This is a genomic window from Bartonella sp. EBT8, assembly GCF_055796165.1.
In genome coordinates, this window is the sequence record NZ_JBTTDJ010000008.1 from 1 (window position 1) to 57,671 (window position 57,671).

Here is a 57,671-nt window from a genome sequence, read left to right on the forward strand (position 1 = left end):
ATGTCCCTTTGCATACATCGCCTGTATTATCTCTTCTTTTGAGGCATTCCCCTTCCCCGTCGTTGCCTTCTTTATAGTACTAACAGGAACGCCTTCATAAGCTATCTGATGATGCTCGCACCATGTGGTTAACGTTGCTAACAAACCACCGTAAACATGCGCCGCATCAGTACCAACATGCCGGCGCACCTCTTCAAAATACACGGTATCAATACTACCGGCTGTTGCTTTCATTTCTGTAAGCCATTGCTTAAAGCGCAAATAACGCATCCCCCCGCCTTCAAAGCGGCGTGATTGAAAATTAACCGTGCCACTGAATATGTGACCATCCACACCACGTATCGCCCAGCCCGTTTTGGTACCTAGATCAAGACAGAGAATCGTGTTAGTCATTTGCTATTCCATTAAAAATTATTTTAAATAGTATCCAATCATCATTTTTTTTCGAAACCGCAGGGGAAAATATGCAAGAAAAGCTAGAAAATTTGGAAAGCCAATTGGCTAATATCAAAAAGAAAATTACGATATTAGAAAAAAATGCATCACAAAATTTAGAGCCAGGGATAGAGATTAATATTGAAGAACCTAAAATTGAAGTTACACCGCCATACGATATTATTACTGTAGAATTTGAAATCAAAAATCCTACAAAACAACCAATAAAAATGAATCATATACGAATGGACGAAAATAGCCCATTTCAATTTGTTGAAGCATTCCATAAAACTCACAATTCGCGTTATCGAAAGACACTAACAACTAGTCCAAAGATGTCTCTAAAACACATCGATTTAATAACATTTCCCACAGATTCCATAACTCAATACGAATTAGAAAAAGGTATTGATTTATTTAGTTTACATAGCGGATCTGCTTGCTCTTGGAGCGTAAAAATACGACCTACAGATAGAGAAGCCCCCAATAAGATAGCCGTTCCAATTTTTATTCTTGAATACACCTCGTCAAATGATCCATATGAAATACTTCAAATCCGTTTTTGGCCTGGTTTTTTCCGTCAGAAGCGCTCACAACAATTTTTATCCTCCTTTGAAGATTAATAACTGGACTGTTCTATGCTTCTTCGTTTTTAAAGGCGAAGAAGCAAACGCATCTAATAATTTATTCTGTTTTACTGATTATAGCCCTTAAAGGTCCCTACAATTTTTTTTTCGAGGCTGTTTCTTCTAACTCGTTAATTGATATACTTAATTGTGCTATTAATTTTTCTTTTTCCTTCATTTCTGCTCTGAATTTTTGTGCTCTACTGCGATATAACAAAACAAAGAATGACATAGCAATAAAACAAAAAAACGTAGTTACATTGGTCGTAAAAAGCACAATAATCGCTGCTAAACTGTAATCCATTTTTATTTCCTTTCTTTATATAATCTTTTGCTCTTTTAAGAGTGTGAATTGTGCTGTTGCGACGCGCTACGTTGTTTGGGTGATTTTACACGAACAGACAAATCATCAACAAATGCGGGTGTTGAAGATAATTTAGAACCAGATGATTGTATTCCATAGAAAAACGATAAAAAGTCTTCCACTTTAACAGGCGCCCCAATTCTTTTAGCTTCATTTAAAAGGATAGGGATATGCTTTATTGGAATTCGTCCACCAGTTCCGCCCTTTGATACAGGACGAAGCCAAACATATACACGTGTTCTATGTACCCCAAGCAACTGAGATACCTTACGAACCCCACCTAATAGATTTATTATTTCCGAAAATTGTTTCATAGCGCATTATGTAGCGATTATAAAAACAATGTCAATAAGAAAAAATTAATAATGAAATTATATGTTGTTGAATTAGAAAATGACGAGTGTATACAACAGAACTACAATAAAGAGATGAAAATAAGCATTACTCAATGGTTACAAAGTGCCTTAGCTGAATCTGGATTAAGCCAATCAGAGCTTTCAAGGCAGTTAACTAATTCTTTAGGAAGATCAATAGATCGTGCTGCTGTAAATAAAATGTTGAAGGGAACAAGAGATATTTCTGCTCGAGAATTACTAGAAATATCAAAACTTACTGGTGCTTCTATTCCCAACAATCATTGGGTTCCTTTGATTGGATCTGTCGGAGCTGGAGGAGAGATAGTTGCTATAGATTCTGGTTGTTTAGAAGAAGTAGAAGCACCACCAACATCTCCCAAAGGAACCGTTGCTGTTCGTGTTGTAGGAGATTCTATGTTTCCAGCCATTGAAGACGGAAGTCTTCTCTTTTATTCTTATCATCTCCCTCCGGAAAACCTTATCAATAATCGCGCTATAGTAAAAACCAAATGTGGAAAAGTTTACATTAAAGTATTACGCTTAGGTAAAGAAAAAGGAAAATGGGTTTTATCCAGTATAAATGGTAAGTATGCTGATATTGTAGATGTAGAGTTAGAGTGGTGTGCACCTATCGACTGGATTAAGCCTTCTAGAAGATGAATTAGTATTTTACCTTTCTTCAAATAATTCAACCATTTTAAAATCTCGGTGGTTTTATCCAGTCTATGGGTGCAGTCCAAACTAATGCAATATCTTTTATTTCTGGATACAACCTATTTAAACTCTCTAAATTAAATAAGGTAGGCTTACTACCTTGTTTGATTATTTTGACAAAACAACGTCCGTCTTGCGTATAGACAATTGCTTTTTTATTAAGAAGTAAACTTGGAGAAATCTTTTCTGAATAAAATAAAATTGATTTATCCTCAATGAAAGGTTCCATTGAGTCTCCTTCAACTTTTACTGCATATGTACCTTTTGTAATGTATGGGGGGATTTTAACCTCTTCAAGCCAACCATCTTCATAGGGGATAATTTCTGAACCTGCTCCTACATAACCCATTAAAGGTATAGTTTTTTTTCGCGGAAGTGGATATTGTGTAATTTCCTCAATTGCTATACCTTCTTGTGCACTTATTCCTCGTTCACCTGTTAGCATTTTATTGACTGCAGAGCGGTAGATAGGGCGATGTATTTTCTCACTTAGTTGCCTAGCAAGCGATGATTGAGATAATCCAGATTCTTGTAAAGCTTCGCTTAGCCAAATTTTCATAACGTTATTCATGGTTTCCATTATACCTGTAGATAGTTCGGATTCTCTCTCGGAGGTGTCTTGTTGCTTACCACTCACGTGGTTCATTTCATAGGCTCTACGATGCTAAGCTATACTTTGAATACCCCATATTGTCTAAAAAACACTTAATACGCACAACAGTGTTTTACGGCAAATCACGATAAATTCTTAATTTGCTAGTTTAAAAAAATTTTTAAAATCGCTACATTTTTTATTGACTTTGTTTTTATAATCGCTACATTAGTATCCATAAACCACACACAAGAGATCGCCAAGAGGCGTTAGGGAGGGGAGATTATGGATAAGCCAATTCTTATTAATTCCGATGAAATTTTATTAGTTATCTGTGATGATGATCAACATATTGGGCATTCCGGTCCACTTGATGAAAGCCAAATTCTAGAGATTGTTGATGAAACAGATGATACTATACAAATCTTCCGTGTAAATCCTTCTGAGAAGAGTTGTGAAGATATCTCTGAAGATATTGCAGAAGCATACATAAAAGAAAATATAGAATTTCTTGATGAGGACAGCAAGGTTCATTCTTATGTATGTGAAAGCGCTGCCTACAATAGACTTTTAGACGATATTGCAGACGAAAAATATAATGATTCAGTCTACGGTACTTATGAAGAACAGCACCGTTTACGTCTTTGTGATGTTATTCCAAACTATTCAATCTACACAAGGCGTTCTTAAAGGACGCCTCCTTTTCACAAAAATTCAACATACAAACTAAGGCTGTTTTTTCTCAAGAACGACCAAGACAGATTCTACACTAAAAAAGAAGACATAAAAATTTAACAATTAAACAACACCCCTTTTAACACAAGCGTGATTCACGCAACGGGTGAATTGCGCGCTAATGGAGGAAAACAAGATGAATGAACAAAATACTAACCTAACAGAAGTTGAAGAAACACAAAATTTAGCAGCAAAACAAACTGCTATGGACCTCATTTTAACAAGAGCATTAGAAAATGATATCGATATGGATCGTCTCGAACGACTTATCTCCTTAAGAGAAAAGGAAATAGACCGACAGAATTACCAAAACTTTGTCCGTGATCTTTCTTTAATGCAAACGCAATATCAAAATATCCAAAAAAACTCTATAAATACTCATACAAATAGCCAATACGCTACCCTTGATCAGCATATTGATGCTGTAAAGGAGACCCTTTCAAAATACCACTTCGCTTTGTTTTCTCGTATCAAGGAACAAAATCATGACAATATCGTCATAGAAATGACTTTGACACATCCATCAGGCAACAAAATATCGACAGAAGGGAAATTTCCTTATGATGCTAAAGGATGCAAATCAGTCATACAATCTGTTGGCTCTACGATCACCTATGCACGCAGATATCTGTTAAGCATGCTTCTTAATGTCGCAAGTAAAGAAGACGATACAGATGGGAATATGCCTCAAAAACAAGCTTTTCCGCAACAAATCAATGAAATCAGAAGGCTTATGGTACAAACAAAAGTAGAAGAAAAAAAGATACTTTCTTATGCAAATGTCGAAAAGCTTGACGATATCTCTGATCAGAGCGCGCAAACCATTTTGCACCTTTTAAAAGATAAACAAAATAAGCAAATGGCATCAACACAACAACAAACGGCGGTGTGATATGAAACAAAGAACAGCAGAATGGTTTCAAGCGCGATTAGGGAAAGTCACCGCCTCTAATGTTTACAATGTACTCAGTAAGACAGCAAAAGGATTACCTACAAGCAAATATGAGGATTACAAAATGAAACTCATGACAGAACGCTTAACAGGAGAAATAAGCCAATCTTATATAACACCGTCTATGCAATGGGGTATTGAACATGAAGAGGATGCTCTGAAAGAATATGAATTCATTTATGATGCCGATGTCATAAAATGCGGCTTTATACCACACCCTACCATGGCAATGGCGGGGGCTAGTCCTGATGGTTTGATTGGTAAGGATGGTTTAGTTGAAGTTAAATGCCCACAATCAAGAACGCATTTGCGCTTTTTTCTTTATAATGAGATTAAGCCTGAATATCACGCGCAGATGCAATTCCAAATGGCATGTACAGGACGCAAATGGTGTGATTTCATTAGCTATAATCCACAATTTGTAGGCAGATCATCTCACTTGCGCATGAAAATCAAACGCATCCACCGTGATGATGAACAAATTGAACAGATTACTAAAACAGTCGAGATCTTTTTAGCAGAGATAGAGCAAGACATGAAACAGATCTTGACAAAAGCTGCTTAACCCTATGGGGGTGCTCTCTCCTCCCAGCACCCCCACCCTTTCCTAACAACTTTCAAGAAATGCGTACTTCACGCCACAGGCAAATTGTACCTAAATTAAGGGGAATAAACATGGGACACCGCCCACCTACTATAACACAACCAGCTATTGCACGTGCTTTAAGAGAAGCAAAAAAACAAGGAGCAGAGGTCGTAGAAATCAAACCTACCGGTGAAGTACTTATTCATATCAATAAAATCATGCCCTCAACAAACAAGGGGAATGCTTATAGCATTGAAGATTTCCCTCCGCTTGAAAATGAACAAGATGAAAATAGCTTCAATAATTTTTGCCCCCCTGTTAATGATCTAAAGTTTTAGCCATGCCAAAACGTCGTCCACCACATCTTGTTCGTGAACGAACGCGCCATGGGAAAATCATATGGTATGTTCGTATTGATCATGGACCACGGTTTCGCATTGAAGGAACCTATGGAACACAAGAGTTTGTTGACAATTATACGCTTGCTATTAAACAAGCGCAAAGCGGTTCTTCAAAAACTATGAAGCGCACGAGACTCACAGAAGGGTCTTTTGATTGGTTATTGCATCAATATTTACAAAGCATGCAATGGCATAATCAATCAGAATCAACCAAAAAAGTTAAGTATAGAATTCTGAACAATATTTCTAAACATATTGGGGACCGTGCTTATAAAAGTATAGAAAAACAACATATCCTTGATGCCGTAGACAGAAGACGAGAGACTCCAGCCGCGGCTAGGCATTTTTTAACGGCTTTAAATGGTCTTTTCAATTGGGCGGTTGATAACGTTCTTTTAAATAGAAATCCTGCTTTTAATATAAAACCACCAAAATCTTTTAACTCCGAAGGTTTTGCACCATGGTTAGAAGAAGATATTGAGAAATACTATCATCACTGGAAATTAGGAACGCATGAACGTGTATGGATTGACGTCCTTTTATATACAGGTTTACGTCGTGGTGATGCCGTTCGTATCGGCTGGAAAGATATCACAACAGATAATATTATTCATTTAAAAACAGAAAAGAGCCAATTTAAAACAGATGTTTTTCTCCCGATTTTGCCAGAACTTGCAGAAACACTTAAAATTGGACCTATTGGAGATGAAACATTTATTTGCGGTAAAGAAGGTAAAAAACTGACCAAAGAAAGTTTTGGTAACCTATTTCGTAAAGCTTGTAATGTAGCAGGTATTAAAAAATCAGCCCATGGATTGCGAAAATTAGCAGCAACACGTGCAGCAAATGCAGGTGCGACAGTTTCGCAAATGAAAGCGCTTTTTGGCTGGACAGAAGATAACATGGCATCCCTCTATACCAAAACAGCCGACAGAAAACGGCTTGCAATAGAAGCAATCAAAAAACTTCAAAAAATTTAGAACAATGAGTGGCTGCTAAAAAACAAACCAAAGCCCCGTCAAAATTATGAATGAAATTAATGCGGCATTTGAGATGCATCAGAAACCAGAGGAGAAATAGGTGGTTGTGTCTGTTGCATTGTTTGCCATAAATTATAATTCGTTTGCATATCCAGCCAAAATTTTGCTTTACTAAAGCCAGCTAATTCTAATTTTACTGCAAGTTCGGTACTCATAGAGGCATGTCCGTTAATCACTCTTGATAGAGAAGCTCTTGTCATATGGAGATGATCAGCTAACTTTTGTATTGTTATCCCCATTTCTTCTAAGAAAGCTACTTTTAGAACTTCGCCCGGATGTGCGGGGTTATGCATCATTTGTTTTAGTTCCTTTCATCAATGGTAATCTTGATAATCGACAAGCTCCACATCTGTTCCTATAAATCGAAAAGTAACACGCCAATTTCCATTCACCCATATAGAATAGTATCCTGTAAGTTCACCTTTAAGAGGATGCATTTTAAAGGCAGGCGCTTTCAACATTTCAGGCGTCGTAGCACTCGTTAAAGCCGTCAAGATAACGCGTAATTTTTTCACATGATCTGATTGAATAGCTTTTGTAGAACCTGTTGTATAAAATAATTTTAAGCCCTTATGTTTGAAGCTCACAATTGCCATTACCGCCCCTTATCGTATACTATCACTATACGATTAACAACAATAATAGTCAAGTACCCTGCTAGCAAATCCAGTTATCCAGATAAAATGATTGAGTATAAGCTATAAAAAGTTAGGGATAGGTGGAAAATAAGTTAAAAGAATCAACGGAATTAAAACTCCCGAACTTTTATGCAACCTATTGATTTGATTAAATATTGGCTGGGGTACCTGGATTCGAACCAGGGAATGCCGGTACCAAAAACCGGTGCCTTACCGCTTGGCTATACCCCAAAAAATACGATCACACTCGCTTTCGCACCTTATAGCGATTCCTATGACTGTACGCAATCTGAAAATCAAAGCTCTCACTTTTTTATCATAAAGTTTTGAAATTTTATTAATATTAATGCAAAACTTGTAATAGAAACTCATACTTTCCTCCCCTCTTAACACAAGGAACAGCTCTTTATCCATCAATTGTTTTGTATTTTATTCATTTACTTTATAGGAGCATAGAATACGAGTTTTGTGCTTTGCTGATGCATTTTCCAAGTTATCATAATATACATTTTCTTGATACATTCCAATCTAAACTGTGAAAATGAGATAGAAGCATAGACAGACTCTCTGTGCTAATGATTTTTTCTCAACCGCATTTTTGATTTTTTTATTCCGTCCAAAATAACCCATATTCTTCCACTAACAGTTAAAAACGACAACGCACAACGAGCATAATTGGTTTATCATAAAAAAGATCAGTTTTTATCACTATTTATAAAAGACTGCTCCTAGTCTTACCTTGCAAAAGTTGGAGATATTTTGAGTGATTAAGTGCGTAGATCCTAAAAAATACCTTATAGAATCATCAAAATTAATGACCATCAACAAATATTCGACATTTGCTTTTAGATGAAGTAAATGGCAAATTGGATTTGTGAAGTAAGCTTAACAATTAAAATCGAGGAGATTTTCAAATGGCTTTTGAATTGGCCCCGTTGCCTTATGATTATGATGCCCTTTCGCCTTATATGTCACGCGAAACACTTGAATATCATCATGATAAGCATCACCTCGCTTATCTTACCAATACCAATAATTTTGTAAAAGATTTAGGGTTAGAAAATGAAAGCCTTGAAGATATTGTTAAAAAAAGTTTTGGAAACAATGTTGGGCTGTTTAATAATGCGGCGCAATATTACAATCATAACCATTTTTGGCATTGGATGAAAAAAGGTGGTGGTGGTCAAAAACTCCCTGAAAAACTAGCAAAAGCTGTTGAAAGTGATCTAGGTGGCTATGATAAATTCCGCGCTAATTTTATTGCTGCTGCCGGTTCCCAATTTGGTTCTGGATGGGCATGGGTTGCTGTTAAAGATGGAAAGCTTGAAATTATAAAAACGCTTAATGGTGAAAATCCTTTAGTTCATGATGCTCAACCTATTCTTGGCGTCGATGTGTGGGAACATTCCTATTATATTGATTACCGCAATGCGCGCCCGAAATATCTTGAAGCTTTCGTAGATCATTTAATTAATTGGGATTATGTGTTGAAACTTTATGAAGATTGTGGATTGTAAGCTGTCTGAATGGTTTTTCGCTTTTTACTAAAGTTCCCATAATCAATTAGATTATGGGGACTTTCGAAAAGATATAGATATTTTAAATTAACAGCAATTTTTTCCTACTATTTTCAGAATATATGCGTAGATATATGCAATCTCTTCTAGCTTCGAAAAACGTCCAGCTGCGCCTGCATGACCTGAGTCCATATTAGTGCGCAATAAAATTACATTATCATCTGTTTTTAAGTCTCGTAATTTTGCCACCCATTTTGCAGGCTCCCAATAAGTTACACGAGGATCTGTTAATCCTGCCATCACAAGCATAGGAGGATATTTTTGAGCTTTAACATTATCGTAGGGTGAATAGGACATGATAAGCTTATAATCTTCTTCTGATTCAAGAGGATTTCCCCATTCTGGCCATTCTGGAGGTGTTAATGGAAGTGAAGCATCTAACATAGTATTTAAAACATCAACAAAAGGCACATTCGCAACGATTCCAGCAAAATCCTGCGGAGCTATATTGGCAATGGCTCCCATCAGCATCCCTCCCGCTGAGCCACCTTGAGCAATAAGGCGATCATGAGAAGTAAATTTATTTTCTACAAGGTAGCGCTCACAAGCAATAAAATCTTTAAAGGTATTGTATTTAAAGAGATGTTTTCCTTTCTCATACCACTCAACTCCTTTTTCTTTTCCTCCACGAATATGAGCAATTGCATAAATAAAACCCCTATTAACCAAAGAAAGCACAGTGCTATTAAAACTGGCTGGAATGGAGATTCCATAGGCACCATAACCATAAAGCAAACAGGGTGCACGACCATTAAGAACAGTAGTTTTATGATAAAAAAGTGAAATAGGAATTTTCTCACCATCATCTGCTATTGCAGTAATACGTCGCGTTACATACTCATCCTTATTATGCCCAGAAGGAATTATTTGCGTTTTTAAAAGCATTCGTTTGCGACTTTTCATCTCATAATCAAACACTTGATCTGGTGTTGTCATAGACGAATAGGAAAAACGAATAGTTTGACTGTTATATTCTGCAGCACCTTGTAGACCTAAAGAATAAGTTTCTTCGGTAAAATCAATGGAATGAATTTGTTTAGTGATACGCTCCATTATTTTTATACGTGGAAGCCCCTCAAAACGTTCGATCCAGATAAGAAAATCTTGATAAGCATCATGGGATAATATGAGGCATCCCAACTGATGTGATACAAGTTCAGACCAGTTTTCTGATTGTGGAGATGCATACGGCGCTACCATAATTTTGAAATCTTTTGCATTATCCAGATTGGTCAGAATATAAAAAACATCACCGCCTTCTGTTAGTGAATATTCAATACCTTTTTGTCGCTTCCGTACACATTGGGGAAGGGTGAGCGGCGCTTCAGCAGGGATCAACCAAATCTCTGACGTTTCATGATCATGAACATTAATATAAATAACATCATTAAGTTTAGAACCACTGACATGTAAGAAAAATCCTGGATTATCTTCACGAAAAATAAGCTTATCTTGCGATTGATCAGTGTTTAATCGGTGATAATAAAGCTCTGAAGGTCTGTGGTTTTCATTCATTTTAATATAGAAAAAACCTTCCGATTTAGCATCCCACACAATTTGTCCCGATGTATTAGTAATTGTGTCCATACAGTCAGACAATGTTTCCAAATTACGAATTTTAGCTGTATAGAATTCTGATCCTTTATCATCATAGGTCCATACTACATGTTTATGATCAGGAGATTCTTGAACTGAACCAAAATTGAAATATTCTTTCCCTTCAGCTAAAACATCACCATTAAGATAAATGTTTTTTTCTCCCCCATCTCTGGATGTACGAAAATAATGTGGTTGTTGACCTCCAGTAACATAAGAAAATCCATAAGCAAAAGGACCACGTTTTATAGGAACAGAACTATCATTCTCTTGAATACGGTTCTTCATTTCAGTAAAAAGCAAATCTTGTAATGACTTTGTATCAGCCATCTGCAAAGCCTGATAAGTATTTTCTTTTTCAAGATACTGTCGTATATTTTCATCAAGACAATTCGGATTTTTAAAAACATCTTGCCAATTAGAGGCACGTAGCCAATGATAGGGATCATCACGACAAATACCATGATATGTTTCTTTATGAATGATTTTTGATGCTTTTGGGGGTATTGTGGAAGAGTTGTTCATACACGATCCTATATAAAAAAACTAAGAGTTTCGTTTATATGTTAGAATCGTATCATTTATGCAAGTGCATAAAGCTGTAAGTTCCACTCAGTTATAAAATACAACTGCGATAGATTGCACAATTATACCATGTACTTCTGTTTATAGCATATCATAGGGATCGTCCTCTATGAGGATAATGCACTTTTTATAAAAGTGACAGACTAGAAAAATAAGGTTATTTTGTAGCAGAACTAATTTTTATTGGAAATAATATAAATTTATTTTCAATATATAAAATTAAATTTACTTTTATACAATATATTTATGTTTTATTATATAAAATATATTTTTATTTGCAATATTAATTTATATTTTTAATATTGTAATGTAAAAATCGTGAGATTTTTAGTATATTATATTGTTATGTTTATACTATTTTTGAAATAATTAAATTAATGATATATTTTATTTATAAAATATTATTTAAAAACTATATTTTAAGAGACCAATCATTCAGTTTTTCTTATTGTATATTATGACTAAAAGTAGGTTTTTATTTGATTTTTTTGTGTTTTAGCAATTTTATAGAATAATTGAATTGACAAAAAAGATTTTTGTACAATATGAAGCCTATGTGCATGGATCTCATATCATGAATATATGTGCTGTATCTCGATAAATTACTCGATTTTAAATAAAGGAAACAAGAATGGAACATCGTCCAGTCTTAGAGACTGAAAGCAATTTAGTTATTACATTGGTTGCTGATATTGTTGCTGCCTACGTAAGTAATAATTCTATCCGACCGACTGAAGTGCCAAGTTTGATTGCTGATGTTCATGCCGCTTTTTGTAAAGCGGGGGGGATAGAATTAGCAGAAGTAGAAGTTGAAAAGCAGAGGCCAGCTGTTAACCCAAAACGCTCAATCTTTCCAGATTATCTTATCTGCCTTGAAGATGGAAAGAAATTTAAATCTTTAAAGCGCCACCTTATGACTCATTATGGAATGTTGCCAGAAGAATATCGTGAAAAGTGGCAATTGGATAGCTCTTATCCTATGGTAGCACCTAATTACGCAAAAGCACGCTCCGCTTTAGCAAAGGAAATGGGACTTGGGCGCAAAAGCAAACGGAAAAAAAACAAGTAATAGCATCTAAAAGACTAGTTGCCTTTAAAGCCTTTAGATGTGTGTTTTACAAGATGTTAGTTTGATAGATGACTTTCTTTACGGATTCGTTCAATCATTGATTTAAGACCATTCGATCGTTGTGGTGTGAGGTTTTCTTTTAATCCGAGTGTTTGAAAGAGGCCCTCAGCGTCAGCATTGCGAATTTCAGAAGCTTTTTTGCCTGAATAGAAGGCAAGAAGAATGTAAATTAGCCCACGCACAATATGGGCATCAGAATCACCTTGAAATGTTAATATTGGGTTGTCTGAATTATTACGTGAAGATAACAGCCAGACTTGGCTAACACATCCGGGCACTTTGTGTGCATCATTTCGAGCATTTTCTGGAAAAGGTGGTAATTCGCGGCCTAATTCAATCACATAGCGATAACGATCTTCCCAATTGTCTAGGAGAGAAAAATTTTCTATAATATTTTCAATCGTTTCTGCCATAATTTCAGTCCTATTTTACATTGACGATCATATTACATATACTTTCTTGACAGATAAATAATCATGCTTCTTAGCATAACACCGATCGTGAGCGCTAAAGATTTTTTATTGCAAGATAACGTTCTCAGCTTCATATGCTTCTGTTTTTATGTGGATTCTTATGTCCCTTTTTTTGGTATAATATTTGGAGGAGGATCTTCTATACGTTTATCATTTAAGAGGCGTCCAAAATATTCGTAAGCTGCCCTTGCGCCATAATACGCACGTTCTCCAAGTGAACTTAAAAAGGACTTTCCTACTTTGCAGGCTTCTATATTACGGTCACAGAATTTTCCTAAATCATTTAAAGCTTCCTTAAAAGCAATAATCACATCACTCGTTCTTGTCTCATTATCTCTTTGGGTAGGGGAATGATAATTGCTCGGTTTTTCTACAAAAAACGAAATAATGACAAAAATGAAAAACAAAAATAATAATAATTTGATCAAAAAACGTATCATAAGCAACCAACGCACCGCAATTGTAGATAAAACAAAATCAGTATTTTATATTCCTCTTTATAAAAAATTTATAAAACGATTCTTTTATCAAATTTACAGCATTAACTGCGTCATAATAAGATATGAAGTAGCTGTACAAAAACGGGATGCATTAACTTTTCATTAAAAAATTAACATAAAAACTGCGTAGTAAAAATAAGAGCGTTAAAATATGCCAATTGGCCCTCTTCATCACATATAATGAAATTAGATGTAATTACGACAAAAAACTATACCTAATAACCATGAAAATGCATAAAAATTACGATACTTCATGTTGCAATTTTCTTTTTTATAAAAAAACACTCTATCAGGTTGTACAGATTAAACAGCTAACCTGTTTTTGCAGATATTTTTAAATCTCATTCGTTGATATTTATCAAATATTAGGAAAATAAATTTATATGAGAATATAATGCTATCCATCAGCATTGGGTAAAAATATAAACCTATGTAAATGTAAAACATTTGAAAAATATCACATAATGCTATCAGCGATACAATGGGATAAGTAGATGTGGTTCAATTTTGATTTCAAAGACTACAAAATATCTGCGCAAAAAATAAGGAAGTGACATAAAACTTTCAGTTTAAATGATGATATGTGACGATGCCTCTTAAGAATGTAAATAGTATCGTAGAGTTGAAGGATTTTTTATATAGTCAAAAATGCTGTATAATATGAGATTTTAAAATTTGGATGAGAGCTATTATTGATTTATCAGCTTATACATTCATAAAAAAGCTTATTTATTAATAATTTAAAAGAAAGAGCAATGACGTAGATAAGTCTTCCTCTTAGTGAAAATGAAAATAACTTATAATCATTCTATTAGAAATAAACAAATAAAATAATGGCAAAAAAAAGAAAACAACACAGAACAAAAAAATTAAAACAGCGTAAATACTATAGTAGTATCTTTATAACATTTTTTCTTATAATTAGTTATTTTCTTTTTTGGATAGCAAAAAAACTTTGTTTTTATACAAGAAAAAATACTTTATTTTTTGTTGGATTAATTCTTTTTACTATTAGTTTTGGATTTGTTTCATTTAATGCTTTATTTTCACAAATGATAATACACCAAGATATTTTTACTAAAATGAAGTTCCCATTTGCTCCATATATAGAGCAAAATTCTGCTTTATCCAAGAAAGAAGCAAAACTTCACGCTGTTTCTCGAGACACTTCCGTACCTTTTCAAAGTCCTCTACACAAAAATTTATCTTCACCTGCTTTGTCAGAAAACACACTAAAAATGCAGAAGAAGCTGGCAAAGCTAGGATTTTATGATGGCCCTTTAGATGGAATAGAGGGACCTAAAATGCGTCGTGCCATAGCACTTTGGAAACAACAAACTGCTCACGAAATGCAAAATAATCTGTTACCCAATACAGCAACAGATGAAATTGCGCTATTAATTAAACGTAATGAAATAGAAATAGCACATGAAACAACAAAACCAAAAGATATGCCGCACTTAAAAGAAACTGTTTCAGAGCCTCTTGTTGCAGATATTATACAAGTGCAAAAAGCTTTACGTATTTTTGGTAATCACGAAGTTATTATCACTGGTATAGAAGATCAAAAGACAATAGAATCCTTAAAACAGTTTCAAAAAATGTTTGATCTTCCGATAACAGGTAAAACTGATCACACAGTTTTAATGAAAATGCGAGAAGTTGGTTTGTTGAACTGAAAGAAGCGTCGATTTTATAGAGTAAAAATTGAAACCATGGCAGTAATGTATTCTATACTGCTTTATTTTTATAAATGCATAAAAAGTATAATTTTCTCTTTCACCCTATAACGCATAATGTATCCTAGAGGATTTTCCTTTTAGTGCATAAAATAGAAAGCACGTGCAATTTATTCTACGCACCGTAATCAAAATATTGATTTAAAATGATCATTCATCGTTTTTGCCACTTTAAAAAGAACTATCAAGAATAAGATTCTGTCGTTTCAACTTTTTTCATCATGAATCACGATGAACTCATTTTCTTATCTATTACAAGAGACATTCGCAGAGGAATGAAATATTTGTAATAAATAAGGAAGCACATCCGCTATGAGCTAGCTAAATACAAGAAAACTACTATTGAATAAAAAACTCAAAATCTTTTTATATTTTTTTTACAAGAGCTGATTGTGCTGCTGCTAAACGCGCAATTGGCACCCGAAAAGGAGAACATGAAACATAATCCAAACCATTTTCTTCACATAAAGTAATAGACGCAGGATCACCTCCGTGTTCACCACAAATTCCCAGTTTAATTTTTTCACGTCGAGAACGACCTCGCTGTGCAGCAATAGAAATAAGCTCCCCTACCCCATCACGATCAATCGATACGAAAGGATCTTGTTCTAAAAGTCCTTTTTTAAAATAGGTTTCTAAAAAGGGAGCAGCATCATCACGTGAAATTCCAAAAGTAGTTTGTGTCAAATCATTTGTTCCAAATGAAAAAAATTCAGCTGTTTCAGCAATTTCATCTGCCCGAAGAGCCGCTCTTGGAAGCTCAATCATCGTCCCAACCATGTACTGAATATTTCTTCCCTTTTCCGTCATCACTTCATTAGCAACCTGATCAATACGAGCTTTGACAAAATCAAGTTCAGATTTAAGCGCAACAAGCGGTACCATGATTTCAAGCAGAACAGGAGAGCCAGTTTTTTGAGCAGCTTCTGCTGCTGCTTCAAAAATAGCTCGTGCTTGCATTTCTGCAATTTCAGGATAAGTAATAGCTAAACGGCATCCTCGTAATCCAAGCATAGGGTTAAATTCATGCAACTGCTGCGCGCGTTCAGAAAGTACATCAGCAGATACCCCCATAGCCGTTGCAACATCAAGAATTTCTGTATCCTTTTTGGGCAAAAATTCATGTAATGGTGGATCTAGTAAGCGGATAGTAATAGGCAAACCAGACATAATTTCAAATAATTCAATAAAATCCGAGCGTTGCATTGGTAAAAGTTTATCCAATGCTTTACGACGCCCACTTTCATCATTACTTAAAATCATTTCACGCATGGCAATAATACGTTCACCAGAAAAAAACATATGTTCTGTGCGGCAAAGTCCAATACCTTCAGCTCCAAAGGAACGCCCCATACGTGCATCAGATGGTGTTTCAGCATTCGTGCGAACTCTTATACGCCGCATCCCATCAGCCCACTCCATCAATTTTGCAAAATCTCCACAAAGCTCAGGCTGCAACATAGCAACCTTCCCTTTGAAAATTTCTCCACTTCCACCATCAATTGTAATGACATCACCCTTTTTAAAGTTTTGTCCTGAAGCAAACATTGTGTTTGTGTTATAATCAATCCGTACATTACCAGCACCTGAAATACATGGCTTTCCCATACCACGTGCAACAACCGCTGCATGACTTGTCATACCACCACGTGTCGTTAAAATCCCTTCTGCAGCGTGCATCCCATGAATATCTTCTGGGCTTGTTTCTACACGCACCAAAATAACTTTACGACCTTCTGCAGATACAGTTTCTGCCTCTTCTGAAGTAAAAACAATTTCACCCGTTGCTGCTCCTGGAGAAGCAGGTAATCCGCGTGCAATAACAAAACGCTCTGCTTTGGGATCAAGTGTTGGATGTAAAAGCTGATCAAGCGATTTTGCATCAATTCGCAATACCGCCTCTTCACGGCTTATTAATCCCTCTTCAACCATTTCAATCGCCATTTTTAAAGCCGCACGTGCCGTTCGCTTGCCCGAACGGGTCTGCAACATCCATAATTTACCTTTTTCAATGGTAAATTCGAGGTCTTGCATATCACGATAATGCTGTTCAAGCTTCTGTGCAATCTGACACAACTGCAAAAAAGCCTCCGACATGATTTTTTCCAGTGATGGTTTATTTGAGCCCGCAACAATACGTGCATTTTCTGTAATATTCTGAGGAGTACGAATACCCGCCACAACATCTTCACCCTGAGCATTAACTAAAAACTCACCGTAAAGTTCTTTTTGCCCTGTTGATGGATTGCGTGTAAAAGCAACACCCGTTGCTGAATCTTCTCCCATATTGCCAAAAACCATAGCTTGCACATTAACTGCCGTTCCCCAACTTTCAGGAATATTATGTAAACGGCGATAAGTAACTGCACGTGCAGTCATCCAACTTGAAAAAACTGCCCCAATTGCTCCCCACAACTGTTGCTCAGGATCTTGTGGAAAAGGCTTTCCTAACTTCTCTTCAATATATATTTTGTAAGAAAGAATAACATCTTTCCAATCAGCTGCCGTCATCTCTGTATCAACACTATAACCATTGCGTGCTTTTGACTCATCAAGAATCTCTTCAAAGTACGAATGATCTAATCCCAAAACAACATTAGAATACATTTGGATAAAACGACGATAACTGTCATAAGCAAAGCGTTCATTATTGGCTTGTAAAGCAATTGCTTGTACAGTCTTATCATTCATACCAAGATTAAGGACCGTATCCATCATTCCTGGCATAGAAGCACGAGCTCCAGAGCGAACAGAGAGTAAAAGCGGCCTTTTTTCGTTACCAAATTCACGCCCCGTTTGTTCACCAATACATTTAAGCGCTTGTTTAACAGCTTCCTGTAATCCTTTCGGATAAGACCTATCATGTGCATAATAAAAATTACAAACTTCTGTCGTCAGAGTAAATCCAGGAGGTACAGGAAGACCAAGATTACTCATTTCTGCTAAATTAGCCCCTTTGCCGCCGAGAAGATTGCGCTCCCTAGCACTTCCTTCTGCATTACCATCACCAAAACTATAAATCCATTTTGTCATCATACAAATCCTCCCATCTCAGCATCAAAACATCACTTGATTGAAGCTAATTATTAAAAAGCAATGCTTCAATCCAAAATTGGCTAAACAAAAAAATATTGCTTCAGAAATGCGTAAAACTAATCCTTCCAAAAGAAAAACGGCTACAAGTATCAATACCCACTTCCTAGAAAGAAGATTAGTTTTTAAGAAAACTATCAATCACCGAAAAGAAGGATTCTACTGACATAACACCTTCATACTTATTACCATTAATGAAGAATGTCGGTGTCGCTGTAACACCAAGCTCCTGACCACGCTCAAAGGATGCATTCACTTCATCTAAAATGGACTGATTTTTAAGGCAAGCATTAAAACTTTCAGCCGTAAAGCCGGCCATTAAACCAATTTTTTTCAAGGGTGTTAAAGCATCTTTTTCCCAAACCCACTCCTGCTGTTTTTGAAATAAAACCTCTATCAAAGGAAAATAGCGATCTTCTGGTGCACATCGCGCCAGCATAAACCCCGCTGTTGCTCGAGGATCAAAAGCATAATCTCGGAAAATAAGTTTTACTTTTCCTGTTTTGATATATTTTTTACGAATTTGTGGAAGTATATCATTATAAAAATATGCACAATGAATACATGTCAATGAAGCATATTCAACAATTGTTACTGGTGCATTCTTTTCTCCTTCAAACCTATCCTTAACTTTTCCAGATTGAAGAAGTTCAGCCATATCAACAGTCGAAATTGGCTTAGTATCCCTAGCAAAAGTAACAGTTGCACCGATCTGCACAACTGCCGTTAAAAGAAAAATCATCCCAAAAGATAAAAAAGAACGACATTTTATCATAAATAATACTTTTCTATTGTTATTGAACAAATAAGAACTTAACACCCTCTTACAGACTAAAGGAAAAGATGTAAAATAGCTTTCTATTTATTATGCTTTTCTGCAAAAATGCAACAACCAAGTTCATAAAGTGATTGGCGTAAATTTTCATCTTCAACCTCTTTAACCATTTTTTCTATACGTTTTTTGTCTTTTTCATTCGGATTAGGCTTCATCGGTAAGTGATTCTTCAAAACAGATATACATCTTTGTTCAATCTTGATACGATCAATAGCAATATATCCAAAAAAAACATTTATTCTATGAAGCAATTCATCGGTTTCATGCATCAGTTTTAAAGCAGAAAATCCTTCACAGCTCACAACAAGTGTTGCAGGTTGGAAAACGTCATCCTGATTAGCCCGACGTTTCCAAATAATTTTAAGCGGCATTGTATGTTCACCTATACCATGACCTGCAATCTGTGGCCAATGCTCTATAAGCGCGACATTAAGCCCTGTCCGTTTACATAAAACTGGATCAAGCATTTTAGATACCGTCTCAGAAAGAGAGTAAAAATAGCGCTTTTTAAATCGTTTTCTCATTTTTCTAAATCAACATTTAGTCATGCCCTAAATTATAAACATTTCTTTCATCTGAAAAACTATTCCCCCAAATATCTCATCAAATATCAACAAAGTCCAATTCTTAGCTAACCAAAGCTTTTATAATAGAAGAAAAAGAAAAAACTGATTTGTAAAATAGATGCTTTTTTCTTTTGCTTTTTACATCTTCCTGTGGTTCAAAACAATCATGCATGAAATTTCTTCACGCCTCCTTTCTTGGTATGATCAAAAACACCGACATTTACCATGGCGTATTACCCCAGAGAAACAAAGACAAGGAGTTCGCCCTGATCCTTACCAAGTTTGGCTTTCTGAAATCATGCTTCAACAAACAACTGTCGAAGCCGTGAAACCATATTTTCAAAAATTTCTGAAACTTTGGCCTAATCTCTCTTTTTTAGCGAAAGCTTCACAAGAGGATATCATGAAAGCATGGGCTGGACTTGGCTATTATTCACGTGCACGTAATCTTATAAATTGTGCTAAACAGCTTGTTGAAAACTACGGAGGACAATTTCCACAATCCGCAAAAATATTGCGAACTCTTCCCGGTATTGGAGAGTACACTGCTGCCGCTATTGCCGCAATCGCTTTTAATCACCCTGTAGCAGTTGTTGATGGCAATGTTGAACGCGTTGTAACCCGTTTATTTGCTATCGCTTCAATATTGCCAAAAGCAAAAGCCGAAATCAGAGAAAAAACACAAAAAATAACTCCTTTAAATCGCCCTGGAGATTTTGCTCAAGCGATGATGGATCTGGGAGCAACCATTTGTACGCCACGTAAACCATCTTGTTATCTCTGCCCTCTTCAAAATTTGTGTAGAGCTGCAAAGATGAAAATAATGGAGTCTTTTCCAGTCAAAGCTCCTAAAAAAGAACGCCCTTCAAAAACTGGTGTTGCTTTTGTTGTACTTAATGAAAATAAACAAATTTATTTAGAAAAACGACAGGATAAAAAACTGCTCGGTGGAATGACCCAAATCCCTAACAATATTGGAATAAACAATGAAAACGGACTCCAAAACGCTCCCTTTATCGCCAATTGGCAGTTCAAAGGACAAATTACGCATGTCTTTACCCATTTTTCCCTCAAACTTGATGTTTACTATACTAGCTGTGTTCATGAAATAAATCGTGAAAATGGCTGGTGGTGCGATATCCAGAATCTTGCTGAAGAAGCACTGCCTACTGTCATGAAAAAAGCTATTTCCGTAGCGATCCCTCATTCTTTTCGATTAAAATAACTTTTTAATTTAATCCATAACATTCTTTCATAAAACACATTGATTTATAATGATAATTCCTATCCTGAAACTTGAATAAAAACCTCAAATAGAGCGATCTTCCTTATTTCCCCCTAATCATGAACCATAAAAACATTTTCTTACAGGTCATAAACAGGAGGACATGTGAATAAAAAACATTTAAGAAACCAGTAAATATATTTTTGATAAATTACCTAAATATGAAAGTGCAACATTAGAGCTCGCGGATACAATAATGATACAGCTAGATTAGTCCTTCATAAAACACCAGTTTTTAACATCTGTGAACGTATTATCATTCTTAAGTCATCTATCGATTTCAATCGTCCATTTTCTTCATAATACCAAAAAGTCCAACCGTTACAGCTTTGTGATTGTTGAGCCTTTCGTCCCATTGCATGAATAGAACCGGCTTCACCACCATGCATAACCGTACCATCAGCCCTTACAATAGCAGATACTTGCTTCTTGCGATCATAAAGAACTTCCCCTGGATGGAGTAAACCTGCTTCAAGTAAACTATTGAATGCGACACGCGGTTCTGCTTTTTTCTTATCCAAAATTGCTAATTCTGGTTTATCTAAAGGTTTAACCGCTGCAATCCTCTCACAGGCTGCATCAATGTAGTCTTGCTCACGTTCAATACCTACAAAATCACGCCCTAAAAGTTTGGCAACAGCACCTGTCGTCCCTGAACCAAAAAACGGGTCAAGAATAACATCACCAGGCTTGCTAGAAGCCATAATAATACGGGCTAATAATGCTTGTGGCTTTTGTGTTGGGTGCAATTTACGCCCTGCCTCATCTTTTAAACGCTCGGCACCAGTACACAGAGGGAAAAGCCAATCTGAACGCATTTGTAGATCTTCATTCGCAGCTTTTAAGGCGTCATAATTAAATGTATATTTTTTATCTTTTTGATCTCGGACAGCCCAAATAAGCGTCTCATGAGCATTTTGAAAGCGGCGCCCCCGAAAATTAGGCATCGGATTATTTTTACGCCAAACGATGTCATTAAGCATCCAAAAACCTAAATCTTGCAATGTCGTACCAACTCGAAAAATATTATGGTAAGATCCTATAACCCAAATTGTCCCGTTGGGTTTCAAGACACGACGGCAAGCAAGCAGCCATGCGCGTGTGAAAGCATCATAAGCAGCAAAACTCTCAAACTGATCCCATGCATCATCAACCGCATCAACAAGCGAATAATCTGGACGATATAAAGCACCATCTAATTGTAGATTATAAGGTGGATCAGCAAAAATCATATCCACTGAATGTTTTGGAAGTTTTTCCAAGACTGCAACACAATCCCCTTTGAAAATTTTATTGCGCCATGGTACCCGTGAAAGAGTGTGAACAAAATCTTTTTGAAGCTGAATAACTGTCATGAAAAACCCAACGAAATGAACTGAATTTACCCTATAATCAATCTAAATGGTTTATAGGCCCGCATTACCAATCCATATTTACAAAATAGAGTAAATGTATCGTTAAAATCCTCATAAAAGTGATACGTATTTTTATTATTTCAGGAAAAATAAGGAAATTTTATACTGATAAATCCTTATTTTCTTCCCTTCAATGTGCTGTTCTCGTATCTTTTATTTTGTTACATGAATAAGAATCACTTTCAAATCATATTTTAATGAAATAAAATCGTCTCAATGGCATTTTTATAAAAATTTTTAAACTACGATAATATATTAAAGGAATATCTCATGCCTCAGATAGATCTCATTATTTTTGATTGTGATGGAGTTTTAGTAGACTCTGAATATCTCGCAGCAAAAATTGGATCTCAATTGCTTAAAGAAACAGGATATAACATATCACCTGAAGAATTAGGGGAACGTTATTCAGGGCTGGCCTTTCTAGATATCCTTAAACAAGTTGAACAAGAAACAGGAAAACCAGTCTCTGCTCATCTCATAAATCAAATGTCAAATCTTTTTCGAGCACAAATAAAAACTGATTTACATGCTCTTGATGGGATAAGAGAAGCAATAGAGAACATTCAAACTCTTTATCCCTACTGTATCTGTTCTAATGCAAAAAGCATAAATATCAAAGAGATGCTTACTATCGTTGATTTGTACAGTTTTTTTGATGATAAAAATAAAATATTTTCTGCTCCTGAAGTTGGAACAAAAAAAACAAAACCAGCTCCTGATGTTTTTCTTTTCGCAGCACAACAGTTACACGCTGATCCCCAAAATACTATTGTTATAGAGGATTCACTTCATGGCGTACATGCAGCATCTGCAGCGGGCATGCGCGTCATCGGCTTTACTGGAGGATCACATAGTTATCTTGGGCACTCTCATGTACTTGCAGAAGCTGGTGCTGAAACGGTTATAGCCAAACATGCTCATTTACTAGAAGTTTTAGAGGCAATGGCAGTATGGCAGGATCAATCATAAAAAGCTCTCTGGAGATCTATCAATGCGTATGCTTAATTAAGGAGCACTCTTATCAAGATACCTTGACCTGATTAAAGCGGCTCGGTATTATAAATAATACTCTTGTATCATTATTATAATCGGTGAAATCTTTATCTTTCCTCAATTTAGATTTCACTTACGCTAAAAAAATATACATTCTTCTTCGTATCATAAAAAAATACAAAATTGATAGACCTTAAGATTGAATCATACTCTTATCTTCTATAGATAAGAACAATGTAATTATAACAATTGAATATACTAATATGAAATTTAGAGCCTATCATCTATAATAATCATCACTATGGATAAAAATATAAAAATAACTATAATTTTATTTAAATAAAATATTGATAATTATGATTTTTATATCCATTTTTTATAATTTTATTATTAATAAAATTGGTATTAATCATTTATTCCTTTAATACATTGAAACAAAATTCACAAAATATCTTATATCGATTATAAGGAGTGTTTTTATTATTCACTATTGTATTATTTATCAATGCAAAATATACTCATACTCTTTATTATTCACCTAATTTATAAAGCAAAAAAAATCATAAAAAATATAGACAATTAAAAATACACAAAAAGTCTTCTTTTATCCTGATAAATTGTTCTCTTCTGTAATTATATATATTTACCACTTTTAAAATAAGACTTTTTGATAAATTATACCAATTTTAAAACATAAATATACATATATAAATTTATCAAAAACACTTTTAGAAAATAAAATATAATATATAATTCAGTTATGCATATATAGTAAAACACACAATGTAGACATTTTATTCTTGATTATTGATTCATAATGTAGTATATGGCGTGTGTACTATGTAATATGATAATATGATTTGTATTTATTTTTGTTCTATTAATAAGTATTTGCAAATAAAATTATCTTTTACATGTTAATAAAAATTAGATGATATTTTGAGGTAAAATTATGGTTAACGTATTAAAAAAACATTCATTAAGTATTTTTATAGCGACTGCTTTTTTTCTTTCACAAACTCTGAATGTTCATGCAAATTATTCGAGTAACAACACTCAAAAAGAAAGTGTTGAATGCGTAACGGAAAATGTAACATATGCAACAGTTGGTACAACTGCTTTCTCTGTTCCAACAGTAAGTTATGGAACAATAAATGGAAATGTCATTGAAGGAAAAGTGGAAAAGGTGGTGGCTGAGCCTCTTACTATAGCAGTAGGAGTTTTTGTTATTGGATATGTAGTAAGTTTTCTCGTAGGATTGGTAAAGGACATCGTATCAATATTTAAATAAACCTTTTACTAAAAAGTCAAAATAATTATATTTTGTATAAAATATAATTATAAGTAAAACTCTTATATTCTATATTTATTTATTCATCTTTTTATATTTAAAATAGAAAGTATTTGAGGCGAAATTATGAAAAAATTGTTTAAAAGTTATATATTAAATACTTTTATAGTGACTGCTTTTTTTCTTTCACAAACTCTGAATGTTCATGCAAGTCATTTGAGCAATAACGCACCCCGAGAAGATGTTTCTGTAATAGAACAAGTACAAGAGAAGGCAACTCGTCTTGCAGCTTTCTATGTTCCCAGTCTAAATTATGGAGAAACAAAAGATACTCCCGTTGAAGGAAAATTTGAGAAAGTGCTTGAGCCCATTACATTAGGAACTTTTGGTATTGCAATGTTAGCTGGATATGGAGCATCTATAGTGGGCATGTTCTTAGCGTGGGTAATAAAACAATTCCGCACTCGCTGAACGTTTATATATAAAATTTCTCAATATAGTACCTGAGTATAACCGAATTATTTGTTATTTATATTAAGTAAAATACATAATGTACCAATCTTATTTATCGGTAATACCAAAAGGTTTCTTTATTAAAATTTTAAAATATTTGAGGTGAAATTATGATTAAAGTGTTTAAAAATCATATGTTGAGTATTCTTATAGCAATTGCTTTCTCTTTTGCACAAATTCTGAATGTTCATGCAAGTCATTTGAGCAATAACGCACAACAAGAAGATATTTCTTTAATAGAGCAGGTAAAAAAGAAAACAATCAATATTGCTACTCTTTATGTTCCAATTTTAAAACATGGGGTTGAAAATGAAGACGCTATTGAAGGAGAATTTCAGAAAGTATTTGATCCCATTACAATAGGCACTTTTACTACAATAGGAGCTATGATTTTTGGTGCTTTCACTGGGTTTCTTATGGCTCTATTCAGTGGATTAATAGGAATAGGAATAGGAAAAACAAAGTAATTTCAATTATCTGTTTATTTTTTCTAAAATAAATCTTTAAATTACAACCTGCCTCAAATAATTGGGGCAGGTTTCTTTATGCTTCCCATAGATGACTTTTTTTATTATTTATAATGTTTAGTATAAATATAATAACTCATTAGCGTGAAAATTGATAATTTAAACTAAATAAAGCCATTAATCCACAAGTTACACAAAAAATATTATGAAATTATTTCGTAAATCCTTCAATATAAATCATAATATGCGACTTCACAAAGTTTAATTACCACAGGCGTTGTTGAATATATAAAGTTAGGAGAAAAAATAAAAACCCGTCATTAAGTTTCTGAAATTTATGCGTTAGATGTTTTTTTGTACAATCATAATGTTCAGCAAATAATACAACTTATAAACCTCATGAAGAACAGAGTTGTTTTTTCTTTTACAAAAAAATCATTAATATTCAATATGTTATAATTAAAATATCTAAAAGTTCTAATGTTGCTGTTTCTTTTACCATTGATTTTTTATTATTTATAAGCATAAGCAAACAAACTTTCATTCATTTAATAATTTGAATATTGTTAAAAACATGAAATATATAATTTCATCATTTTACTGCAAATAAATGAAAGAAAAGATTCATGAAATATATTAGCACAAGAGGTAAAGCCCCTATTCTAGGCTTTACTGAAACAATCATGACTGGTTTAGCTCATGATGGTGGACTTTATCTACCAGAAAATTTTCCTCAATTATCACCTAATGCATTACGAGCGCTTCGCGGTCAATCCTATGCGACAATTGCTAAAACAATTCTTTGGCCTTTTGTAAATAATGAAATCGAATATACAGCTTTTGAAAATATGATTGCTGAATCTTATGCCACTTTTAATCACCCTGCAATCTGTCCATTGCTACAAACTAAAACAGATGAATTTATCCTTGAACTTTTTCATGGTCCTACTTTGGCATTTAAAGATGTTGCAATGCAGTTTCTTTCTAGATTAATGGATTACGTTCTCACTAAAAAAAACAAACGAGCAACAATTATTGCTGCCACATCAGGTGATACTGGGGGTGCGGCAATACAAGCCTTCGCTGGAAGAAAACATTCAGACGTTTTCATTTTGTTTCCCAAAGGACGCGTATCACCTATTCAACAAAGACAAATGACGACTAATCAAAGCAGTAATGTTCATGCCATTGCTATTGACGGAAACTTTGATGATTGCCAGGCACTTGTCAAAGCAATGTTTAACGATCATAATTTTCGACAAAAAACAGCGCTTTCAGGTGTTAACTCTATAAATTGGGCACGTATCATGGCGCAAATTGTTTATTATTTTTCATCTGCACTCTCCCTTGGTGCTCCTGATAGAGCCGTCTCATTTACTGTTCCTACTGGAAATTTCGGTGATATTTTTGCAGGTTATGTTGCAGCCCGTATGGGATTACCAATCGCAAAGCTCATCATTGCAACGAATGATAATGACATTCTCGCACGCACATTAACCAGCGGTATTTATGAAACACAACCAATAATCCACACAACATCACCGTCCATGGACATTCAAGTCTCTTCTAATTTTGAACGCTTGCTCTTTGAAAGTGGCGAACGTGATCCTGTATGGATTCGCTGTGCAATGGAAAACTTAAGAAAATCAGGATGTTTCCATCTTGATGAAAAACAGCTTAAAAATATTCGTTCTCTATTTTCTGCTGGAAAAAGCAACATAGCTGAAACAGCTCAAATGATTGACCATGTTTATAAAGAAAGCAGCTATCTCGCTGATCCACACACAGCTGTTGCTCTTAAAGTAGCACGCGAAAATAAGCAACCACATATTCCAATGATCGTCCTTGCCACCGCTCATCCTGCTAAATTTCCTGATGCTATCAAAAATGCCTGTGGAATTAATGCCCCCACTCCATCCTATATCAACGATTTAATGAAACGCGAAGAACGTTTTATAAGTCTTGCGAATGATGAAAAAATAGTAAAAGATTATATTTCTTTAAAATCGCGTGCATCTTATTGAAGTTAGCTGCATTGAGTCAAATCAACAATATTCCAATATCCTTAACAATAAGGTATTTGGCTTATTTAATGGAGTCATAAACACATGCGTGTAGATATCAGTCGCCTTAGTAATGGTTTGACTATCGCCACACATACAATGCAACAAATTGAAAGTGTAGCGCTCGGAATTTGGGTTAAAGTTGGCTCACGCAATGAAACCTATACACAACATGGTATCGCTCATCTTCTCGAACATATGGCTTTCAAAGGAACGGAAAACCGTACAGCCTTTCAGATTGCAACTGATATTGAAGATGTTGGCGGTGAAATCAATGCTACGACCAGTACTGAAACAACTGCTTATTTTGCACGTGTCCTTAAAAATGATGTGCCGCTTGCTATTGATATTCTCGCTGATATTTTGATGTGTTCAAAATTTGATGAAAATGAACTAGAACGGGAAAAACAGGTGGTTTTTCAAGAAATTGGTGCCGCTCATGATGTCCCTGATGATATTGTTTTTGATCACTTTACTGAAACAGCTTTTCGTCACCAGGCTCTTGGTCGTTCTATTCTAGGGACTCAGAAAACAATTCAATCATTTACATCTGCTGACCTCCATAATTTCATGAATCAGCAGTATAGTGCAGACCGTATGATCGTCGTTGCAGCAGGAGCTGTAAAGCACAAAGATTTTCTGCAAGAGGTTGAACAGCGCCTTAGCACTTTTCGTCCTCATGCAACAGCACCACTGACAACTCTTGCTAATTATGTTGGTGGAGACTTTCGTGAATATCGCGATTTAATGGACACACAAGTGGTTCTTGGTTTTGAAGGGCGCGCTTATCACGCACGTGACTTTTATACGGCTCAAATTCTTTCAATTATACTTGGCGGAGGTATGTCATCACGTCTCTTCCAAGAGGTGAGAGAAAAGCGGGGATTATGCTATTCTATTTATGCTTTTCATTGGGGATTTTCAGATACTGGACTTTTTGGAATTCATGCCGCCACTGAACAAAAAAAACTAAAAGAACTCCTTCCTGTAATTCTTGATGAGCTTTCTAAAGCTAGCAAAAATATTCATGCCAATGAGCTTCAACGAGCACAAGCGCAATACCGCGCTAACCTCACAATGTCACAGGAAAACCCATCTAGTCAAGCACATCTCATTGCTCGCCAAATGCTTCTTTACGGTCGACCAATTCCAATATCCGAAACAATGGAACGCTTAGATCTCATTACTCCTGCAAGATTAACTGATTTAGCGCATCGCCTTTGTCTTCATTCTACTCCAACATTAGCTGCTGTCGGACCTGTTGGTCCCCTTATGAATTTTGATGATTTAACATCAATTCTTCATACAAAAAGCAAGATTAAACAAAGTTTTCCCTGAGAATTTCGCACATATTGGAGATATAAGCCTTTATAAAACAGCTCACTCATAATATACAAAGATTTTATAATAAAATTTACCATGAAAGTTCTTTTCACTAAATAAGTTTGGGAAATATTTATTAAAGAGCTGTACAAAACTACCAAACCCCTGCTTCATGTGATAAAGTAATTGGTAAGCGAAGTTATCTCTATGAAATGTGAAAACCCATGGTTTAGTTTTGCCCTACAAAAATATAAAAATCTATCAGATACAAGCTTCACTAAAGCAAATGAGAGATTAATATGTTTTTGTATAACATCTTATAACTTTTCAAAAGAAAATAATAACCGCTTGTTATGTAGAAGAAATTATAAAGGTGGACGTTTTTTCTCGAAAATCTAGATTGAAATTAAATATTCTATAATACTGAGAGTGGGACATTGTGAAGAGTTTGCGTAAAATCATTGACATCATTTTCATTGTAATTGTCAGTTCTTTTATCCACCCTACGTTAGCGCATGCAATCGAACCAGTTAAAATTTCTTCTCAAGATGCAGCTCTTGATCTTTCAAAAGCAATAAAAATTTATCATACAAACGATACTATTTTTCAAACAAGTACAGCACCTGGACCAGATGGTATTGTATGGCGTATTGAGGTCCAAGCAAAAAGCGAAAATTTTTCTGGGAATTGGGCAGTCTTTTCCCTTGCAAATCCAACAGACGAACAAATCGACCGTCTTATTGTTGCCCCGCATTATCGTATGGCTCATTCAGGATTTCTTTGGCCAGACCTCGGATCAGCGCGGATTCAATCTATTACCCCAAGTGAGGGCTTTTCTCTCGATCGTCAAGCGAGTGCAAACTCTGATATCTTTCGTATTACACTGAACCCTGGTGCTGTCGTTACATTTGTTGCTGAACTTAACTCTGGAAATCTACCACAAATCTATTTATGGCAACCTGAAGCCTATAAAGATGCAATCAATTCTTATACACTTTATCATGGTATTCTTCTTGGTATATCTGGTCTTTTAGCCCTCTTGTTAACCGTTCTTTTTGTCGTTCGCGGAACAGGACTCTTTCCTGCAACAGCGGCTATCGCTTGGGCCGTACTCTTTTATATTGGCATAGACTTTAACTTTTTAAATAAATTCTTTGCAATTAATTTAACAACGCAACCGATCTGGCGTGCTGGTACAGAAGTAGCGCTTGCCGCTACACTTTTCATTTTCCTTTTTACCTATCTATGCCTTAACCGTTGGCACTATCACTTCAGTTATGGTGCAATCATATGGACCATCGCTCTTTGTGCTTTGGGAACATTTGCTATTTATGATCCAACCAGAGCTGCTGGAATTGCTCGTCTGTCTTTTGGACTTACCGCCATACTTGGTATAATTTTAATCAGCTATTTTTCGATCCGAAGCTATGACCGCGCAATCATGCTTATTCCAACATGGCTGCTCATTAGCTTCTGGTGTGTTGGAGCTTATGCCTGCATAGCAGGGTATTTAAATAATGATATTATCCAGCCAGCGTTAGCAGGGGGATTGGTCCTCATTGTCCTTCTTATTAGCTTTACTGTCTTGCAGCAAACTTTTTCCAATGATGCTTTCCATGAAGGAATATTTTCTGACCTTGAACAACAAGTTCTTGCAGCAAAAGGAGCTGGTAACATTATTTGGGACTGGAATGTTGAGCGTGATCGCATTGTTGTACACCCCAATATGGCAACCCTTTTTGGGGCTGAAACCCACAAACTCAATGGTCCTATGCGCAACTGGATTTCAGCATTGCACCACGATGATCGTGAGCGCTTTCAAGCCATATTGGACATTATTCTTAAAAACAAAAAAGGGCGGATTGATCAAGTTTTTCGGCTCTCTTCTGGTGGTGGTTATTATCATTGGTTCTCTCTTCGTGCACGACCAGCTATGCAAAAAGATGGAAAAATTACGCGTGTCATTGGAACAATTGTTAATATTACCAACCACAAAAAAGCTGAAGAACGTTTGTTGCACGATGCTATTCACGACAGCTTAACAGGACTTCCTAACCAACAAATTTTCTTCGACAGGCTACAAAACTATACTTCTTTGGCTAAAGCAAATATCCAAATTAGACCAACTGTCTTTATGATTGACTTTGATAATTTCCGTCAAATTAATCGCAAATTAGGCATAGCTGTTGGTGACACTGTATTACTCGTCATAGCACGCCGTTTAAGCCGCCTCATTAATTTTCAAGATACCTTATCACGTCTTTCCGCTGACCGTTTTGCAATTATTTTACTTAGTGAAACTGAACCCCAGAAAATTGCAGCATTTGCAGATCATCTGCACAAAACAATTTCTGCACCTATTTCACTTACAGAAAAAAAAATAATGCTTTCAACATCAATTGGACTCGTCACATGGAGTGAAAGTAGGTCCACCGCTAAAGATATTTTAGATGATAGTGAACTAGCAATGATCCGCGCAAAACAAATGGGGGGTAACCATATTGAACCTTTTCGCCCCAATTTTCGCACTTTAGGCATCGAACATAATACTATGGGGAAAGATATTCATTACGCCATAAAACGTAATGAAATAAAAATCCTCTACCATCCTATCCTTAATTTATCAGATGGGTACATTATTGGTTTTGAAACAATTGTAGAATGGCATCATCCAAATTATGGAAAATTAAATGTCTCTGATTTTATCAAGATCGTAGAAAATGAACAAATCATTATGGATTTATCACAATTTATTATCGATAATGCCGTCCTTGATCTTACAAATGTACAAGAAAAATTTTCCCAACAATCTTTCTTTATTTCAATTAACTTACCTAGCACAGAGATGGTTCATCCTCGCTTCATCAGTCAATTACGCTCCACTTTACTTCGCCACCCGCTCAATAAAGGGGGCTTGATGATAGAAATATCCGAGTTTGTTTTAAGAAAAAATCCTGAACAATCAGCACACTTTCTTGAACAAGTTAAAGCTCTTGGAATGAATCTTGCACTCGATAATTTTGGAACAGGTTATTCGTCACTGGCTTATCTTGTGCGTTATCCATTCGACATGGTTAAATTGGATCGTTCACTTATCTCTATAGATTCCCTCAAAAAAAAGCTTGTTCTCAAGTCCATTATCAATATGGCAACCGATCTTAATTTGCAAATCATCGCAGAAGGCGTTGAAAATGAAAAAGAAGCAATCTTCCTCCGTCAAGAAGGCTGTAAATATGTTCAAAGCACACTTGTAACTAAGCCAGTTTCTATCGAGGAATTAATCACTCTCGTTCAAAATCATTTTCCTTATATAGCAAAAACATGATGGAAAAGCCGTACAGAGCGGATAGGACATTGTATAAAATCAAAAAACTCGAAATATAAAATAAAATCCTACGCGTGCCCCATTTCAGAAGTGAGATGTGTTGGGTTAATCCCCATGCGGAGTAAGCTTTCATTATATTTGCAGCTTAAATCACTTTCAAAAAGAAAACTAGGTGATGTAGAGCTAATTAACCAACCATTTGTAGAAATTTCTGCCTCGAGCTGTCCAGCTTTCCATCCAGCATAACCTAATGCAATCAGTGCATGTTGTGGACCTTGTTCACAACTGATTGCTTTTAATATATCAATCGTTGCAGTAAAACAGATCTTATCTGCAATAGAAACAGTCTCTTCACAAGTATAATCATCAGAATGAAGAACAAATCCCCGTGAAGGATCTACAGGTCCACCATAGCGTACTGGAAACTTTTTTATTGGTTCAGAAAGGCATTTTTTTTGGCCACTGTTTATGACGCCAAGATGAAACAAAAGCTCTGGAAAATCAATATGGTGCAATTGATTGAGAATAATCCCCATAGCACCAGCATCAGAATGCGCGCAAATATAAATAACAGAACGCATAAAGCGTTTGTCATTCATCCCTGGCATTGCTATAAGCAACTGTCCCCCCAAAAAGCCATTACACTGCTTCATCAATCTGTTATTCTCCATAATTTACATGATAAAATTCACTCTAGTTAGTACAACAGGAAAATAAAGCTCCAATGAAAAAAATCCAAACATTTACAAGTTCACAAAATAGTGTAATTTGCTCTTATAAAAAACTTTTAGTTACTTTAGTCTTAACATTCACAATTTTAGAATTACTCAATTTTCCTATCAGAGCTCAAACAAAACAAAACGCATCTCTTCTTGCAACATCTTGGTATGAATCAGATGGTGGGGGTATCAGATTAGCTATTAGCGAACCCTCTCCTTCTGGAATAAGAGACGGTATTATTGAAATTGCTCTTAAACCAAAATGGAAAACCTATTGGCGTAATCCAGGCAATTCAGGCATAGCAGCATTTTTTCACTTCAACCAACAGGTTTCTTATGAAATCTTTTATCCTACGCCACAGCTCTATGAAACAGAAAATGACTGGTCATTCGGCTATAAAGATAAAGTCGTATTACCTTTCAGGATTTCCGGTTCAAGCAACAATTTAAGTGGTACTTTAACTATTGGATTATGTTACAAAATCTGCCTTCCGTTTACTGTTAATTTTGATTTTTCTCCATCTATTCAAAAAAACAAACGTCTTCCTTTGTCCTTGTTAAAGGAAGCTCAAGATGCCTTACCCCGTACAACGCATCATGAAATTAAAATAAACGCTGAAAAAAAGATAAACACTCTCTTTATCAAAATACACAATAATTATGAAATTCCCCCTCATTCTCTCTTTTTAGATGGAGGAGAAATGCAAATTGGACCAGCAAAAAAAGTAAGTGAAAACACCAACTATACACTCTTTAAGGCTCCAATCTATTTCATGCCAGATGAAGCAAACGACAAAGTTTTTTATACAGTTTCTTTTAAAAATCACGCTTTAAGTGGTACATTTACACTTAATAGATAAACATCCCTACTTAGTATTCGGTAATAAAGAGGAAGGTTTACAGAAAGGGCTATTTCTTAAAATATCCGTTTTGGCGATACTCAGTAATTGCTTTCCGCGCAAGAGCATCTGCCCGTTCATTATCGGGGTGCCCTGCATGCCCTTTTACCCAATGCCATCGAATAGTATGACGAGAACAAACCTCTTCAAGAGCCTGCCACAACTCTTTATTTTTTACAGGACTTTTTGATATAGTACGCCAATTATTCTTCTTCCAACCTTCAAGCCACATAGAGATTCCGTTGCGGACATAAACTGAATCTGTATAAAGATCGATAGAACAAGATTCTTTAAGTGCCTGTAACGCATGAATTGCTGCCATCAGTTCCATTTGATTGTTGGTTGTTTGTATTTCTCCACCATAAAGTTCACGTTCATGTCCATTCCAGCGTAAAATTGCTCCCCATCCTCCGACCCCAGGATTACCGGAACAAGCACCATCTGTATAAATTTCAACGACTTTTTGTTGATTTAACATACAATTTACAAACCTAGTTCACTCAATGAACTTATATTACTGAAAAAACAAAGCTTATGCCAATATTCCCATGGATCTTTCTTAACGACAAAGCTCTCTGGTGGTGTATAAAACCAATCATAAAGGCGTGTGAGTAAAAAACGTAAAGAAGCACCACGCGCTAATAAAATCATGGTTTTCATTTCTAAAAGTGTTAAAGGTCTTATTTTTTGATAATTTTCTAATAACCTACGTGCTTTACTAAGATTATAGGAATGATCCTGTTCAAAGCACCAAGCATTCAAACAGATAGCCAAGTCATAAGCAAAAAAATCATTACACGCAAAATAGAAGTCTATAATACCAGAGAGACGATGATTCAAAAAAAAGACATTATCATTAAATAAATCAGCGTGAATAATCCCTGTTGGTAAATTTGATGGCCAATTTTCTTGTAAAAAAGACAATTCCCTATTAATTTTTTGCTCAAGCTCTTTTAACAATCTATCTTTGCTCTTTTTGCACTGTTCCCACAATAATTTCCAACCCATAACAGAAAGAGTATTTTTACGGCTGAGTGTAAAACCCTGTCCTGCTAAATGCAATTTTGCTAAACTCGTTCCTACCTCGCCACAATGACATATCTTGGGCTGACGAATCCACATTCCTTCCAGAAAAGTAATAATAGCAGCAGGGCGCCCTGCTAATTCACCAATCATTGTCCCATCGTTTTGCACGACTGGTTGAGGGCAAGGAATTCCACGCTGCCTTAAATGCAGCATAAGATTGCAAAAAAAAGGCAAATCATCTTTTGAAATACGTTTTTCATAAAGTGTTAGAACAAATCTCCCTTCTGTCGTATACAGCATAAAATTAGAATTCTCGATTCCCTCCGCTATCCCTTGATAAGATAAAAGTGAGCCAACCGAATAACGTGACAAAAATACCTTCAAATCATTTGGATGAATATTTGTATAAACTGCCATTATTTTGCTTTCGTTATAGGAGATCCTGTTTTTTTGTTTTTCAGTATCTCAGCTTGGCCATTAACAAAAGCCGTATCTTGAGCTGTTAAAGTGACATCACGTAATTCACGACTCACCAAAAATATTTCCGTTTCCACTACAGTTTCAGCCAATTCTATTGTAACATCGTAGCGTGCACGAAAAGCTGAAATAATTTCATCAATAATAATTTCAGGAGCAGAAGCTCCAGCTGAAAGACTTACAACAGAAAGAGCTCCCAAATGATCAAAATCAATTTCATCAACCCGCTGAACTAAAACAGCCTGTTGCGCACCAGATCTTTCAGCAACCTCTACTAAGCGTCGCGAATTAGAAGAGTTCGGCGCTCCAACAATCAAAAATAAATCGCTTCCCATTGCTGCTGCTTTAACAGCATCTTGTCGATTCGTGGTAGCATAACAAATTGATTCAGCAGCTGGTGATTCTAATGCAGGAAAACGTCGTTGTAAAACATCAAGAATCTCTGCTGTATCCTCAACAGAAAGTGTTGTTTGTGTCACAAATCCTAATTTATTCGGATCATTTGGTTGATAATGTAAAGCATCTTCAATCGTTTCAATTAATGTCACAGCTCCTTTTTCAAGCTGTCCCATTGTTCCTATCACCTCAGGATGACCAGAATGACCAATTAATATAACATGACGGCCATGCCGTTGATGCCGTATCGCTTGTTTATGAACCTTGGAAACCAACGGACATGTTGCATCAAGATAAAACAAATTATAGCGACGCGCTTCTTCTGATACAGATTTTGGCACACCATGGGCAGAAAATACGACAGGCTGGTTACGATGTTCCTCTGGAATCTCATCAAGTTCTTCAACAAAAACAGCCCCACGTTGCTGCAATCCTTCAACTACATAGCGGTTGTGAACAATTTCATGACGAACGTACACTGGAGCACCATATTTTTTTAATGCAAGAAGAACAATTTGAATAGCGCGATCAACCCCTGCACAAAATCCACGTGGTCCGCAAAGACGCATTGTTAAAGGAGGAAGTAAAGACATAAATCATCCTTAATATCTATAATTTTCACAATAGTTTCAAACAGGTTATTGTCCAGACTATTGTTATGCATGATATAAACGATATAAAGAAAAAAACTGCGAAATACTACCTTCCTCGAGAATAGGATCATATTTGGTTCTCTCTTAGCATATATTCTTCAGGAAAAGTTATTTTTAATTCGCTTTTTTATTGCACTGTTCTAGATGAAAACAAAATGCCAAACGAGAGCTTCAACTAAAAGAACTCCGAATAAAGCGGCTAAATAAAACAACGAAAAGAAAAACGTCTTTTTTGCCATCAAAATCGTTGCATCATGTGTATCGGCTTTCCATAAACGATACGAAAAACAAATAAAAACAATGCTCAAAATTGTTGAAAAAATGCCATAGGAAATTCCTGCTAAACCAATGACATAAGGTCCAGAAGCACAGATGGCCATAAGGATAGTGTAAAACAAAATCTGTTTTTTTGTTGATTGTTCGCCTCGAACATTAGGCATCATAGGAATACCCGCTGCATCATAATCAAGAGATGAAAATAAAGAAAGAGACCAAAAATGTGGTGGAGTCCACATAAAAATGATTAAAAATAATAAAAAACTCTCAATACTCACTGTCCCTGTTGTTACAGCCCATCCAATCATTGGTGGGAAAGCTCCAGATGCTCCACCAATAACAATATTTTGTGGCGTTATGCGCTTTAGCCAAATTGTATAGATAACGACATAAAAGAAAATTGTGAATGCAAGAAAAAGGGCTGCAAACCAATTAATACAGATTCCCATAATTAACACAGAAAAAACAGAAAAAAACATGCCAAAAACAAACGCATGTTTGGAGCTGATTTTACCGGTGGGAATAGGACGATTTTTGGTACGTTCCATCACTGCATCAATGTCAGCATCATACCACATATTAAGCGCTCCCGCACCACCACCACCTAGAGCAATACACAAAATGGCTAAAAAACCATACAATGGACTAATCGGAACTGGAGAGAGAACAAGTCCAACTAGAGCTGTAAATACGACAAGTGACATAACCCGTGGTTTTAATAACGTGATATAATCACCAATACCCGATTTTGGCGGAATTGATTTACCACTTGCAGCCGACAATTCTCCTGAAATAGACATTCCACTCAAAAACCTTTTTCATTTCTATCATCCACAAACAAATACTGTCTAGCATAAGAAAAAAACCAATTAATAGTACAATGATTTTTGAAAACATATAAAATACCTCTCCCCTTCTCAAATAGGTCAAAATATTTGCAACATTTTAACACATTATTATTTTAACATATTATTTCTCATACGACCAGCTTACTATATACATCATACCAAACATCATAAAGCAACGCTAAAAGTCTTGTCCTCCTCTATGACATAGACATACTCTTTTATTTTGTGCATACGGATTAATATGTTTGGGAAGATAATGGTTTTATGGTATAATTTCGGCTTGAGAATTCTTTTTTATACAAAGCTATGCATAATAATGTAATGATACGGTGGTTAGGGTTTTCTGTGATACTTTATAAATTGATTAAAAAAACTTTCTCTGTTGGTATTATCTATACACTCTGTAATATTTCTACACAGGCACAAACACCTCATATGCAAGATGTTCCTGTTCCACAAACCTATGGTGCATGGACAAAAGTCTGCTCTTTACCACCAGGAACGCCTAATCTGCAATGTGAGATTGTACAAAATGTACACACACAAGATCGCCATGACATTACGCTGCGCGTTACCTTCTATAAACTCCCTAAAAATCAGGGGGCTTTGATGCGTGTTTTTGTTCCAATCCGTGTTGAGTTACGCCCTGGTGTTGGACTTAAAATTGATGATAAAAATATGGGAAGACTAGAATATCGTCGTTGTCTTGGTGATACTTGTGTTGCTGAAGCGATTCTTAAAGAAGACATATTACAGCTCTTTTTTAAGGCAAAAATGGCAACTTACTTTATTTTTACAACTCCTGAGCAAGCTGTTGGAGGCGTCATTGATCTCCAAGGTCTTCATCAAGCCTATGTAACTTTACCAACATAAATAAAATTTATGCACATTGAATGATTAAACCCTCAGAACACACTCAACAGTTTCTAAAAAAGATAAAAGGAAATCTTCCAAGTGCTCATGAAAATAGGATAACTCTTATGAAATCACTGATTGAACAGTTTGATATTGCCTCATCTAAAGTGCAATCACTTGTACAAGAAACGCTTCATTATGCTGATGATGGCGAGCTCTACCTTGAATATACAGAAAGCGAAACGCTTTTATTTGATAATGGACAACTTAAAAACGGCTCATTTCATCAAGATATGGGATTTGGTCTGCGGGTTGTTGCGGGGGAAGCTACTGGATATGCGTACTCTAGTGAATTATCAGCCGCTGCTCTCAAACGTGCCAGTGAAGCAGCTAAAGCTGTTACCTATAATAATCAAGCGGAATCTTATAGCGCAGCGCCTCAACAAACAAATAAAAAACTTTATCAACCACATAATCCCCTTGAGACTCCATCATTTGAAGAAAAAAGTGCTCTTTTACAAAAAATTGATACTTATTTACGTGCAAAAAATGATAAATTGCATCAAGTTACAGTTTCTCTTGCGGGGTCACTGCAACACGTCGAAATTTTACGCGCAGATGGTCATTTGATTCGTGATACTCGTCCTCTTGTGCGGCTTGCTATATCTGTCGTTGCTGCTGAAGGTAGTCGGCGTGAAAATGGCTTTTATGGATGTGGAGGACGACAAGCATTTAGCCAATTCATTCATGAAGAAAATTGGAAAATGGCTGCTGATGAAGCTTTGCGTATGGCTCTCATAAACTTAGAAGCAGAATCAGCACCAGCAGGAACATTCGATGTTGTTTTAGCCAATGGATGGCCAGGTGTTATGCTTCATGAAGCCGTAGGTCATGGTTTAGAAGGTGATTTTAACCGCAAAAGAACCTCTGTTTTTGCCGGACTTTTGGGTCAACAAATTGCTGCCAAAGGTGTTACAGTTGTTGATGATGGTACAATTCCCCAATGCCGTGGTTCACTCACTGTCGATGATGAAGGAACTCCATCAGGATATAATGTTCTTATTGAAGATGGAAAACTTATCGGTTTTATGCAAGATAGGCTAAATGCAAGGCTTATGGGGGTTAATCCAACCGGAAACGGACGGCGTGAATCCTATGCACATGCACCAATGCCGCGGATGACCAATACGATCATGCTAGGAGGCGATAAAACACCTGAAGAAATTCTATCCTCATTAAAAAGCGGTATTTACGCGGTTTCATTTGGTGGAGGACAAGTTGATATCACTTCTGGAAAATTTGTCTTTGAATGCACTGAAGCGTACAGAGTAGAAAATGGCAAAATTGTAGCACCTATTAAAGGAGCAACCCTTATCGGAAACGGTCCAGATGCCATGAAACGTATTACAATGATTGGCAATGATAGCAAACTTGATAATGGTATCGGTATGTGCGGAAAAGCTGGACAAAACGTTCCTGTTGGCGTCGGGCAACCTCATCTGCGAATTAATAATATGACAATTGGTGGAACAGCACTTTCATAAAATATGCCAATTCAACTTAATTAAGAAAATCTCAATAAAATATAAAAGAGCTTTTTGATTGAGTCTAAAGTTTCCACGTCGCTTTTGCTTTGCGTTTACTCAAAACAGCAACAATTTCAACATGTGGTGACCATAAAAATTGATCAATCGGTACAATCTGTTCTACTGTATAACCACCCGCAATAAGAAGAGATAAATCGCGAGCAAATGTGATAGGATTGCATGAAATAGCTACTATACGAGGGACTGTTGTCTTCGCTAATTCACGGACTTGTTGTTCTGCACCAGCACGTGGAGGATCAAAAACAACAGAATCAAAACACTCAAGTTCCTTCACCGAAAGTGGACGGCGGAAAAGATCGCGTTTTTCACATGTTACTGATTTTAAACCAGTTGCAAAATGTGCTGCTCGCTCTAAATTTGCTAATGCTTTCTCATCATTTTCTACCGCATGGACATTCAGCTTTTTGGCCATGCGGAATGTGAATGTTCCTATCCCAGAAAATAAATCAAGAGCATTCTTTGCTTTTTTTAAATGAGACAAAATAATATTGCCCATTATATTTTCTGCTTCAAGAGTTGCTTGGAGAAACCCACCGGTAGAAAACTCAACACAGATATCTTCAAAGTAAATCAATGGTTTTTCTTGTTCAACCAAAACTTCACCTTCAAGCGACAACCGCGTAATACCGTATGAAAGGGCTGCATATACCATTTTCTGTCGAAGTGACTCATGGCGTATAACAAAACCCTTTAAAGCAACATCTAAACCATTCTCAACCTGTGTTATCGTTATACGAAAACGTTTTACATGGTTGCTTAGAAGAGCACAAAGCCCCCTGATATCATCTAGTTTAGACATAATTTCTGGACAGCTTACTGGACATTCCTCAACAGCTACAATTTCATGAGAGAGATGACGATTAAAACCGACTCTATAACCTTGTGGTGTCATGACTGCTGTTAGAGTAATACGCCGCCGACTATAGGGCTTACATTCTATTAAAGGTGAAACAATAACATCAAGTCCATACTCTTGAAGCGCGTCAACAACCAGTTGTCGTTTCCATATATGATAAACATCAGCCCGCCAATGCTGAAGTGCGCATCCGCCACATTCTCCAAAATGCTGACAAAGAGCATCAATACGTTCTGGCGATTTTTCTTTTAATGCTATAACATTAGCATATTTTCCATGGATTGCGATCTCAGCATGCTCTCCTGGTAAAGTAAAAGGAACATAAAGCACGCCATCTAATGATTTGATCACACCATTACCATTCGCCCCAATATAATCGATTATGGCATTATGATTCACGCACATTTTTCTCCAAATAATAAATATTCTAAATTCCCACCACTCCCTGTAATTGGTGAGAGAAGTAAATCTTTTGCCTTCCATCCTCTTTGCGTATTTAACCAATCAAAGAGCTCTTCAGCAGTCTCTTTAGCCATTGATGGATCTTTCAATACCCCACCCTTACCAAGGTGTTTACGGCCAACCTCAAATTGAGGCTTTACCAATAAAACAGCTTGAGCCCCCTTCTTGGCTAAAGATAAAACAGGAGGTAATGCGAGTTTAAGAGAAATAAAGCTGACGTCTGAAACGATCAGATCAATTACCCGCCCACCTAAATGTTCTCGTTGCAGATCTCTAACATTTAAACCTTCTAATAAGGTTATCGCATTATTACCAGATAAACGTTTATCCAATTGATGATGACCAACATCAACAGCAATAACATGAGCAGCACCACGTTCTAAAAGAACCTGTGTAAAACCACCTGTCGATGCCCCAATATCAATGGCAATGACTTTATCCGTTATAATCGGAAATGTATCGAGTGCACTCATCAATTTTAACGCTGCACGCGAAACGTAATTCTGCGCTGGATCGCAAACGACAATCTCAGCGTTATCAGAAATGAGTTGCCCAACCTTTAAAATGACTTCACCATTTACTTTAACAGTTTTGCGCACAATAGCATCACGCGCTCGTGAACGAGTCGTAAAAAAGTGTTTTTCAACTAAAAGAACATCAAGCCTTTTCTTAACGTCCATCTCATACTCAAAATTTCTGCACTGTCCGAATTTTTCGTCCCAAAGCAGTAAAAACTGTCTTCACAATACCAACACTATCAAGTCCTATACGCGACAGAACTTTCTCTGGTGAACCGTGGTTTAAATATTCATCAGGAAATTTTAATGTGCGAACTTTCAAACCACGTTCTAAAAGCCCTTCTTGCGCTAAAAATTGTAATAAGTGTGCTCCAAATCCACCTATTGCACCTTCCTCAATTGTTACTAAGACTTCATGCTCACGTGCCAAACGACGCATCAAATCCTTATCCAAAGGTTTTACAAACCGTGCATCTGCAACTGTCGTAGACAGCCCCTCCGCATCCAACGCCTCAGCAGCGACCAACACTTCCGACATTCGCGTTCCAAAACAAACCAATGCTATTCTTGTTCCTTCTCGCAGAATACGCCCTTTTCCAATCTCTAATAAGTCACCGCGCTGTGGTAAATCTATTCCAATACCTTCACCACGCGGATAACGAAAAGAAATTGGCCCCTCATCATAAGCTGCAGCGGTACGAATCATATGCATCAGTTCGATTTCATCAGAAGGTGCCATAACCACAAACTCAGGAAGCGTAGCCAAAAAAACAATATCAAAACTGCCAGCATGCGTTGCACCATCTGCTCCAACAAATCCCGCTCGATCAATTGCAAAGCGCACGGGTAACTTTTGAATTGATACATCATGGATAATCTGATCATAAGCGCGTTGTAAAAAAGTAGAATAAATTGCAACGAAAGGCTTATACCCCTCACAAGCAATACCAGCAGCAAAGGTTACCGCATGCTGTTCAGCAATACCAACATCAAACATTCTTTCAGGAAATTTCTCAGCAAAAGCATCAAGTCCTGTGCCCGTAGGCATAGCCGCCGTTATACTAACAATCTTATCATCATGGCAAGCTTCTTCTATTAAAGCTTTAGAAAATACCTTCGTATAGGGAAGAACATTACTTTGTGCTTTAACCTGTTTTCCTGTTGTAATATCAAAACGATTCACACCATGATATTTATCAGATGATGCTTCTGCAGGTGCGTATCCTTTCCCCTTATGTGTAACCACATGCACCAAAACAGGACCATTGGAATATTCACGAATATTTTTAAAAACAGGCAACAAATGCTTTAAATTGTGACCATCTATGGGACCAACATAGTAAAAACCAAGCTCTTCAAATAAAGTTCCCCCAACCAAAAAACCACGGGCAAATTCCTCTGAAAGACGTGCTTTATCTAAAAAAAATTTAGGCAATTTTTCGCCTAATCCCTTTATCCGTTCGCGTAAACTACGATAAGCAGGCCGAGAAACTAATCGTGCAAGATGCGCGCTCATAGCACCTGTAGGTGGTGCAATAGACATATCGTTATCATTAAGAACAACAATCAAACGCGCATTCAAAGCTCCGGCATTATTCATCGCTTCATAAGCCATACCAGCAGACATAGCACCATCACCAATGACAGCAATGATGTTGCGCCTTTCCTCTGCTTTTAAAGCACTAGCCACAGCCATACCAAGGCCAGACGAAATAGAAGTAGAAGAATGACCGGCACCAAATGGATCATACACACTTTCTGAACGCTTTGTGAAACCTGATAATCCGCCCTCCTGACGCAATGTACGAATTCTCTCTCTACGCCCTGTCAAAATTTTATGCGGATAGGCTTGATGACCAACATCCCAAATAATCCTATCCTCTGGTGTATTAAAAATATAATGCAACGCAACAGTAAGCTCAACAACACCAAGCCCTGCCCCAAGATGCCCCCCTGTTACGGAAACCGCATTAATTGTTTCCGTCCGCAATTCATCGGCTACTCTTACCAAATCAGACTCAGGGAATGCCCGTAAATCATGCGGTAAACAAATACGGTCAAGCAATGGCGTCAATGTCCGTGACAAAAAAAACTCCTTAATATTATCTCATCAAGAGGTGAAATAGTAAGAATATGCCTCCCTTCTATTCATTTATTATTTTGCATATCTTTACTGAAAAACATTCTTTCTTGATGATAATTTATGGTTTTCCCATGTACTCATTTATTTTATAAAAAGGAACGGATAAAATTCGTTCCTTTAAACTCAATGATGGCTTCTCCTCTTTTGCAATAAATATCCCCAAATTTCCTAAGATTATTCAGAATCAAGAGGCTCTACTCCTTCTGGAAAACCTCCTTCTGAAAGCTGAATTTTTTCAACTTTGGCTTCAGCTACTTTCAAAAGTTTTTCACAGTGTTTTTTAAGAGATTCACCACGCTCATAAATATCAACTGATTGTTCTAAAGGAACATCCCCACGCTCTAAATTTTCAACAATCACTTCAAGTTGCTTTAGCGCTTCCTCAAAGCTTAAGGCTGTAATATCCTCTTTGTTTATCTCTTGTTTCATACATTCCTCACAAGATATATGTTCTGGATATACGAATTCCAAAACCTTTTAAACCTACATAATGATACTCTTTAGAAGCATAAACAATAACAGAACGAATCCCCAAATGTTTTAAAATTTGTGATCCTAAACCAATTTGGCGCCATTCTTCTTCACGTTTAATTGCCTGCATGTGATTTTCTGAACCTTCTTTCACTCTCTCTTGAATGCCTGTAGCTGATTGTACACCAACAGATCCCTCACGCAAATAAACAAACACACCACGTTTTTCTTGTTTTATCATACGCTGTATGTTGGCTGTTATATCTGAAGATTGAGAAAAAACATCGTTTATAACGTTTTCACGATACAAACGCACGGGAATATCTTCACCGTCACTGATATCACCAAAAATGATCGCGATATGCTGAACAGTTTCCCAAGGAAGTTGATAACTTTGAGCAATAGCTGGCCCTACTGATGTTTCAATATGCATTTCTCCAACATGCCTGACCAACATTTCCTTACGTTGACGATAAGCAATAAGATCTGCAACCGTTATTATATGCAATCGATGATCTTGCGCAAATTTTGCAATCTCATCTCCATTTTTAACACTCCCATCATCATTGACTAACTCACCGATAACACCAACCGGCGGCAAACCAACTAATTTACATAAGTCAACGGCTGCCTCTGTATGTCCTGAACGCATAAGCACCCCCCCTTCATGCGCAATCAAAGGAAAAACATGTCCTGGACGGATAAAATCGTCGGGACCAGCATTCGAATTAGCAAGATTACGCACCGCTAATGTACGGTCATGCGCTGAAATCCCCGTTGTTATTCCATGTTTAAAATCAACAGTGACAGTAAACTGGGTACGATGTGCTGAATTATTATCTGGAACCATAGGAACAAGATTAAACCGCTCTGCTTCTTCTTTTGGTAGAGGAGCACAAATAATACCCGTTGTATGACGAATAATAAATGCCATCTTTTCTTCTGTGCAATGAGCAGCAGCAACCGTTAAATCACCTTCATTTTCACGGTCATCATCATCGGTAACAACAATAATTTCACCGCATTCAAAAGCACGAAGTGCAGCCACAATTTTTTTTTCGTCATACGCCATTATTCACCTTTCAAATGATCCCACCTGACCGCGATGCCTTAAATAATGGTCAGCAAGAACACAAGCGACCATTGCTTCACCAACAGGAACAGCACGAATCCCAACACAAGGATCATGACGTCCTTTCGTTACAACATTCACTTCATTACCACCAACATCAATCGAACGACGAGGTGTTAAAATGGATGAAGTAGGTTTAACAGCAAAACGTGCAACTATCGGCTGTCCACTCGATATTCCACCTAAAATACCGCCGGCGTGATTGGATAAAAAGAATGGTTTTCCATCATTTCCCATTCGCATTTCATCTGCATTTTCTTCTCCTGTTAAGTGAGCTGCTGTAAAACCATCACCTATTTCTACTCCCTTCACCGCATTAATAGACATGAGTAATGAGGCAATATCCTGATCAAGTTTTGCATAAATAGGTGCTCCTAAACCTGCAGGAACATTTTCTGCAACAATTTCAACAACAGCACCAACAGATGAACCATTTTTACGTATTTTATCTATATAATCACTAAAAACCTGCACCATCTCTGCATCAGGCGTAAAAAAAGGATTGTTATCAACCTCTGACCAATTCCAATGATCACGATTAATCGTATGGGGACCAATTGCTATAATAGCTCCCCGTACAATTAAATTAGGAATAATTTTACGAGCAATAGCACCTGCTGCAACACGTGCTACTGTCTCACGTGCTGAAGCACGTCCGCCACCTCGAAAATCACGGATACCATATTTAACATTATAAGTATAATCTGCATGACCAGGACGATATTGTTGAGCAATCGAACTGTAATCCTTAGAACGTTGATCCGTATTTTGAATCAACAGAGAAATTGGTGTTCCTGTTGTCACCAATGTTGTTTCATCATCCTGAACAACAACTCCTGAAAGCACCTCTACTTGATCTAATTCTCGGCGCTGTGTTGTATATTTGGATTGTCCCGGCCTGCGCTTATCAAGATAGGCTTGAATTTCTGCAACAGTAAAAACAATCCCTGGGGGACACCCATCAATGACACACCCAAGAGCAGCACCATGACTTTCACCCCATGTTGTTACACGAAACAAATGACCAAATGTATTATGCGACATGAAAAATGACCCGTTTCTCCGTCAAATATACGTAACTAAAGCCCATGTTGAGTTGTACAAAAACACCCCCTTTTCAAAAACACCATTGGCCGTTTTAAATTCGGTCAAATCACCGCTGTCAAATAAGGTCTCATAAACCAAGCTCTATTCTTTAACGACGGAAATGTCTGGTGCATCAACAGCTTTCATACCTATAACATTATAACCTGAATCCACATGGTGCACTTCACCGGTAACAGAACGAGACAAATTGGAAAGAAAATAGAGAGCAGAATCACCTACTTCTTCAATTGTCACCGTACGGCGTAAAGGAGCATTATATTCATTCCACTTTAAAATATAACGAAAATCACCAATGCCAGAAGCAGCTAACGTTTTGATTGGTCCAGCAGATATAGCATTAACACGAATACGCTTAGGACCTAAATCTACTGCTAGATATTTCACACTCGCCTCAAGAGCTGCTTTTGCAACTCCCATCACATTATAATTAGGAACAACCTTTTCTGCACCATAATAGCTCAGTGTTAGAATTGAACCGCCATCCGACATCAATTTCTCTGCACGTTTAGCGAGAGCCGTTAAGGAATAAACGGAAATATTCATGGTCATCATAAAATTTGATTCGCTAATATCAATATAACGACCGCTTAATTCATCTTTATCAGAAAAACCAATAGCATGTACTAAAAAATCGAGCTTGCCCCATTTCTTCTCTATGACTTTAAAGACCGCATCAATAGATGCACTATCAGAAACATCACAATGACCGCAAACTAACCCTTTTACTTCCTCAGCCAAAGGTTCAACACGCTTTTTCATAGCCTCACCCTGATAGGTAAAAGCAAGTTCCGCACCTGCGTCACTCGCCGCCTTAGCTATACCCCAAGCGATAGAGCGATTATTGGCCAATCCCAAAATTAAACCACGCTTTCCGTACAATAAACCATTACCTTTAGCCATTAGCACTGCCCCATTGTTACTTAAAAAATTAATATTATTTATCTGCCTATGGCATAGGTCAACTTTTTCTTCAAGCAATTGGTTTAAAATCAAACAAAAACTATGCTTTTATATCATTTAAAAATTAATCTTTTTGCATTTGCAAAAATTTTTCTAATGCAGCATCTCCCCCTTCCGGCAACATGATACGAACGTGCACATAAAGATCATCTCTTGTGCTATTTTTTAAACGAAGCCCTTTTCCTTTCAATCGTAAAACACGATCAGAACTTGACCAAGGAGGAATAGTGAGAACCACACGCCCTTCCAAAGTCTCGACTTCTTCTTTTGTTCCCAAAACAGCATGTTTAAGGGGAATAGGTAAATCAAGATGGAGTGCTCTTCCTTCAACCCGAAAACGAGGATGTTTTTGAATCTGGATAGTGATCAACGCATCCCCTGATTTCCCATAAGCGACCTCTTCTCCTTGGCCTTTTAAACGAATAGTTTGACCATTTTCAACATAATCAGGAAGCTTAATTTTTAACCTTTTTCCATTAGGAAAAACAGCTTCCACCTTTTCTGCTCCAACCATCTGCTCTAACGTGATGGAAAGATTGGCACGAACATGAGCTCCTTGTTGAGGATGCGTATGGGGTGCAGAATTTGAAAAGTCCCCTCCTCGCCCAAATAAATCGCGAAAAATATCGCTCGCATCAAAACCTGCACCGCTCGTAGAACCGAACCCAAAACCTTTTGCTCCTCTTGAAAAAGGATTGTGACTCTGACTAAAATTTTCACCAGCACCATAAGCTTGATAAAGTGGTTTTCCTTCCATATCAATTTCACCGCGGTCAAATTGTGCTTTTTTGTCTTTATCACCTATAATTTCATAAGCTTGATTAATTTCAGCAAACTTCTCTTTAGCTTTTATATCATCCATATTGTGATCTGGATGATACTGCTTTGCTAACTTTCTAAATGCTGATTTTATCTCTTGCGGTTTTGCGGTACGTGCCACACCCAAAATCGCGTAAGGATCACGCATATTACCCTCTTTTCAATTTTCTCGTTTTCAAAATATCAACTGATATGTTGTTTCTCTCACAGTTTCATCAAAATACTCAAAAGAGTGATTTTTCCTCTTTGTTATATGTCTATAAAGGAACAAAAATACCAGATAAAAGAGATATTTTATTTTAATATAGCTCATTATAGTTATGCTAAAATAAAAATGATTGCTCTAACAGTCTGTGACAGTCTTAGCTTTTTGAAATAAGAAAAAACAATACTTTTATTTCTTAATGGTAAAGGATCTTAAAGAACTTTTCATTGATATTTGGAGATACCATGAATAATAAAGGACAAACAGATAACAGTTTTATGCAAATCCAAAAACCTTTTACACTTTTTGCAAAGTGGCTTGAAGAGGCAAAAGTAAGCGAAATAAATGACCCTAATGCTATGGCCTTAGCAACTGTTGATGAAACAGGTTTACCTAATGTTCGTATGGTTCTTCTCAAAGATTACAATCCGCAAGGCTTTGTCTTCTATACAAATTATGAAAGCCAAAAAGGACAAGAAATTCTAAAATCAATGAAAGCATCTTTAGGTTTTCATTGGAAATCGCTTCGCCGTCAGGTCAGGATTCGAGGAATTGTTGAAAAAGTCAGCACTCAAGAAGCAGATACATATTTTCAATCGCGACCGCGTGGTAGCCGAATTGGTGCATGGGCATCCAAACAATCTCGACCATTAGAAAGCCGTTTTGTCCTTGAAAAAGCAATTGCCCAATATACAACACGTTATGCAATTGGAAATATCCCGCGCCCCCCTTATTGGTCTGGATTTCGTGTTAAACCGCTTTCCATCGAATTTTGGTGTGATCGCCCATTTCGTTTACATGACCGCCTGCTCTTTACACGAGATTCTGTTGAACATGATAATTGGCAAAAGCAAAAACTTTATCCCTAATTCTTCAAACTTTCAAATATGAAGACTTTGTCTTCATAACGAGTAAATAACGCTGTGCAAAATAACGAGGAAATCATCAACTTCACTCTAAAATAAGGAATTAAAATTCTTCACTCTGGAACTTTGTTAATAAAAATTTTTTGCTCCCATATCACTTAAAAACAGTTTTAAGTATTCACCAAGTACGAAGCTATTTTCAGCAGTCCTTTAATGAAGTAATCAGCGATATTAAAAACAGAGCATAGAAAAGGTAATTTGGTCTTGCACATTTCAACCTTGATAACGTGAATGAATTGAATTCAAGTAAGAACGGCTGATTAAGATATCCTGACCCTCTTATTAAACAACAGGATGAAGTATCATCCATATACCACCGCATACTAAACCAGCAAAAACTACAAACCCAATAAATGAATTCGATTTGAAAAGTTTTAAGCATTGTGAGTTATCATCTATATCAAGGACTTTAATTTGAATAAACATATGAATACTTGCAACAAAAATCCCCAAAAAACTAAGAATGGGAACTTGTGCCAAATAAAATGCTAAACTGACAAAAAACACAAAACCACTATACAAAAACACCAAAGCACATTTAGTGGCTTTACCAAAAAGAAGTGCTGTAGAACGGACACCAACAGTAGCATCATCCTCCTTATCTTGATGCGCGTAAATTGTATCATACCCTATCGTCCATAAGATAGATCCTATATAGAGTGAAATTGGTGCCCAATTCAGGCTTCCACACACAACGGCCCACCCCATTAATGAACCCCAATTAAATGCAATACCTAAAAAAAACTGTGGCCAATCTGTTATACGTTTCATAAAGGGATATACTGCAACTGCTATCAATGATGAAATACCTAGAAAAAAACTATATCGGTTAAATTGCGATAAAACGCCCAAACCAACCAAACATTGCACCAATATAAAAACCTTTGCCTGAAACCGACTCACATGCCCTGTTGGTAATGGACGAGAACGTGTTCTCTCTACCTGAGAATCAATCTTATGATCGATAAGATCATTCCAAGTACATCCTGCCCCTCGCATCGCTATAGAACCTAGAAAAAAAAGAAAGAGATACCAAAACCAATGAAAGAGCATTGATAAAAGAGGATGTTGATGCACGTCATAAGAGAGAAAGGCCATTGTTGTTGACCAAAAACAAGGCCACATCAACAATTGCCATCCAATAGGTCGATCCCAACGTGCCAATTGTGCATAAAACCACAAAGAAGGTGGTAGAAAATGGTAAACCCATTGTTTGGAAGATGCATCCATCACGCGTCCCCGCCTCTTACAGGATTGAACATGTGCAATATTTTTACTTTTTTTCATCAAATAACTCTACCTTTAGTCTTGCGATACAGGTATTTCATTCTTATGACAAGAAAACACATTTAATCATCTTCTATGATAGGAGCAAGCAATGAACATCCTTCTTATCGGCTCAGGTGGACGAGAACACGCTTTAGCATGGAAAATAGCAGCATCACCACTGTTAACAAAATTATATTGTGCTCCTGGAAATCCTGCAACAATGAAACTGGGTGAAAATATTGATTTGAACATTAATGATCACCTTCTCATCATTGACTTTTGTAAAACACATTCTATTGACTTTGTGATTGTTGGGCCAGAAGCACCACTCGTTGCTGGTATAACAGACTCTCTTAATAATGCTAATATATGCGTATTTGGACCGACTCAAAAAGCTGCTCAGTTAGAGGGGTCAAAAGCTTTTACGAAGGATCTATGCCGTCAAAATAACATTCCTACAGCTTCCTACCAGTGTTTTAATGATGCTGTAAAAGCCAAAGCCTATATCCGTCAACAAGGGGTTCCCATTGTTATTAAAGCCAACGACTTAGCTGCCGGAAAAGGTGTTGTTGTTGCAACAACTCTGGAGGAAGCATTTAACGCAGTTGATATCTGCTTCAAAAGTACCTTTAGTCATGTAGAAAAAAAAATTGTTATAGAATCTTTCCTTGAAGGTGAAGAAGCAAGCTTCTTCTGTCTTTGTGATGGTAAAATCGCTCTTCCCTTTGGATCTGCACAAGATCATAAACGTGTAGGGGATGGTGATATTGGCGCAAATACCGGTGGAATGGGAGCTTATTCACCAGCTCCAATCATGACTAAAGAAATGGTGAATCGTACCCTTAAAGAAATTGTTGAACCAACTCTATACAGTATGAACGCAATGGGGGCCCCCTTTAAAGGTATTCTCTTCGTCGGATTAATGATAACGCAAAAAGGGCCTGAATTAATTGAATTTAACGTACGATTCGGTGATCCTGAATGTCAAGTTTTAATGATGCGCCTTGAAGAGGATATTCTGCCACTTCTTCTTGCAGCGGCTCAAGGAAATCTTGAAAAGAAATCTCTTCAATGGTCTGAAAAAACTGCTTTGACTGTTGTTATGGCCGCCAAAGGTTACCCAGATTCACCTCAAACAGGTACTGTTATCCGCAATCTTGACACAGTAAATGCTTTGCCTGATGTGAAAATTTTTCAAGCCGGTACTGCATTGCGTAATGGAGAACTCATTGCGAATGCGGGACGTGTTTTAAATATAACAGCAACGGGAAAAACCGTTACGCAAGCTCAAAAACGCGCCTATGAAGCTGTCGATTCCATTGATTGGCCAGAAGGTTTTGTCCGCCGTGATATCGGATGGAGAGCTGTTGCACGAGAGACTTAAACACTTTGAACATTTCTTTTTATGATTTAATCATTTCACATAAAGAGCATGATGCATAAATCTGCTAACTGTTTTATATTTCTTGTTTTTTTGGAAAAAATAGTAAATTTTCTTTTTAAAAAATGAAATATTATAAATAAGCTCTTCACGCCCACCAGATAAAATGAAATTAAACAGATTTCGCAGCAGGACTACGGCATTTTGGATCCACCATTTATAAAGAAGCTTTGCATATTCAAGATTCAGAACAAATGTCACGGCCTGTTACTCTCTTCGCCTAGAGAAAACCACGAATTTCTTCTCTTATCACTGAGCAATGCTTTAAGGATACTGCAAAGTCAAAGAAACACCTCTAACACAAGTGCTTATTGCAAACCCATCTTGTCAAACAAAGCTCTCATTACAACCAACGAAATATAAAATAAATGCATATCGTCGTACTATAGAAACAAATGAATGCCTATCATCAATACGGCTGTAGAACAACCCGTTTACCGATCACCAAACGTAAACCCAGTGAATTGCTATAACGAAGTAAAAAACGCTTTTGTTTAGAATGCAATGTCATACAAAAAAAACGACGCAAATCAAAACGATCTTTAACAACCATGATGCGATTATCTTCATCAATCATAAGCATAGGAAGGTCATAAGTATCTGCCCATAATCGCCAATCTAGCAGAACATTATTCAAATCTCTAGAAACTAAAAGCGGGATGCATACTTCCTCATCTGTATGAAACAACTCTAACGCAACGGCTCTTTCACCTGAACGCATTTTTACAGTGCGTGCCGCAATTCCTTTAAAATGATAAGATGGTACTAAATGTGATAAACTTGAGGGAGTGTCTGTTTTAAACAAAACACCACGTTCACTTAACGAACAAATTATTTTATTGCCCGTTTTTGATGAAAAATATGCCGTTGTTTGTGGCAAATGGCACGGATCTAACCGAAATTCAAGCACCGCTTTTGCCTGATTAAAGCATTGATTAGCCATAGACAGTGTCCCAATTTATCTTAAACAATATACACCTTTTAACAGCTTTTCGCCATTGGATTATTAAAAGATGGAATAAAAAAACAACTGGTTTCTTTTTTGGTTATTAAAATCTAAATAAAAAGGCATGATACACTGCACCTCTCTTTAAATCATAATATTTTTCCAGGATTCATAATCCCTAAAGGATCGAGCATTTTCTTAAGCCCCTGCATAATATCCAACGCAACAGATGATTTGAAAGTATGAAGTTCCTCACGCTTAAGTTGACCAATTCCATGTTCAGCAGAAAAAGCACCCTGATAGTGCATTACTAAATTATGGATGTGATGATTCATTCGTGACCATAACTGCAAAAATGCCGCAGTATCAGCTTTCACAGGTTGGGTTACATTATAATGCAAATTTCCATCACCCATGTGACCAAAACAAACCACCCGTGCACCTGGAGAAATCTCTTCAACAATACGTGCTGCTTCCGTGATAAAATCAGGGATAGAAGAAAGAGGGACCGCAACATCGTGCTTAATGGATGCTCCCGCTAACTTCTGTGCAGATGATATACTTTCACGCAATTGCCAAAAAAAATCTTGCTGCTTTAAGGATTGCGCAATAACCGCATCCTCTATCATAGAATCCTTTAGAGATTCTTCCAAAATAACACTGAGCACTGATAATGCTTCACCATCACTCTGCAATGATGAAATATTGATCAATACATACCATTCATGCTCATGCTCAAGAGGAGACCTGTCACACATCTTATAGTCTAAAGCCATTTGCAAGCTGAGTTTGCCCATAAGCTCAAAACCAGTCAACATCCCCCCTCCGTGATTTTGAGCAAGAGATAAAAACTCTAGAGCTCTCGCTGGACTGTGTAAACCTACCAAAGCAACTGCTTTTCCTTTGGGCTTTGGAAAAAGCTTTAAAACAGCTGCTGTTATAATGCCTAAAGTTCCTTCGGCCCCAATAAAAAGATTTTTCAAATCATAACCGCTATTATCTTTTCTTACAAAACGTAAATCATCCAAAATACGACCATCAGGTAAAACGACTTCCAAGCCAAGACAAAGTTCTCGCATATTGCCATAAGCTAAAACAGCGGTCCCTCCAGCATTAGATGAAAGATTTCCCCCTATCTGACACGAACCTTCTGAAGCCAAAGAAAGAGGGAAAAAACGACCTAATTTATCTGCTTTTTCCTGTAGATCCTGTAAAATAACACCCGCCTCCACCACAGCAAAATTACCCTCAAGATTTATACATCTTATCTTGTTTAATCTTTCCATGGATAAAAGAATACTCTTTCCACTCCCGTCTGGTTGTTGACCACCCACAAGACCTGTATTTCCCCCCTGCGGCACAATCGGTGTGCGTGTTTGGCTAGCTAATCGCATAATTGATGATATTTCTGTACGAGAAGAGGGACGTAAAAGTAATGGTGTTTTTCCATGAAAAAGTCCGCGTTCTTCAAGCAAATAAGGAGCAATCAACGCCTGATCTGTTATAGCGTGTGCTGTACCAACAATGCTTCTAAATCTTTCAATTAATTCCTGCTCCATCTTCATTTCTCTCTTGGAGCCGCAGCACGTATGAGACGGTCGTTAATAGCCTCACCTAATCCGTATGAGGGTATAGGTTCCACCGCAATCGATTTCACCTTGAATGAATCCAATTCTCTCATGTATTGAAATAAATGAGAGGCTGCCTCTTCCAATTGTCCACTTTCGCTAAGATTTAAAATTGAAACAGCATTTCCAACCCCCATAATACGTTTGGGACCAAATGCTAAAAGCGCTTCATCACTTTCTACCTCTTGCACATTCAAACGAAGCGCTGCATTGGGCGCATAATGCGATTTTAACATCCCTGGTGCCTCAATCATCGCCCGTTGATCTATGCGTTTCAGGGACTTCCCCGAAACCTTCTCAATTTCTTCAGCCGCAAACCCTCCTGGACGCAAAAGATAAACACTTTCACCACAAACTTTAATAATTGTTGATTCAAGTCCTATTTTAGAAGGTCCTCCGTCAAGTATCAAAGGAACTGATTTCCCTAAAGATGCGAAAACAGCTTCAGCGGAAGTAGGACTAAGACGTCCCGATTGATTCGCACTAGGAGCAGCAAGAGGACGACCAAAACAGCGTACAATTTCTGCAAAACAGCTATCTGGAAAACGGATAGCTAATGTATTCAAACCAGAAGTGGTTAAAGGATGAATATTATGTTGTGCCTTTAAAGGTAAAACTAATGTCAAGGGCCCTGGCCAAAATGCTTCCATAAATTGACGCGAAAGAAAGTCAATTTCAACGTAGCGTTCCGCCATATCGATGCTGCTTACGTGAGCAATAAGAGGATTAAATTGTGGACGCTTCTTAATGGCAAAAATAGAAGATACTGCTCTTCCATTGGTTGCATCACCTGCCAATCCGTAGACAGTCTCTGTCGGTAGAGCTACTAACTTCCCCTGTTCAAGAAGTTCAACCGCCTTCTTTATCGAAACACTATTGAGAGGATAAATTGTCATGACATATCATCCCTGTAGCGCTCTTTGAGTGGTGCAAAACTATAACGATGTAATCCCACAACGGGCCCATATTTATCAAGAGCTTCACGATGCGTTAGCGTTGCATAGCCTACATGCTTCTCTAAACCATAATCTTTATAAACTTGTCCCGCACATTCCATCATTCGATCCCGCGTTACTTTAGCAATAATCGATGCTGCTGCTATTGAAATCGAACGTTGGTCACCTTTAATCAAAGCAGTCGCTGGACATGGTAGCTCAGATGGAATATCACGTCCATCAATGAGTGCATAATGAACTGGAACTGCTAATCCTGTAAGACAGCGACGCATGGCTTCTAAAGTTGCTTTTCTAATATTAGACTGATCAATCGTACGGGCGCAAAGACTAGCAAGCGAAACCGCTAATGCACTTTGCAAAATTTCATTATACAATTTCTTACGTTGTAGAATAGAAAGTTTTTTTGAATCATTCATCCCCTCAGGAATACGGTCTTTATCCAAAATAACTGCTGCTGTTACAACAGGCCCTGCAAGCGGACCACGTCCTACTTCATCAACGCCGGCTATATGAAAAAAACCCTGTTTCTGCAAATCCAATTCATAGGAAAAATTTGGTTGAAGTGGTACATTAAACATTTTTGATAAATCACAAATATAATAAAATAGACATCCATTTTTGCAAACTGTCTGTTTTTTGCAAGCCGTATAGTAAAAATAGATTAGCAAATAACCTTATAAACTCCTGTACAAGGACAGAAATAAAAAACCACTTTTAGAAGTCTTCTACACTGCTAGCCGATTCTTCCTGCTTAAATATTAGCCTAACATGGGGCAATTTGATCGGAAAAAAACAAAAAATATCTCTTCTCCGTATAGCTTCTCCCTTGCACATAATAAAATCGTTACCAAACAAAATTTTTACCCTCATAGTTTATCTCTCAAATTTTCCTAAAGTCATGATAGGTTTTACAAACCAATTTGGATACATCGATTTAATAAAAAGAGCTGCCCTTTTGGCTGCTTTTTGATCTTTAAAAATACCAAAGCAAGTTGCCCCTGTTCCAGACATACGAGAAAAAAGAGAACCACACTCATCTAAAAGCGATAATACTTGTGTTAATTGCGGCGCGATTTTTAATGCAGGAAGAAAAAGATCATTACGCGTTTCTCGTAAGGCTTCAACTAATGAATAAACTGTTTTCAGAGCGGCTACATCAATTTTCAAAGAAGAATTATCATGTTTCTCCAAAGCCTTAAAAACAGCTTTCGTTGCAATTTGTTGTCCATGATTTACTAACACCATTGCAAGAGAACAAGCTTCTGGTAGTGGTATAATATCTTGACCAATTCCTTGCACAAAAAGCGGCTGCTGATATTCTAATGCAAAAAGACACATTGGCACATCAGCACCAAGAACTAAGCTCATTTCTGCTAATTTTTCATAAGAACAATCAAGATTCCACTGTTGACGCAATATGCTTATAACACCGGCCGCATTACCTGAACCGCCTCCAATACCTGAAGCAACAGGTAATGTTTTAACAAGCTGAAAAAAAGCAGGTTTCGCTTTTCTAGGAAATGTCTTGCACATAAAATCACGTGCGCGAACAACTAAATTATCTGCATCAGAAACAAGATTTTTAGAAAATGGACCTTCTAAAATAAAGCGATCACTTTCACAAGGAGCATAACCTAGACAATCACCGCTAAGACTAAAATAAACCAAACTTTCTATTAGATGATAACCATCGGCACGTTGCCCAACAACATGCAAAGCTAAATTTAACTTAATAGGTGTAAATACATAACCCTGCACTTTGAACAAAGTCCGTACATCCGGTATCATCTAAGGTAATATGCACCTGTACATGAATCTTTTACCAACGCGTTTCCTTCTTTTATATTCGACTGAATTCTGTATAAC

Annotated in this window: 55 protein-coding genes and 1 tRNA gene; 23 read left to right on the plus strand and 33 right to left on the minus strand. The window is 36.7% G+C overall.

The window, feature by feature from the left end; translation table 11 throughout:
* Positions 1–393 (minus strand): crossover junction endodeoxyribonuclease RuvC (locus AC0QT4_RS05885; protein ID WP_473200791.1); only part of this gene is annotated, 393 nt, incomplete at its 3' end.
* A gap of 71 nt (positions 394–464) precedes the next feature.
* On the opposite strand from AC0QT4_RS05885, the gene AC0QT4_RS05890 reads away from it, so the two are divergent.
* A complete protein-coding gene (locus AC0QT4_RS05890; RefSeq protein WP_473200792.1) occupies positions 465–1,058 on the plus strand; it encodes a hypothetical protein in 594 nt (197 codons plus the stop codon).
* A gap of 97 nt (positions 1,059–1,155) precedes the next feature.
* On the opposite strand, the gene AC0QT4_RS05895 is transcribed toward AC0QT4_RS05890, so the two are convergent.
* Positions 1,156–1,365 (minus strand): hypothetical protein, encoded by a 210-nt coding sequence (locus AC0QT4_RS05895; protein WP_473200793.1) that lies wholly within the window; start codon positions 1,363–1,365, stop codon positions 1,156–1,158.
* Between the two features lie 35 nt (positions 1,366–1,400).
* The gene (locus AC0QT4_RS05900) at positions 1,401–1,739 is read right to left on the minus strand and encodes a helix-turn-helix domain-containing protein (protein WP_473200794.1); all 339 of its coding nucleotides are present in this window, start codon (positions 1,737–1,739) and stop codon (positions 1,401–1,403) included.
* Between the two features lie 51 nt (positions 1,740–1,790).
* Here AC0QT4_RS05900 and AC0QT4_RS05905 point away from each other — a divergent pair, with 51 nt between their 5' ends.
* Positions 1,791–2,441 (plus strand): S24 family peptidase, encoded by a 651-nt coding sequence (locus tag AC0QT4_RS05905; RefSeq protein WP_473200795.1) that lies wholly within the window; start codon positions 1,791–1,793, stop codon positions 2,439–2,441.
* 37 nt (positions 2,442–2,478) lie between these two features.
* Here AC0QT4_RS05905 and AC0QT4_RS05910 read toward each other — a convergent pair whose 3' ends face one another.
* A complete protein-coding gene (locus tag AC0QT4_RS05910) occupies positions 2,479–3,141 on the minus strand; it encodes a S24 family peptidase (RefSeq protein WP_473200796.1) in 663 nt (220 codons plus the stop codon).
* A gap of 231 nt (positions 3,142–3,372) precedes the next feature.
* On the opposite strand from AC0QT4_RS05910, the gene AC0QT4_RS05915 reads away from it, so the two are divergent.
* From AC0QT4_RS05915 to AC0QT4_RS05935, 5 genes are all read left to right on the plus strand, one after another.
* Positions 3,373–3,777 (plus strand): hypothetical protein, encoded by a 405-nt coding sequence (locus AC0QT4_RS05915; protein WP_473200797.1) that lies wholly within the window; start codon positions 3,373–3,375, stop codon positions 3,775–3,777.
* 181 nt (positions 3,778–3,958) lie between these two features.
* A complete protein-coding gene (locus AC0QT4_RS05920; RefSeq protein WP_473200798.1) occupies positions 3,959–4,714 on the plus strand; it encodes an ERF family protein in 756 nt (251 codons plus the stop codon).
* Between the two features lies 1 nt (position 4,715).
* A complete protein-coding gene (locus tag AC0QT4_RS05925) occupies positions 4,716–5,339 on the plus strand; it encodes a lambda exonuclease family protein (protein WP_473200799.1) in 624 nt (207 codons plus the stop codon).
* A gap of 110 nt (positions 5,340–5,449) precedes the next feature.
* Complete coding sequence (locus AC0QT4_RS05930; RefSeq protein ID WP_473200800.1) at positions 5,450–5,698, plus strand: hypothetical protein; 249 nt, start codon at positions 5,450–5,452, stop codon at positions 5,696–5,698.
* Positions 5,699–5,700: 2 nt separating this feature from the next.
* Entirely contained in the window at positions 5,701–6,741 is a 1,041-nt protein-coding gene (locus AC0QT4_RS05935; RefSeq protein ID WP_473200801.1) for a tyrosine-type recombinase/integrase, read from the plus strand.
* A gap of 56 nt (positions 6,742–6,797) precedes the next feature.
* On the opposite strand, the gene AC0QT4_RS05940 is transcribed toward AC0QT4_RS05935, so the two are convergent.
* The 3 genes from AC0QT4_RS05940 to AC0QT4_RS05950 all read right to left on the minus strand — a co-directional run bounded on the left by AC0QT4_RS05940 (position 6,798) and on the right by AC0QT4_RS05950 (position 7,670).
* Positions 6,798–7,097, minus strand: a complete 300-nt coding sequence (locus tag AC0QT4_RS05940; RefSeq protein WP_473200802.1) for a HigA family addiction module antitoxin — start codon at positions 7,095–7,097, stop codon at positions 6,798–6,800.
* A gap of 18 nt (positions 7,098–7,115) precedes the next feature.
* Complete coding sequence (locus AC0QT4_RS05945) at positions 7,116–7,397, minus strand: type II toxin-antitoxin system RelE/ParE family toxin (protein ID WP_004865366.1); 282 nt, start codon at positions 7,395–7,397, stop codon at positions 7,116–7,118.
* 198 nt (positions 7,398–7,595) lie between these two features.
* Positions 7,596–7,670, minus strand: a tRNA-Gln gene (locus tag AC0QT4_RS05950).
* Between the two features lie 683 nt (positions 7,671–8,353).
* Between AC0QT4_RS05950 and AC0QT4_RS05955 the strand changes: the two genes are divergently transcribed.
* Positions 8,354–8,956, plus strand: coding sequence for a superoxide dismutase (locus AC0QT4_RS05955; RefSeq protein ID WP_473200803.1), 603 nt, complete (start codon positions 8,354–8,356; stop codon positions 8,954–8,956).
* A gap of 87 nt (positions 8,957–9,043) precedes the next feature.
* On the opposite strand, the gene AC0QT4_RS05960 is transcribed toward AC0QT4_RS05955, so the two are convergent.
* The gene (locus tag AC0QT4_RS05960) at positions 9,044–11,137 is read right to left on the minus strand and encodes a S9 family peptidase (protein ID WP_473200804.1); all 2,094 of its coding nucleotides are present in this window, start codon (positions 11,135–11,137) and stop codon (positions 9,044–9,046) included.
* A gap of 691 nt (positions 11,138–11,828) precedes the next feature.
* On the opposite strand from AC0QT4_RS05960, the gene AC0QT4_RS05965 reads away from it, so the two are divergent.
* Positions 11,829–12,266: a Ros/MucR family transcriptional regulator gene (locus AC0QT4_RS05965; protein WP_473200805.1), complete on the plus strand. Its 438-nt coding sequence runs from the start codon at positions 11,829–11,831 to the stop codon at positions 12,264–12,266.
* 56 nt (positions 12,267–12,322) lie between these two features.
* Here the strand turns inward: AC0QT4_RS05965 and AC0QT4_RS05970 are convergent, their stop codons facing one another.
* Together AC0QT4_RS05970 and AC0QT4_RS05975 are read right to left on the minus strand one after the other, a co-directional pair.
* Positions 12,323–12,739 (minus strand): SufE family protein, encoded by a 417-nt coding sequence (locus AC0QT4_RS05970; RefSeq protein WP_473200806.1) that lies wholly within the window; start codon positions 12,737–12,739, stop codon positions 12,323–12,325.
* Positions 12,740–12,897: 158 nt separating this feature from the next.
* Positions 12,898–13,239 (minus strand): DUF5330 domain-containing protein, encoded by a 342-nt coding sequence (locus tag AC0QT4_RS05975; RefSeq protein ID WP_473200807.1) that lies wholly within the window; start codon positions 13,237–13,239, stop codon positions 12,898–12,900.
* A gap of 893 nt (positions 13,240–14,132) precedes the next feature.
* Between AC0QT4_RS05975 and AC0QT4_RS05980 the strand changes: the two genes are divergently transcribed.
* Positions 14,133–14,978, plus strand: a complete 846-nt coding sequence (locus AC0QT4_RS05980; protein ID WP_473200808.1) for a peptidoglycan-binding domain-containing protein — start codon at positions 14,133–14,135, stop codon at positions 14,976–14,978.
* 426 nt (positions 14,979–15,404) lie between these two features.
* Here AC0QT4_RS05980 and ppdK read toward each other — a convergent pair whose 3' ends face one another.
* The 3 genes from ppdK to AC0QT4_RS05995 all read right to left on the minus strand — a co-directional run bounded on the left by ppdK (position 15,405) and on the right by AC0QT4_RS05995 (position 19,490).
* Positions 15,405–18,071, minus strand: coding sequence for a pyruvate, phosphate dikinase (gene ppdK / locus AC0QT4_RS05985; RefSeq protein WP_473200851.1), 2,667 nt, complete (start codon positions 18,069–18,071; stop codon positions 15,405–15,407).
* 178 nt (positions 18,072–18,249) lie between these two features.
* Complete coding sequence (locus tag AC0QT4_RS05990; protein ID WP_473200809.1) at positions 18,250–18,906, minus strand: DsbA family protein; 657 nt, start codon at positions 18,904–18,906, stop codon at positions 18,250–18,252.
* An 83-nt stretch (positions 18,907–18,989) separates the two neighbouring features.
* Entirely contained in the window at positions 18,990–19,490 is a 501-nt protein-coding gene (locus AC0QT4_RS05995; RefSeq protein WP_473200810.1) for a DUF721 domain-containing protein, read from the minus strand.
* A 160-nt stretch (positions 19,491–19,650) separates the two neighbouring features.
* On the opposite strand from AC0QT4_RS05995, the gene mutY reads away from it, so the two are divergent.
* Entirely contained in the window at positions 19,651–20,757 is a 1,107-nt protein-coding gene (mutY, locus tag AC0QT4_RS06000) for an A/G-specific adenine glycosylase (protein ID WP_473200811.1), read from the plus strand.
* 278 nt (positions 20,758–21,035) lie between these two features.
* Here mutY and AC0QT4_RS06005 read toward each other — a convergent pair whose 3' ends face one another.
* Positions 21,036–22,172, minus strand: a complete 1,137-nt coding sequence (locus AC0QT4_RS06005; protein WP_473200812.1) for a DNA methyltransferase — start codon at positions 22,170–22,172, stop codon at positions 21,036–21,038.
* Between the two features lie 330 nt (positions 22,173–22,502).
* On the opposite strand from AC0QT4_RS06005, the gene AC0QT4_RS06010 reads away from it, so the two are divergent.
* The 7 genes from AC0QT4_RS06010 (at position 22,503) to AC0QT4_RS06040 (ending at position 32,210) form a co-directional block, all read left to right on the plus strand.
* Positions 22,503–23,204, plus strand: a complete 702-nt coding sequence (locus AC0QT4_RS06010) for an HAD family hydrolase (protein WP_473200813.1) — start codon at positions 22,503–22,505, stop codon at positions 23,202–23,204.
* Between the two features lie 976 nt (positions 23,205–24,180).
* Entirely contained in the window at positions 24,181–24,519 is a 339-nt protein-coding gene (locus tag AC0QT4_RS06015; protein WP_473200814.1) for a hypothetical protein, read from the plus strand.
* 126 nt (positions 24,520–24,645) lie between these two features.
* Positions 24,646–24,990: a hypothetical protein gene (locus AC0QT4_RS06020; protein ID WP_473200815.1), complete on the plus strand. Its 345-nt coding sequence runs from the start codon at positions 24,646–24,648 to the stop codon at positions 24,988–24,990.
* A 152-nt stretch (positions 24,991–25,142) separates the two neighbouring features.
* Positions 25,143–25,499 carry a hypothetical protein gene (locus AC0QT4_RS06025; protein WP_473200816.1) on the plus strand — a complete coding sequence of 119 codons (357 nt, stop codon included), beginning with the start codon at positions 25,143–25,145 and terminating at the stop codon, positions 25,497–25,499.
* A 626-nt stretch (positions 25,500–26,125) separates the two neighbouring features.
* Entirely contained in the window at positions 26,126–27,523 is a 1,398-nt protein-coding gene (gene thrC / locus AC0QT4_RS06030) for a threonine synthase (protein WP_473200817.1), read from the plus strand.
* Between the two features lie 84 nt (positions 27,524–27,607).
* A complete protein-coding gene (locus tag AC0QT4_RS06035) occupies positions 27,608–28,900 on the plus strand; it encodes a M16 family metallopeptidase (RefSeq protein ID WP_473200818.1) in 1,293 nt (430 codons plus the stop codon).
* Positions 28,901–29,324: 424 nt separating this feature from the next.
* Entirely contained in the window at positions 29,325–32,210 is a 2,886-nt protein-coding gene (locus tag AC0QT4_RS06040) for an EAL domain-containing protein (RefSeq protein ID WP_473200819.1), read from the plus strand.
* 68 nt (positions 32,211–32,278) lie between these two features.
* On the opposite strand, the gene AC0QT4_RS06045 is transcribed toward AC0QT4_RS06040, so the two are convergent.
* Positions 32,279–32,863 (minus strand): YqgE/AlgH family protein, encoded by a 585-nt coding sequence (locus AC0QT4_RS06045; RefSeq protein WP_473200820.1) that lies wholly within the window; start codon positions 32,861–32,863, stop codon positions 32,279–32,281.
* Between the two features lie 71 nt (positions 32,864–32,934).
* Here AC0QT4_RS06045 and AC0QT4_RS06050 point away from each other — a divergent pair, with 71 nt between their 5' ends.
* Positions 32,935–33,789, plus strand: coding sequence for a protein-disulfide reductase DsbD domain-containing protein (locus AC0QT4_RS06050; RefSeq protein WP_473200821.1), 855 nt, complete (start codon positions 32,935–32,937; stop codon positions 33,787–33,789).
* Between the two features lie 49 nt (positions 33,790–33,838).
* On the opposite strand, the gene rnhA is transcribed toward AC0QT4_RS06050, so the two are convergent.
* The 4 genes from rnhA to cyoE all read right to left on the minus strand — a co-directional run bounded on the left by rnhA (position 33,839) and on the right by cyoE (position 37,456).
* On the minus strand, positions 33,839–34,306 hold the full coding sequence (rnhA, locus tag AC0QT4_RS06055; RefSeq protein ID WP_473200822.1) for a ribonuclease HI: 468 nt from the start codon (positions 34,304–34,306) through the stop codon (positions 33,839–33,841).
* 5 nt (positions 34,307–34,311) lie between these two features.
* Positions 34,312–35,271: a homoserine kinase gene (locus AC0QT4_RS06060; protein ID WP_473200823.1), complete on the minus strand. Its 960-nt coding sequence runs from the start codon at positions 35,269–35,271 to the stop codon at positions 34,312–34,314.
* On the minus strand, positions 35,271–36,320 hold the full coding sequence (gene ispH / locus AC0QT4_RS06065) for a 4-hydroxy-3-methylbut-2-enyl diphosphate reductase (protein WP_473200824.1): 1,050 nt from the start codon (positions 36,318–36,320) through the stop codon (positions 35,271–35,273). The genes AC0QT4_RS06060 and ispH overlap by 1 nt, the downstream gene beginning before the upstream one ends.
* Before the next feature lie 200 nt (positions 36,321–36,520).
* The gene (cyoE, locus tag AC0QT4_RS06070; RefSeq protein ID WP_473200825.1) at positions 36,521–37,456 is read right to left on the minus strand and encodes a heme o synthase; all 936 of its coding nucleotides are present in this window, start codon (positions 37,454–37,456) and stop codon (positions 36,521–36,523) included.
* 354 nt (positions 37,457–37,810) lie between these two features.
* Here cyoE and AC0QT4_RS06075 point away from each other — a divergent pair, with 354 nt between their 5' ends.
* Both AC0QT4_RS06075 and tldD read left to right on the plus strand, forming a co-directional pair.
* Entirely contained in the window at positions 37,811–38,377 is a 567-nt protein-coding gene (locus tag AC0QT4_RS06075; protein ID WP_473200826.1) for an invasion associated locus B family protein, read from the plus strand.
* A gap of 107 nt (positions 38,378–38,484) precedes the next feature.
* On the plus strand, positions 38,485–39,903 hold the full coding sequence (gene tldD / locus AC0QT4_RS06080; RefSeq protein WP_473200827.1) for a metalloprotease TldD: 1,419 nt from the start codon (positions 38,485–38,487) through the stop codon (positions 39,901–39,903).
* Between the two features lie 64 nt (positions 39,904–39,967).
* Here tldD and AC0QT4_RS06085 read toward each other — a convergent pair whose 3' ends face one another.
* The 8 genes from AC0QT4_RS06085 to AC0QT4_RS06120 form a co-directional block, all read right to left on the minus strand.
* Complete coding sequence (locus AC0QT4_RS06085; protein ID WP_473200852.1) at positions 39,968–41,221, minus strand: class I SAM-dependent RNA methyltransferase; 1,254 nt, start codon at positions 41,219–41,221, stop codon at positions 39,968–39,970.
* Positions 41,218–41,964 carry a TlyA family RNA methyltransferase gene (locus AC0QT4_RS06090; protein WP_473200828.1) on the minus strand — a complete coding sequence of 249 codons (747 nt, stop codon included), beginning with the start codon at positions 41,962–41,964 and terminating at the stop codon, positions 41,218–41,220. The genes AC0QT4_RS06085 and AC0QT4_RS06090 overlap by 4 nt, the downstream gene beginning before the upstream one ends.
* Before the next feature lie 7 nt (positions 41,965–41,971).
* Positions 41,972–43,888: a 1-deoxy-D-xylulose-5-phosphate synthase gene (dxs, locus tag AC0QT4_RS06095; RefSeq protein ID WP_473200829.1), complete on the minus strand. Its 1,917-nt coding sequence runs from the start codon at positions 43,886–43,888 to the stop codon at positions 41,972–41,974.
* Between the two features lie 231 nt (positions 43,889–44,119).
* Positions 44,120–44,374, minus strand: a complete 255-nt coding sequence (locus AC0QT4_RS06100) for an exodeoxyribonuclease VII small subunit (protein WP_473200830.1) — start codon at positions 44,372–44,374, stop codon at positions 44,120–44,122.
* 7 nt (positions 44,375–44,381) lie between these two features.
* Positions 44,382–45,488, minus strand: coding sequence for a 3,4-dihydroxy-2-butanone-4-phosphate synthase (gene ribB, locus AC0QT4_RS06105; protein ID WP_473200831.1), 1,107 nt, complete (start codon positions 45,486–45,488; stop codon positions 44,382–44,384).
* A 3-nt stretch (positions 45,489–45,491) separates the two neighbouring features.
* Entirely contained in the window at positions 45,492–46,592 is a 1,101-nt protein-coding gene (gene aroC, locus AC0QT4_RS06110) for a chorismate synthase (RefSeq protein WP_473200832.1), read from the minus strand.
* 144 nt (positions 46,593–46,736) lie between these two features.
* The gene (gene fabI, locus AC0QT4_RS06115; protein WP_473200833.1) at positions 46,737–47,555 is read right to left on the minus strand and encodes an enoyl-ACP reductase FabI; all 819 of its coding nucleotides are present in this window, start codon (positions 47,553–47,555) and stop codon (positions 46,737–46,739) included.
* Positions 47,556–47,679: 124 nt separating this feature from the next.
* A complete protein-coding gene (locus tag AC0QT4_RS06120; protein WP_473200834.1) occupies positions 47,680–48,582 on the minus strand; it encodes a DnaJ C-terminal domain-containing protein in 903 nt (300 codons plus the stop codon).
* Between the two features lie 302 nt (positions 48,583–48,884).
* Between AC0QT4_RS06120 and pdxH the strand changes: the two genes are divergently transcribed.
* Complete coding sequence (pdxH, locus tag AC0QT4_RS06125) at positions 48,885–49,508, plus strand: pyridoxamine 5'-phosphate oxidase (RefSeq protein WP_473200835.1); 624 nt, start codon at positions 48,885–48,887, stop codon at positions 49,506–49,508.
* A 339-nt stretch (positions 49,509–49,847) separates the two neighbouring features.
* Here the strand turns inward: pdxH and ubiA are convergent, their stop codons facing one another.
* The gene (gene ubiA, locus AC0QT4_RS06130; protein ID WP_473200836.1) at positions 49,848–50,852 is read right to left on the minus strand and encodes a 4-hydroxybenzoate octaprenyltransferase; all 1,005 of its coding nucleotides are present in this window, start codon (positions 50,850–50,852) and stop codon (positions 49,848–49,850) included.
* Between the two features lie 91 nt (positions 50,853–50,943).
* Between ubiA and purD the strand changes: the two genes are divergently transcribed.
* Complete coding sequence (purD, locus tag AC0QT4_RS06135; protein WP_473200837.1) at positions 50,944–52,218, plus strand: phosphoribosylamine--glycine ligase; 1,275 nt, start codon at positions 50,944–50,946, stop codon at positions 52,216–52,218.
* 466 nt (positions 52,219–52,684) lie between these two features.
* Here purD and AC0QT4_RS06140 read toward each other — a convergent pair whose 3' ends face one another.
* The 5 genes from AC0QT4_RS06140 to AC0QT4_RS06160 all read right to left on the minus strand — a co-directional run bounded on the left by AC0QT4_RS06140 (position 52,685) and on the right by AC0QT4_RS06160 (position 57,593).
* Complete coding sequence (locus AC0QT4_RS06140; RefSeq protein WP_473200838.1) at positions 52,685–53,218, minus strand: DUF6101 family protein; 534 nt, start codon at positions 53,216–53,218, stop codon at positions 52,685–52,687.
* 152 nt (positions 53,219–53,370) lie between these two features.
* Positions 53,371–54,780 (minus strand): FAD-binding oxidoreductase, encoded by a 1,410-nt coding sequence (locus tag AC0QT4_RS06145; RefSeq protein WP_473200839.1) that lies wholly within the window; start codon positions 54,778–54,780, stop codon positions 53,371–53,373.
* 2 nt (positions 54,781–54,782) lie between these two features.
* The gene (locus AC0QT4_RS06150) at positions 54,783–55,745 is read right to left on the minus strand and encodes an L-threonylcarbamoyladenylate synthase (protein WP_473200840.1); all 963 of its coding nucleotides are present in this window, start codon (positions 55,743–55,745) and stop codon (positions 54,783–54,785) included.
* Positions 55,742–56,383, minus strand: a complete 642-nt coding sequence (locus tag AC0QT4_RS06155) for a ribonuclease HII (protein WP_473200841.1) — start codon at positions 56,381–56,383, stop codon at positions 55,742–55,744. The genes AC0QT4_RS06150 and AC0QT4_RS06155 overlap by 4 nt, the downstream gene beginning before the upstream one ends.
* A gap of 295 nt (positions 56,384–56,678) precedes the next feature.
* A complete protein-coding gene (locus tag AC0QT4_RS06160) occupies positions 56,679–57,593 on the minus strand; it encodes a 4-(cytidine 5'-diphospho)-2-C-methyl-D-erythritol kinase (protein WP_473200842.1) in 915 nt (304 codons plus the stop codon).
* Between the last annotated feature and the right edge of the window lie 78 nt (positions 57,594–57,671).

Coding starts and splice junctions, on each gene's coding strand:
- AC0QT4_RS05890 (WP_473200792.1), top strand. CDS start 465: ATGCAAGAAAAGCTAGAAAATTTGGAAAGCCAATTGGCTAATATCAAA.
- AC0QT4_RS05895 (WP_473200793.1), bottom strand. CDS start 1,365: ATGGATTACAGTTTAGCAGCGATTATTGTGCTTTTTACGACCAATGTA.
- AC0QT4_RS05900 (WP_473200794.1), bottom strand. CDS start 1,739: ATGAAACAATTTTCGGAAATAATAAATCTATTAGGTGGGGTTCGTAAG.
- AC0QT4_RS05905 (WP_473200795.1), top strand. CDS start 1,791: ATGAAATTATATGTTGTTGAATTAGAAAATGACGAGTGTATACAACAG.
- AC0QT4_RS05910 (WP_473200796.1), bottom strand. CDS start 3,141: ATGAACCACGTGAGTGGTAAGCAACAAGACACCTCCGAGAGAGAATCC.
- AC0QT4_RS05915 (WP_473200797.1), top strand. CDS start 3,373: ATGGATAAGCCAATTCTTATTAATTCCGATGAAATTTTATTAGTTATC.
- AC0QT4_RS05920 (WP_473200798.1), top strand. CDS start 3,959: ATGAATGAACAAAATACTAACCTAACAGAAGTTGAAGAAACACAAAAT.
- AC0QT4_RS05925 (WP_473200799.1), top strand. CDS start 4,716: ATGAAACAAAGAACAGCAGAATGGTTTCAAGCGCGATTAGGGAAAGTC.
- AC0QT4_RS05930 (WP_473200800.1), top strand. CDS start 5,450: ATGGGACACCGCCCACCTACTATAACACAACCAGCTATTGCACGTGCT.
- AC0QT4_RS05935 (WP_473200801.1), top strand. CDS start 5,701: ATGCCAAAACGTCGTCCACCACATCTTGTTCGTGAACGAACGCGCCAT.
- AC0QT4_RS05940 (WP_473200802.1), bottom strand. CDS start 7,097: ATGATGCATAACCCCGCACATCCGGGCGAAGTTCTAAAAGTAGCTTTC.
- AC0QT4_RS05945 (WP_004865366.1), bottom strand. CDS start 7,397: ATGGCAATTGTGAGCTTCAAACATAAGGGCTTAAAATTATTTTATACA.
- AC0QT4_RS05955 (WP_473200803.1), top strand. CDS start 8,354: ATGGCTTTTGAATTGGCCCCGTTGCCTTATGATTATGATGCCCTTTCG.
- AC0QT4_RS05960 (WP_473200804.1), bottom strand. CDS start 11,137: ATGAACAACTCTTCCACAATACCCCCAAAAGCATCAAAAATCATTCAT.
- AC0QT4_RS05965 (WP_473200805.1), top strand. CDS start 11,829: ATGGAACATCGTCCAGTCTTAGAGACTGAAAGCAATTTAGTTATTACA.
- AC0QT4_RS05970 (WP_473200806.1), bottom strand. CDS start 12,739: ATGGCAGAAACGATTGAAAATATTATAGAAAATTTTTCTCTCCTAGAC.
- AC0QT4_RS05975 (WP_473200807.1), bottom strand. CDS start 13,239: ATGATACGTTTTTTGATCAAATTATTATTATTTTTGTTTTTCATTTTT.
- AC0QT4_RS05980 (WP_473200808.1), top strand. CDS start 14,133: ATGGCAAAAAAAAGAAAACAACACAGAACAAAAAAATTAAAACAGCGT.
- ppdK (WP_473200851.1), bottom strand. CDS start 18,071: ATGACAAAATGGATTTATAGTTTTGGTGATGGTAATGCAGAAGGAAGT.
- AC0QT4_RS05990 (WP_473200809.1), bottom strand. CDS start 18,906: ATGATAAAATGTCGTTCTTTTTTATCTTTTGGGATGATTTTTCTTTTA.
- AC0QT4_RS05995 (WP_473200810.1), bottom strand. CDS start 19,490: ATGAGAAAACGATTTAAAAAGCGCTATTTTTACTCTCTTTCTGAGACG.
- mutY (WP_473200811.1), top strand. CDS start 19,651: ATGCTTTTTTCTTTTGCTTTTTACATCTTCCTGTGGTTCAAAACAATC.
- AC0QT4_RS06005 (WP_473200812.1), bottom strand. CDS start 22,172: ATGACAGTTATTCAGCTTCAAAAAGATTTTGTTCACACTCTTTCACGG.
- AC0QT4_RS06010 (WP_473200813.1), top strand. CDS start 22,503: ATGCCTCAGATAGATCTCATTATTTTTGATTGTGATGGAGTTTTAGTA.
- AC0QT4_RS06015 (WP_473200814.1), top strand. CDS start 24,181: ATGGTTAACGTATTAAAAAAACATTCATTAAGTATTTTTATAGCGACT.
- AC0QT4_RS06020 (WP_473200815.1), top strand. CDS start 24,646: ATGAAAAAATTGTTTAAAAGTTATATATTAAATACTTTTATAGTGACT.
- AC0QT4_RS06025 (WP_473200816.1), top strand. CDS start 25,143: ATGATTAAAGTGTTTAAAAATCATATGTTGAGTATTCTTATAGCAATT.
- thrC (WP_473200817.1), top strand. CDS start 26,126: ATGAAATATATTAGCACAAGAGGTAAAGCCCCTATTCTAGGCTTTACT.
- AC0QT4_RS06035 (WP_473200818.1), top strand. CDS start 27,608: ATGCGTGTAGATATCAGTCGCCTTAGTAATGGTTTGACTATCGCCACA.
- AC0QT4_RS06045 (WP_473200820.1), bottom strand. CDS start 32,863: ATGAAGCAGTGTAATGGCTTTTTGGGGGGACAGTTGCTTATAGCAATG.
- AC0QT4_RS06050 (WP_473200821.1), top strand. CDS start 32,935: ATGAAAAAAATCCAAACATTTACAAGTTCACAAAATAGTGTAATTTGC.
- rnhA (WP_473200822.1), bottom strand. CDS start 34,306: ATGTTAAATCAACAAAAAGTCGTTGAAATTTATACAGATGGTGCTTGT.
- AC0QT4_RS06060 (WP_473200823.1), bottom strand. CDS start 35,271: ATGGCAGTTTATACAAATATTCATCCAAATGATTTGAAGGTATTTTTG.
- ispH (WP_473200824.1), bottom strand. CDS start 36,320: ATGTCTTTACTTCCTCCTTTAACAATGCGTCTTTGCGGACCACGTGGA.
- cyoE (WP_473200825.1), bottom strand. CDS start 37,456: ATGTCTATTTCAGGAGAATTGTCGGCTGCAAGTGGTAAATCAATTCCG.
- AC0QT4_RS06075 (WP_473200826.1), top strand. CDS start 37,811: ATGCATAATAATGTAATGATACGGTGGTTAGGGTTTTCTGTGATACTT.
- tldD (WP_473200827.1), top strand. CDS start 38,485: ATGAAATCACTGATTGAACAGTTTGATATTGCCTCATCTAAAGTGCAA.
- AC0QT4_RS06090 (WP_473200828.1), bottom strand. CDS start 41,964: ATGGACGTTAAGAAAAGGCTTGATGTTCTTTTAGTTGAAAAACACTTT.
- AC0QT4_RS06100 (WP_473200830.1), bottom strand. CDS start 44,374: ATGAAACAAGAGATAAACAAAGAGGATATTACAGCCTTAAGCTTTGAG.
- ribB (WP_473200831.1), bottom strand. CDS start 45,488: ATGGCGTATGACGAAAAAAAAATTGTGGCTGCACTTCGTGCTTTTGAA.
- aroC (WP_473200832.1), bottom strand. CDS start 46,592: ATGTCGCATAATACATTTGGTCATTTGTTTCGTGTAACAACATGGGGT.
- fabI (WP_473200833.1), bottom strand. CDS start 47,555: ATGGCTAAAGGTAATGGTTTATTGTACGGAAAGCGTGGTTTAATTTTG.
- AC0QT4_RS06120 (WP_473200834.1), bottom strand. CDS start 48,582: ATGCGTGATCCTTACGCGATTTTGGGTGTGGCACGTACCGCAAAACCG.
- pdxH (WP_473200835.1), top strand. CDS start 48,885: ATGAATAATAAAGGACAAACAGATAACAGTTTTATGCAAATCCAAAAA.
- ubiA (WP_473200836.1), bottom strand. CDS start 50,852: ATGAAAAAAAGTAAAAATATTGCACATGTTCAATCCTGTAAGAGGCGG.
- purD (WP_473200837.1), top strand. CDS start 50,944: ATGAACATCCTTCTTATCGGCTCAGGTGGACGAGAACACGCTTTAGCA.
- AC0QT4_RS06140 (WP_473200838.1), bottom strand. CDS start 53,218: ATGGCTAATCAATGCTTTAATCAGGCAAAAGCGGTGCTTGAATTTCGG.
- AC0QT4_RS06145 (WP_473200839.1), bottom strand. CDS start 54,780: ATGGAGCAGGAATTAATTGAAAGATTTAGAAGCATTGTTGGTACAGCA.
- AC0QT4_RS06150 (WP_473200840.1), bottom strand. CDS start 55,745: ATGACAATTTATCCTCTCAATAGTGTTTCGATAAAGAAGGCGGTTGAA.
- AC0QT4_RS06155 (WP_473200841.1), bottom strand. CDS start 56,383: ATGTTTAATGTACCACTTCAACCAAATTTTTCCTATGAATTGGATTTG.
- AC0QT4_RS06160 (WP_473200842.1), bottom strand. CDS start 57,593: ATGATACCGGATGTACGGACTTTGTTCAAAGTGCAGGGTTATGTATTT.